The organism is Actinopolyspora xinjiangensis (genome assembly GCF_900104475.1).
GTDB classification, from domain to species: Bacteria; Actinomycetota; Actinomycetes; order Mycobacteriales; family Pseudonocardiaceae; genus Actinopolyspora; species Actinopolyspora xinjiangensis.
In genome coordinates this window covers 1-56,198 of sequence record NZ_FNJR01000009.1, presented here as the reverse complement: position 1 = coordinate 56,198, position 56,198 = coordinate 1, and the positions used below count along the sequence as shown (strand labels likewise).

Sequence of the window (56,198 nt, the reverse complement as noted above, 5' to 3'; positions counted from 1 at the left end):
TACTTCGTGGGGCAATGCGATGCCGTGATTCCGTGGGATTTTTGGTGGTACCGGTCGACAAGGGTGCGAGCCCGCGCGTGCGGTGCCGCCGGTGCGGCATGTCTTTCTCGATTGGTTGACCAGTGGTTTTCTGGAGCTCCTGTGGTGGTGACGAAGGAAGTGGCGATGTCGCTCGTCGGTAGGAAGGCGGGGTGAGTCCGAAATAAACGGAGAGAGCGACGACTTTGTCGACGCTTCGTAGCAGAAGGACCAGTGCCACGATGGGCGTGTACGACAGTTCGACGTCGACCGTGTGCCGCTACAGGTGATGGAGGTGTTCTGAGAGAAGAGGTAAGAGACGACCTCTGTTCAGGATCTGGCCGAAGCCATCGGATCCGGGAAGGGCGCGTTGTGCGGTTTTCCACGGCAAGGAGAACCCGTACGCCAGAGCTCCACTGTGATACGTCGAGCGGGTGGCTGAGGCATACGTTCCCGGCTGCCCCCGGGAACACTCCTCCGTGCGGCGCTGCGGGAGCTGTTGACCGGTACGCTGGTGGTTCCCGGACAGGGTGCGTGCTCGTCAACACTGTGACCCAACGTGTCCCGTTTGACGCGAGCACACACCGGAATTTCCGGGACGTGATCACCGCCTGGCGTCAACCGCCGTCCTCTTCCTCGCACACCGCCAGGAGGCGAAGGAAGACAAGGGGGAACACATCGGAGAAATCGGACATTCGGTGTGTCTCCGGCTTCTCGTCACGATGATTCGGATATCCGCGTCGTGAGTGCGGTCCATCCGGACGAGAACATGCTGCGGAGCCTCATGGAAACGTCGTTCGAAGTCGTTCCCGTGGAGGAGCGTGAGTGAATCTTCGTTTTTCACGGCCGGGTCCGGTGCTCTGCTGAATTTTTCCGCGACGACAACCGAAAAGTCCGATTTCTCGGCTTGCCGGGGTGCTTGCCGGTCGGCCGGAAGTGCTTCCTCCGTGAGTTCCTCCCCACGGTCCCCGAGCGTGGACCTCCAGAGCGGACTGTGTATGCACAGCCGGTCAAGGTATTCCCGCGGCGGGGTCGTCGGAGAGCTCTTACGGTTCTCACGGGCAGGATGTGCTGTACCGGCAAGTCCCGACGAACCGGGGACACGCCCCGACACGGCCCTCGACGTGGTGGGCACGCTTTCCGCCGTCACCGGATTCGAGCGACCGCACGAAGCGAGCTGGCCGGTGACGCGATGTTCGGGAAGAGGCGCGGGGGAGCGGCATCATCGCCTGTGTCAGGCATTCCGGGGCGACGTCGCGGCGGGTTTCGCAGGGGCGAACCCTTGTCTCTCCCCGGTCCTGGGAGCGGAGCGTGAATGGCGAGGATTCGCCGTCGTGGTCACTCCGAGCCGGTGCCGGTTTCGGCGCTGAGCTTGCGCAGCAGTCCGCACAGCTGATCGACCTCCTGTGAGGTGAGCGCCTGCAGCGCGTTTTTGCCCTCGTTCAGGTAGCACTCCATCGCCCGGTCGGTCAGCTCGATCCCTCGTTCGCTGAGCCGGATGATGATGATTCGGCGGTTTTGCTGGCTGAAGTGCCGTTCGACGAGCCCGGCCTCCTCCAGGCGGTTGATCCGGTTGGTCATCGCGCTGTTGGAGACCCGCAGGTGTCCCCCGATCGTGCCGGGACACATCTCGTAGGGTTCGCCGTCGGTGCGTAGCGTGGCCAGGACGTCGAATTCCCAGCTCTGCAATCCGTAATCGGTCAGTACGGTCGACAGGCGTCGTTCGATCTGTCGGGACGCGGTGGTCAGCCACCCGATCACGGACATCGGGGAAACGTCGAGGTCGGGCCGTTGAGCCCCCCACCGCTGGACGGTCGCTTCGACGCCGTCCGCTGGCATGTTCGCCGCGACAGTCATGCCAGCGATAGTACTCCATGACACATTTCGATGGAAAAATAACTATGAGTAAATACTCAACTGCCGAGAGTGCACTATCCGGAGGAATCATGTCCGAGCTCAACTTGCCCGAACGCCCCGGGCCGGAACCGCTCAGCAGGGGGCCGATACCGCACGGCCAACTCGACCGGACCGCTCCGACGCACCCGCGGGAGGAGATCTGAGTCCGGATGCGTTCGTTGCGGGCGTCTACGTCACCCCGACCCACGTCACCTGTCCGGGGGCGCGTGTCATCCACCTCGGCCCGGAGTTCGGCGTCGGACCCGCGCTTCCGAGGAGTTCGTAGGTGCCGCACGGGAACGACCGGCGCCGGGCCGCCACGGCCGGTGGGGTCAGGAGGTCCCGCCGTGCCACTCCTCGGCCAGCAGGGCCCAGATCTGCATGTCGTGCCGTCGGCCTCGCACGGGAAAGTAGCCGCGCAGCGTGCCCTCGTGGGTCATGCCCAGCCGTTTCGCCACCGCGATGCTGCGGTGGTTCTCGGTCGAGACCCGGTACTCCACCCGCGCCATGCCGCGAATCCGGACGGCCCAGTCGATCAGGTGTTCGCAGGTGCGGGTGACCAGCCCGTTCCCCTGCGCGGACTCGGAGAGCCAGACTCCGATTTCGCAGCAACCGTTGCTGGTGTCGAAGCCCCGGAACAGCGCGCCGCCGACGAGCTCACCGCGCGAGTGAATCCCCATGATCCGACCGGTGTCCTCGGCCTGCTTGTTCGCGTAGTTGCCCAGGAACCGCCGGGCCGACTCCTCGTCGACGACGAGGTCCGCCCAGGGAAGCCAGGGCGCCAGGTGTTCTCGGTTGGCTTCGGTGAACTCGGCGAACTCCGCCGCCTGCCAGGGCTCCAGCGGGCGTAGCTCGGCGTCGGATCCCAACGGATGAGCGAACACGGTGACTCCTCCCGAACGGTTCCACGATCGTTTCTACTGGTGGGCGCAACCGGTTTTCGGTGAGCCCGCGGAACGGCTCGGTGGTCAGGTCGTGCGCTTTCCGTCGAGCTGGTCGACGGTGGCGATCGACGGGGACTCGGTGCGCCGGAGCCGTTCGGAGACGGCCTCCGCCTCGCGCAGCGCGCGCAGCGGGTTGTGCCAGGTGAGCTTGGCCAGCTCAGCCTCGGACCAGCTCCGGTCCAGCAGTTCGGCGAGCAGGTTGGGGTAACCGGAGACGTCGTCGAGCCCGGCCGTGGTGAACGGGGTGCCGTCGAAGTCACCGCCGAGTCCGATGTGGTCGATTCCGGCCACCTCGCGCATGTGGTCCAGGTGGTCGGCGACCTTCGACACGGTCGCCACGGGACGCGGGTTTTCCCGCTCGAACTCCGAGCGCGCCCGACGGCCGCGCTCGGTGCCGTCCAGCGGGTGCAGGCCCATCCCCGTCAGGTGCGCGTCGGTGGCCCGGTCCCACTCGGCCGCCTCGGGCAGCACGAACTTCGGCACGAAGGTCGCCATCGCGACTCCGCCGTTGTCGGCCAGGGAGCGCAGCACGTCGTCGGGCACGTTGCGCGGGTGGTCGCAGATCGCCCGCGCGCTGGAGTGGGAGAAGATCACCGGGGCGCGGCTGACCCGCAGCGCGTCCCGCATGGTCCCGGCCGAGGTGTGCGAGAGGTCGACGAGCATGCCCAACCGGTTCATCTCCCGCACCACCGCCTCGCCGAAACGGGTCAGGCCCCCGGCCACCGGTTCGTCGGTCGCGGAGTCCGCCCAGGCGACGTTGTCGTTGTGCGTGAGCGTCATGTAGCGCACGCCCAGCTCGTACAGCGCGCGCAGCGCGCCCATGGAACAGTTGATCGAGTGGCCGCCCTCGGCCCCCATCAGCGAGGCGACTCCGCCCGACTCGCGGCAGCGCGCCACGTCGGCGGACGAGTAGGCGGGAACCAGCCGGTCGGAGTACCGCTCGGTCAGCGCGCGCACGCAGTCGATCTGCTCCAGCGTCGCCGACACCGCCGCGTCCCCGGTCAGGTCCGTGCGTACGTAGACCGACCAGAACTGCGCCCCCACACCGCCGGAGCGCAGCCGGGCCAGGTCGGTGTGCAGCGCCGCCGACTGGTCCGAGGCGATGTCGGCGCGGTCCAGGTCGTAGCCCACCGACTCGCGGAGCGCCCAGGGCAGGTCGTTGTGGCCGTCGAACACCGGGTGCTCGGCCAGCAGCCGTGCGGCGAGTCGCCGCGATTCCGAATCGGTGGTCTCGGTCATTGGTCCGCCTTCGTCGCCGGGGTTGTCGCTCGATGCCCGGACTCCCCGCCGGATGACCGCCCGGTGGGGCGCCTCGTCGGCGGGGCGCCGTGGAGTGCGCTCCGGTGCCACAGTGTGCCGGACCGCCGCTCGGCGCCTTTTCGGAGCCTTCCGCCCGCTCGGCGCCGGACGCGGTGCGCGGAACACCGTGCACGCAGCGGAATTCCGCGTCACGCAGCGAGTCGGCGTCCCACGTGGTCGGACGACCCTTCCCGGCGAGGCCGACTCCGACTAGCATGCTGCTGCCCGATCGGGTGATTCGTACCGGCACAGCCTGGGGAGGCCGTACATGAGCCAGCAGCGCGGCTCCGCCGCCGGAGCTCGTCCGGGAACCGACCGCTCGCCCTGGAACCTGCTGCTGCTCGTTCCGCTGCTCATGCTCGTGACTCCACTGTGGAACCACGATGAGCCGAGGCTGTTCGGGTTGCCGATGTTCTACTGGGCACAGTTCCTGTTCGTGCCGCTCGGCGTGGTGTGCGTCGGCCTGGTGGTCCGTGCCGCGAATCGGAGGGAGCGCGCGGTGACCGAGCCCACCACCGACGGCGGCGAGGGGAAGCGCTGACCCGTGTCTTCCCGACGTATTACGCACACTGACGATGCTTTCGGCGCGCGGGCGCCGAACCGCCACCCCGGCGACCCGCATCGCCACGGGGACTCCCGCTTCGGCTCTCGCGGAGAAGGCCCGACGTCGTGCGGTCCCCAGCCGATGTCGGTCCCCCGGAGCGAGAGCAGGCGGGAGGTTCCGCGACTCGAACACCCCGGAAACTCGAACGGAAGACCTCAATAGAATGCAGTGGACCGAATTCGGCGTCTTCGCCGGGCTCTTCCTGTTCGTCTCGGTCCTGGGATTCGCCGCCACGCGCTGGCGCCGGGCCGAGTCCATGCAACACCTGGACGAGTGGGGGCTCGGGGGCCGCAAGTTCGGCTCCTGGATCACCTGGTTCCTGGTGGGCGGAGACCTCTACACCGCCTACACCTTCGTCGCGGTTCCGGCCCTGGTCTTCGGGGCCGGTGCGATGGGTTTCTTCGCGCTGCCCTACACCGTGGTGCTCTACCCGCTGGTGCTGCTGCCACTGCTGCGCATGTGGTCGGTGTCCAGAGTGCACGGCTACGTCACCCCCGCCGACTACGTGCGCGGCCGCTACGGGTCGTCGCTGCTGGCCACGCTGATCGCCGTCACCGGCATCGTCGCCACGATGCCCTACATCGCGCTGCAGCTGGCCGGTCTGGAGGCGGTGCTGCGCACGATGGGGCTCAACGCGGGCGGCCTGGCCGGGCACGCCCCGCTGTTCGTCGCCTTCGTGGTGCTGGCGCTGTACACCTACCAGTCCGGGTTGCGCGCGCCCGCGCTGATCGCCTTCGTCAAGGACCTGCTGATCTACGCGGTCATCATCGTCGCGGTGTTCTACCTGCCCACCCAGCTCGGCGGCTGGGGATCGATCATCGACGAGTCCGCCGCCGAACTGTCCGATCCGGACTCGGGTGGATCCGGATCGATCCTGCTCGGCGAGCACAACCAACTGCAGTACGCCACACTCGCGTTGGGCTCGGCGCTCTCGCTCTTCCTGTACCCGCACTCACTGACCGGCATCCTGGCCTCCTCCGGACGCGGGGTCATCCGGCGCAACATGGTCGCGCTGCCCGCATACTCGTTCCTGCTCGGCATGCTGGCGCTGCTGGGCTACGCCGCGCTGGCCGCCGGGGTCGAGCCCATCGTCAACGGTGCCACCGGCGAACCGGACTCCAACACGATCGTGCCGGTGTTGTTCGACCGGATGTTCTCCGACTGGTTCGCGGGCCTGGCCTACGCGGCCATCGGCATCGGGGCCCTGGTCCCGGCCGCGATCATGTCCATCGCGGCGGCCAACCTGTGGACACGCAACATCTACAAGGAGCACCTGCGCCCCGGCGCCACCCCCGCCCAGGAGGCCAAGCAGGCCAAGCTCGCCTCGCTGGTGGTCAAGTTCGGCGCGGTACTGAGCATCGTGTTCATCGACCCGCAGTTCTCCATCGACATGCAGCTCATCGGTGGGGTGATCGTGCTGCAGACCCTGCCCGCCGTGGCGATCGCGCTCTACACCAGGTGGCTGCATCGCTGGGCGCTGGTCGCCGGTTGGGCGGTCGGCATGGCCTGGGGGCTCTGGCGGCTGTACCTGATACCCAAGGACCCGGCCACCGGCGAGGGGCACTTCGGTGGTTCCGCGATGCCGCTGTCGGACTTCGGTCTCTTCGGCTGGCAGCCGCTCTCCGGCATCGAGACCCAGATCTACGTGGGAGCGGTGGCACTGCTGCTCAACCTGCTGGTGGCGGTGGTGCTGACCCCGCTGGTGCGACGGTTCGGCGCAGCGGAGGGCACCGACACCACGGTCGAGGCCGATTACCACGCCACCGGGGCGCCCGACAGGGCTCGTCCGGAGGAGACAGGGGAGGCACCCGGCGAGGTCGCCTCGCGCTGACGTGTCGTCGACGGTTTCCGAAAGGACTGTTCCGGTCCCGGTGAGTATCGGATAGTGTTTCGTGACTCACGCCTCGCGCGAGGCCGATCGGACGGTGGGATGGATGCACGGAACCCGGCCGCGGCCGGTGACCGACCGTCGTTCCCACCACCGTGGTGGGACCCGCGACGGCTGAGCTGCGAACCCGAGACGAACGGGAGGTGCGGTCGTGGCATCGGACGCGGACGTCATCGTGGTCGGGGCGGGCCTGGCCGGACTGGTGGCCACCTACGAGCTGACCCGCGCGGGCAGATCCGTGCTGCTGGTCGAGCAGGAGAACGCCGACAACCTCGGCGGGCAGGCCCACTGGTCCCTCGGCGGGCTGTTCCTCGTGGACAGTCCGGAACAGCGCAGGCTCGGCGTGCGGGACAGCTACGAGCTGGCGCTGCGGGACTGGAACAACAGCGCCGCCTTCGACCGGCCGGAGGCCGACTACTGGCCGCGCCGCTGGGCCCGGGCCTACGTCGAGTTCGCGGCCGGGGAGAAGCGCTCCTACCTGCGCGGGCTCGGGATGCGGTTCATGCCCTTCGTGGGGTGGGCCGAGCGAGGCGGCGGCACCGCCACGTCCCACGGCAACTCGGTGCCCCGGTTCCACTTCGGTTGGGGAACCGGACCCGAGATCGTACGGGTGTTCGCCGAGCGGGTGCTGCGCGCCGAGCGCGCGGGCCTGGTGCGGATCCGGTACCGCCACCGGGTGGACGAGCTGCTCGTCTCCGACGGTGCCGCGTACGGCGTGCGCGGCGGTGTGCTGGAGCCCTCCGCCGAACGACGAGGGGTGGCCTCCTCGCGGAACGTGGTGGGGGAGTTCGAGTACCACGCGCAGGCCGTGGTGGTCACCTCCGGCGGCATCGGTGGCGACCACGAGCTGGTCCGCCGGAACTGGCCCTCCTGGCTGGGCCGGGCGCCGGAGCACATGCTCACCGGGGTTCCCGCGCACGTGGACGGCAGGATGCTCGACATCGGTGAGCGCGCGGGTGCCAGCGTGGTCAATCGGGACCGGATGTGGCACTACACCGAGGGCATCACCAACTGGGATCCGGTCTGGCCGGGGCACGGTATCCGCATTCTTCCGGGGCCCTCCTCGATGTGGTTGGACGCCACGGGTGAGCGGTTGCCCGCGCCGTACTTCCCGGGATTCGACAACATGGGGACGCTGCGCCACATCCTCGGCACCGGTCACGACTACAGCTGGTTCCTGCTGGACCAAAGCATCCTGGCCAAGGAGTTCGCGCTGTCGGGCTCGGAGCAGAACCCGGACCTGACGGACAAGAGCCCACGCAAGCTGCTGTCCAGGGTGCGCAAGGGGGCTCCCGGCCCGGTCGAGGCGTTCAAGCGCCACGGCGTCGACTTCGTGGTGCGGGACAACCTGCGGGACCTGGTCGACGGCATGAACGAGCTCACCGGCGAGTCGCTGCTGGACTTCGGGGCCGTGCGGGATCGGGTGGCGGCGCGGGACGCCGAGATGAGCCGTCCCTACGGCAAGGACATGCAGGCCTCGGCGATCCGCACGGCGCGCCGCTTCATCAGCGACAGGGCGATCCGGGTAGCCACACCGCACGGGCTGCTCGACAGTGGCAACGGGCCGCTGGTCGCGGTACGGCTCCGACCGCTCACCCGCAAGACCCTGGGCGGTCTTGAGACCAATTTGGACTCGCAGGTGATGCGCCCCGACGGTTCGGCCTTCGACGGGCTCTACGCGGCCGGTGAGGTCGCGGGATTCGGCGGCGGCGGGGTGCACGGTTACAACGCGCTGGAAGGGACCTTCCTCGGTGGTTGCGTGTTCTCGGGGCGTAACGCGGGGCGGGCGATCGCCCGCGATCTTGGTTAGCCGCGAGGTCGCACAGCACTTCACTGCGCTGGTTGCGTAGCCGGCACGTGAGTCGGCGCCTCGCTGCGTTGGGCCGGCTGGTGAGTAGCCACCTACGCGGCGAGCGGCCCGGCCTCGCAATGCGTCCGACTCACGTGCCGGTGCTCCGTGCGCCGCGTTCCGCGTGGTCCCGTCTCGACGGGCGACACGGCGATTTCCGGGCGAGATCGGTGACTTCTGTGCCCGGAACCCGGTGAACCGGTAACTTCTGTGACCGATCCTTGGCCGAAGACGGGGGTTTCATGACCGAGTCACTCGAACCCATGCCGACCGACTGGCGGCACGCGCTGGTGATCGTGGCGCATCCGGACGACGTGGAGTTCGCCGCCTGTGCCGCGGTGGCGCGCTGGACCGAGGAAGGACACGGGGTCTCCTACCTGCTGGCCTCGCGCGGCGAGGCCGGTATCGACGGGCTCGCTCCCGAGCAGGCCGGTCCGCTGCGCGAGCGGGAACAGCGGGCGAGCGCCGCCCTGGTCGGGGTGGAGGATGTTCGCTTCCTCGACCACCGGGACGGCGTCATCGAGGAGGGCACCGCGCTGCGGCGCGACCTGGCGCGCGGTATCCGGGAAGTCCGTCCCGAACTGGTCGTCACGTTCAACCACTACGACCGCTGGGGGTTCGGCGGCTGGAACAGCCCGGATCACCGCGCCGTGGGCAGGGCCGCGCTGGACGCCGTGGGCGACGCGGGAAACCGCTGGATCTTTCCCGAACTGGTCACCGAGGAGAACCTGCCGCCCTGGAACGGGGTACGCCGGATCGCCGTGGCCGGGTCCCCGCATCCCACGCACGCGGTCGACGTCGGCCCTACCCTCGGCCGGGCGGTGGAGTCGCTGGCCGCGCACGCCACCTACCTGTCGGCGCTCACCGAACAGGCACCCGAGGACATGGCGCGCGACTTCCTGCACCGCACGACCGCCGAAGCGGGGGCCGCCTTCGGCGTCGAACACGCCGTCACCTTCGAACTCGTCAGTTGAGGGTTGTTGGCGCGGTTTGCGGGGCGGTGCGGGTGGCGGAACCTCTCGCGGGCTCTCGCCGCGGCGCCGGAGACATCGAGCAGGTACTACGCCACGTCGGGGGCGTCCTCGCGAGAGCACCACGAGAGAACCCGCGGCGGTGCCGACTGTGAGGGTGGTCGGAGCTCGGCCTGCGGGAGTCGTGGGCACTCGGCACCGCGTCGAAGCGGCGCGGCGATTTCGTGGGAAGACGACGCTGCCAGGGCGAAATCCGGATCGTCCTATTCGGATTCGCCGCGGTCGGCCCGTTCGAACTCCGGCGCCCACACGTGCCAGCTGGAGAGCTCGATCGGGCACTGATAGGCGACCAGTCTGCCTTCCGAGGAGTTCACCAGGGTCTGGGCCTGCTGTTTGGTGATGATCGCGCGGTGCGCGCACACCGTGCATCTCGGTGCGTTGCTGTAGTTCCACATCGTCAACGGTGGTCGTTCCTCACCGGTCCGGAAGCGTCGTTGTTCGCCAGGGTCTGCCTCGGGAGCGGGCGCACGGCGCGTGGCCGCTCGGCTCGCGTTCCCTCAGCCACCGTCCACCCAGTCCCGCGGCACGACCACGTGCAGTGCGTTCCGAGCCACCGAGAAGTCACCCGGGGTTCCGGCCACCAGCTCGCCGTCGATGTTGATCGGCATGTTCGGAGTGGTCTCCAGCCGGACCCGCCTGGTACGGATGTGCTCGGCCTGGTCGGTCTCCAGCAGCTTCGTGCTCTTGAAGTTGCGCACCACAGTGGCCAGTTCGCGGATGTTGCCGTGCTTGATCACCGTCACGTCCAGCGTACTGTCGTCGATGCCGGAGTCGGACACGGCGAGCTGGCCGCCGCCGAAGTAACGGCCGTTGGCGACGGAGACCTGCAGCAGGCTGTTGAACTCCCTGGTGGGGTGGTCCCCGTCGGGGAAGGTCAGCCGTGCCGGGAACGGTCGGTGCCGCAGGAATCCCTTCGCCGAGGCTACCGGGTAGGCCAGCGAACCGACGACCTTCTTCAGCCCGGGGGACATGGCGTTGGCGACATTCGCTCCGATGCCGACCGAGGCCCGGTTGGCGTAGTAGTTGTTGCCACACAGCCCGAGATCGATGTCGACCACCTTGCCTCGGGCGATCGTCTCGCAGGCCTTCTCGATCTCGGTGGGGATCTCCAGGGTGCGGGCGAAGTCGTTGGCCGTTCCCAGCGGAAGCAGCCCCATCGGAACGCCGGTGTGGGCCAGCACGTCCACCACCGAGCTGATGGTGCCGTCGCCACCGCCGATGATCACGAGGTCGTGCCCCTCGTCGACGGCCGTGCGCACCGTCTCCACCAGCCGTGCCGGGTCCCTGAGCGGGTAGGTGGTTCCGAGGGGGACGCCCAGTTCGCCCAGGGTCCGTACGGCCTGGGTGTAGGCGATGCCGCCTGTCCGGGACAGCGTGTTGACCACGACCGCCACCCGGTTCGCTCCGCCGTTGGTGGACACCACCACTCCCGTCTGCCTGCTGTGCCTGCTCCCCGAAGTGTATGCGGGGCGTCGTGTCGGCTCCCCGGTGTGTGGTGTGCGCTACTCGACAGGGGGCGACACGAGACGGGGCGGGACCGTGCGGTCCCGCCCCGTCCGGGTGGGGCCCGTTCCGGAACGGGCCCGAAGTGGTCTCCCGAGGTCTCAGCCCGCGGTGGTGGGGGCGTCGGTCGGGGTCTTCTCGATGTAGGCGGCGGCCCGGCGGGCGGGCAGTCGTACCGCTATCGCGTAGAAGTACATCGCCACGCTCCACACCGCGACCACGAGCGAGCCCGTGCCGATGCCGAGCACCCCGTCACCCCCGTTGAGGAGGCTGGCGGCCGCCTCGGCGCTGGCGTCCATGTCACCGAAGTAGCTCATGACCATCAGCCCGGCGAGCCAGATCGGGAACCAGGAGCCGGACTTGAAGTCCACCGGCGGTGTGTCGTGCTTGGTGGTCACGTGGTAGATCACGAACACCACGTAGCCCACCAGCAGGCCGATGAGCATCTTCTCGTTGATCGACCAGCCCGACCAGTACACCAGCAGACCGGAGGCGATGAACGCCAGTACCGGGATGAGGTCACCGGCGGGCAACCGGAAGGGGCGCTCCTGGTCGGGCAGTTGCCTGCGCAGCGCGCCCACGACGAGGCAGCCCGGTGCGAAGGAGACGGCGAAGGCGGAGCTGATGAAGCCGATGAACTTCGACCAGGCGGGGAAGGGCAGGAAGAAGAAGCACCCGACCACGAACATCAGCAGGATGGACACCCACGGCACGCCCTTGCTGTTGAGCTTGGTCAGCGCCTGCGGTGCGTTGTCGTTGCGGGCGTTGGCGTAGGACAGCCGGGTGGTCACACCCGCGTAGATCAGCCCGGTGTCGGCGGGGGAGATCACGGCGTCGACGCGCAGCAGGAACGCCATCCACGCCACGCCCAGCGTCAGCGCCAGTCCGGCCAGCGGACCCGCGTTCTCGGCGAACTCGAGGTTCTCCCAACCGTTGCCCAGCAGCCGTTCCGGCAGTCCGGTGATGAAGGAGATCTGCAGCAGCACGTAGATGATCGCCGTGATCACCACGGAGCCGATCAGTGCGAAGGGCACGTTGCGCTGCGGGTTGTTGGTCTCGCCCGCGAACTCGACGCCGTTGCGGAAGCCCAGGTAGGAGAACGCGATACCGGCGGCCGGTATGGCGGTGAAGATGGCCCCAGCACCGCTGGGCATGAAGCCGCCGAAGTCGGTGAGGTTGCCCGGGTTGAACTCGGCGGCGAACAGCACCACGATGACCAGCACGATCACCGCGAGCTTCCACCACACCAGTATGTTGTTCAGGTAGGCGAACAGTCGGACACCGAGTACGTTGATCCCGCTGTACAGCGCCATGAGTCCGATGGCCACGAACCAGCCCGCCCCGTGGACCAGGTATTCGCCGTCGGACTCCACCATCAGCCAGCTCGCGTACGGGTAGGCGTACTGCATGGTGGCCAGGACTTCGATGGGGGTGACCGCGGCGGCGGCCAGCCAGCTGATCCAGCCGGAGCTGAAACTGGCGAAGGAGCCGAAGGAGTAGTGGGGGAAGCGGATGATGCCACCGACCACCGGGAACATCACCGACAGCTCGGCGTAGACGAAACCGATCAGCATGATCATGATCGCACCGATGATCCACGACAGGATCGCTGCCGGTCCGGCGATCTGGGAGGCGTAGAGGGCGCCGAACAGCCATCCGGATCCGATGATCGCCCCGACCCCGGTGAACAGCAGGCTGATCCGATTCACATCCCTGCGCACCCCGTGATCGAGCTGCACCTTGGCCTGCGTCGGTGGCGCAGTTGGTGTCGCCATCTATTCGCCCTTTCCATACCTTTGTGAGGTCGATTACTACCGTGAGCGTGGACTCTCTAGGATTCGGGCGGCGTCGTCAACACGAAACGGTTAACCTGTCGCGCAAATAAGTAACATTTTGTGTACGACACTGTGCGCAGACCATGCGATCGCGCGGCATCTCGGACGATTCGCGCCGTCCCCTGTGATCAGGATCGCGGGATTCGGGCGCCGACGCTGACCGGCTTCGTCCCGGATTCTGGGAAACTCGGGTCGAGTCGTGTGCGCGTGTCGAACGTCGTCGAGTCCGCGATCCGGAACGGGAAAACCGGTGACGAGACCACCGCCGCGCCGGAACGCGGCGAACACCTCGCTACGCTCCCTCGGCGCGAGGAGAGCGAACGGCATCGGGGCGAGCGAGGACGGGAGAGCCTGTCGGCGGCACCGGTGCGCGCCTGAAGCGGGCGGGTCAGCCCGCCGTGGTGGGGGCGTCGGTCGGGGTCTTCTCCACGTAGGCCGCCGCACGTCGGGACGGCAACCGTACGGCCATCGCGTAGTAGTAGATCAGCACGCTCCAACCCGCGATGATCAGCGCGCCCGGTCCGACCCCTATCGGGCCGTCACCACCCGGCAGCAGCAGCGCCTCGTCGACGGGCTGGTTCGGCGTGACCTCGCCGAAGTAGCTCAGCACCATCAGTCCGGCCAGCCACACCGGGAACCAGGAGCCGGACTTGAAATCCACCGGCGGAGTGTCGTGCTTGGTGGTCACGTGGTAGATCACGAACACCACGTAGCCGGCCAACAACCCGATGAGCATCTTCTCGTTGATCGGCCAGGTGGACCAGAACACCAGCAGGTTGGACGAGAAGAACGCCAGCAGTGGAATCGTGTCGCCGCCGGGTAGCCGGAAGGGGCGCTCCTGGTCGGGCAGCTGGCGTCGCATCGCTCCGACCACCAGACAGCCGGGGGCGAAGGAGACGGCGAAGGCCGAGGTGATGAAGCCGATGAACTTCGACCAGGCGGGGAAGGGCAGGAAGAACAGGCACCCGACCACGAACATCAGCAGCACCGAGACCCAGGGGACCCCGCGCCGGTTCAACCGGGTCAGTGCCTGCGGTGCGTTGTCGTTGCGGGCGTTGGCGTAGGACAGCCGGGTGGTCACGCCCGCGTAGATCAGCCCGGTGTCGGCGGGCGATACGATCGCGTCGACGCGCAGCAGCCAGGCCATCCAGACCACGCCGAGCAGTAGCGCCAGCCCGGCCAGCGGGCCCGCGCTCTCGGCGAAGGTCAGTTCACCCCACCCGTCGCCGAGCAGCCGCTGCGGCAGCCCGGTGACGAAGGCGATCTGCAGCAGCACGTAGATGATCGCGGTGATCACCACCGAGCCGATCAGTGCGAAAGGCACGTTGCGCTGCGGGTTGTTGGTCTCGCCCGCGAACTCGACGCCGTTGCGGAAGCCCAGGTAGGAAAACGCCACACCCGCGGCCGGGATCGCGGTGAAGATGGTTCCCGCACCCTCCGGGGTGAAGCCGCCGAAGTCGGTGAGGTTGCCGGGATTGAACGACACGGCGAAGAAGACCACGATGACCAGCACGATCACCGCGAGCTTCCACCACACCAGGATGTTGTTCAGCCTGGCGAAGACTCCCACGCCCAGCGCGTTGATCGTGCTGTAGAGGGCCATCAGCGCGATCGCGATCAACCAACCGTAGCCGCTGACCAGGTACTCTCCCTCCACGGGTGTCATCAGCCAGCCCGCGTAGGGGTAGGCGTACTGCATGGTGGCCAGCACTTCGATGGGGGTGACCGCGGCGGCGGCCAGCCAGCTGATCCACCCCGCGCTGTAGCTGGCGAAGGAGCCGAAGGAGTAGTGGGGGAAACGGATGATCCCGCCGACGACCGGGAACATCACCGACAGCTCGGCGTAGGCGAACCCGATGAACAGCACCATGACCGCGCCCACCACCCAGGACAGGATCGCCGCCGGTCCGGCGATCTGGGAGGCGTAGAGGGCGCCGAACAGCCATCCGGATCCGATGATCGCCCCGACCCCGGTGAACAGCAGGCTGATCTTGTTGACGTCCCTGCGCACCCCGTGATCGAGCTGCACTGTCGCGCGGGTCGGTGAAGCGGCCGGTGTGCCCATATGTCCGCCCCATTCGCGTGATAGGAATCACTTGGGTGTTCCCATAGCACTGTCGGGCAGACACGGGAATTCGGCAACACGGACACGCCCGTGGCGCGACCACGGCTCACACCGCCGTCCGGATCGGGCCCGGCGACGCGGGGCAGCGACCGTGCCCGGCCGAGCCCGCGCGGCACTTCGGATCCACAGCCTCACCGCACCTACCACCCGAGTCCAACCGGGAAAACGACGGTCAAGCGGCGCCAGCCGCTTACAGCCGCCCTCGCGACTCGTACCGCCGCGGGTTCTCTCGGGGTGCTCTCGCGAGGACGCCGGAGACGTGGCGTAGTACCTACTCGATGTCTCCGGCGCCGCAGCGAGAGCCCGCGAGAGGTTCCGCCGAGCGACCACTCCGGCAACCCGTGCCGTGCACGGTAGAGCTCATTCGCGTCGTTTCAACCCCTCGAACGCGATCGTGGTAACGGTCCCGGCGATCTCCTCCTTGGTGAGCCCCTGCCGGGGGCGGTACCACTCGATCACCGAGTTCACCATCCCGAACAGCAGCCTGCTGGTCAGCGCCGGGTCCAGGTCCAGCCGCAGACTGCCCGAGCGCTCCGCCTCGGCGACGAGCTCCCCCACGAGGTGGTCGAACTCCCTGCGCCGGGCCAGGGCCTGCCGCTCCACCTTGCTGTTGCCGCGCACCCGCAGCAGCAGGGTCACGAACGGCAGCTCGTCGACCAGCACCTCGACGCTGCGCCGTACCACGTGGTGCAGCCGGTCGATGGCGGGTCCCTCCAGCGACTCGGGTTCGTCCAGCACCGCGAACAGCGCGTCCAGTGCCCGGTCGACGCTCATCCGCAGCAGTTCCTGCTTGCTGGAGACGTGGTAGTAGATGGCCGACTTGGTGATTCCGAGCCGTTTCGCGAGGTCCTCCATGCTCGTGCCGTCGTAGCCGCGCTCGTGGAAGACCTTCACGGCGGTGCGCAGCAGTGAGTCGAGGTCGTAGCCCGGTCTGCCCCGCCCCGCGCCGTTGTTCGTAGCCGCACCCGCCATGGCCTCCAGTCTCGCAGCAGTCGCCGGGGTGCGCGGGCGCCGGCCCGCCGACCCCGGCGACGTTCGGGGCCGTGGCGCTCGGCGGTCAGTCCTCGCGCAGATCGACCGTCCGCCGCAGCTTGCCGACCGAGCGCGGCAGGGTGTCGGGCTCCACGATCTCCACCCCGGCGCTCACCCCGACCGCGTCCTTGATGGCGGTGGCCAGCGCCTCGGGGGCCTCCGCGCGTCGCGCCGCGGTGGTGGTCTCGTCGGCCTCGACCAGCACGCGCATCTCGTCGAGTCGTCCCTCGCGGGTGAGCCGGAGCTGGAAGTGCGGTGAGAGCCCCGGCTGCCGCAGCACCAGTTCCTCGATCTGGCTGGGGAAGACGTTGACCCCGCGCAGGATGATCATGTCGTCGCTGCGCCCGGTGATCTTCTCCATCCGGCGCATCCCCGGGCGGGCGGTGCCGGGCAGCAGCCTGGTCAGGTCCCTGGTGCGGTAGCGGATCACCGGCATCGCCTCCTTGGTCAGCGAGGTGAACACCAGCTCGCCGTGCTCACCGTCGGGAAGCGGTTCCTCGGTGACCGGGTCGATGATCTCGGGGTAGAAGTGGTCCTCCCAGATGTGCGGGCCGTCCTTGGTGCTCACGCACTCGTTCGCCACGCCGGGACCCATGACTTCGGACAGTCCGTAGATGTCGACCGCGTCGATCCCGGCGGCCTCCTCGATCTCGCCGCGCATCGCGGCCGTCCACGGTTCGGCGCCGAAGATGCCGATGCGCAGCGAGCTCCGCCTGGGGTCGAGCCCCTGCCTGCGGAATTCGTCGAGCAGCGTGAGCATGTAGGAGGGGGTGATCATGATGATCTCGGGTTCGAGGTCGTGGATGAGCCGCACCTGGCGTTCGGTCATCCCGCCGGAGGCCGGTATCACGGTGCAGCCGAGCCGCTCGGCGCCGTAGTGCGCGCCCAGCCCGCCGGTGAACAGCCCGTAGCCGTAGGCGACGTGCACCTTCTGGCCGGGTTCGCCGCCCGCCGCCCTGATGGAGCGCGCCACGACCTCGGCCCAGGTGTCCAGATCCCGCTGGGTGTAGCCGACCACGGTGGGGGTTCCGGTGGTGCCGCTGGAGGCGTGCACCCGCCGCAGCCGGTCCTGGTCGACCGCGAACATGCCGAACGGGTAGTTCTCCCGCAGGTCGTTCTTGGTGGTCGTCGGGAATTTCGCCAGGTCGGCCAGACCGCGGCAGTCCTCGGGACGGACCCCGGCGGCGTCGAACTTCCGCCGGTAGCAGGGCACGTTCTCGTAGGCGTGCCGCAGCGTTTCGCGGAGACGTCGCAGCTGCAGCTCGGCCAGCTCGGCGCGGCTCGCGCGCTCGGCGGGGTCCGCTTCGGTGGCCGGTGCGGCGGAGGGAGGGGTGGTGTGGGCGGCGAGCTCGGTCATGGTGGCTGATCCCTTCAACTCCTGATGGCGCGGCTGTGCCCGCGGAACTCGGCCACGGTCTCCCCCGAGGCGTCGTCGCGGAGGACCGTGGTGTCGTAGATGCCGTTTCGGCCCCTGGTTTGGCGCTCGACGGCCCGGGCGTAGAGCACGTCGCCCTGGTGGGCCGGGGTGAGGAACGTGATCTGCGCGCTCGCGGCGACGGTGACCGGATCGCGGCTGTTGCAGGCACAGGCGAAGGCCGTGTCGGCCAGCAGGAACACGTAGCCGCCGTGGGCTATGGCGTGCCCGTTGACCATCTCCGGTGTCACTCGCATCCGCACCAGCGAACGGCCGTCGGCCGCTTCGAGCAGCTCGATGCCGAGCGACCTCGAGGCGTGGTCGTCGTCGAACATCGCCGCCGCGGGGGCGGCTATCGGTGGGGGTTCGGCCTCCAAGGGGTCACCACCTCGAAATACTGACCGAACAGTCGGTTGTCCGCTCGGGATGGCCGAGCCCCTTCCGGGGACGCCCTGTCGGTCTTCAACGGTTTTTCGTGGGCAACTGCCGGTCAGGTGATTGTGCACGAGCTTGTTCTGCGTCACAATGATTTACCGACCGATTGGTCAGTAATAAGCGGACTCGAGTTCGTGGCACGCCCGGCGGGACCGGCGGAGGCGGCTCGGCGGACGACCGGCGAGCCCCGGACGAGGAGCACCGGGCGTTCGGACAACAGGCGGACAACCCAGGGAGATCGCGACGATGGAGCCATTGCGCAGCTACCTCGCGGGACGGTGGCAGCGGCCCGAGGGGCCGGGGACACCGCTGCACGACGCCGCGACCGGGCAGGAGGTCGCGCGGATCTCCACGGCGGGACTGGACCCCGCCGCAGCGCTCACCCACGGCAGGGAGACCGCCGGTCCGGAGCTGCGCGAGCTCACCTTCCACCAGCGGGCCGCGCTGCTGAAGGCGTTGGCCTCCCACCTGCGCGAGCACCGCCAGGAGCTCTACGCCCTCTCCGCCCGCACCGGGGCCACCAAGGGCGACTCCAAGTTCGACGTCGACGGCGGTATCGGGGTGCTGTTCAGCTACTCCAGCAAGGGCAGGCGCGAGCTCCCCGACGACACCGTGCACGTGGACGGCGGTACGGAACCGCTGGGCAAGCAGGGGACCTTCCTGGGGCAGCACGTCGCCACCCCGCTTCGGGGCGTGGCCGTCCAGATCAACGCGTTCAACTTCCCCGTCTGGGGACCGCTGGAGAAACTGGCGCCCGCGTTCGTCGCCGGGATGCCCACCCTGATCAAACCCGCGCCGCAGACCGCCTACCTCACCCACCGGCTGGTGGAGCTGATCGTCGAGTCCGGAATCCTGCCGCAGGGCTCCGTCCAGCTGCTCTGCGGTGACCCCGGTGACCTGCTCGACCACCTGACCGAGCAGGACACACTGTCGTTCACCGGTTCGGCCGCCACCGCGCGGCGGCTGCGCTCCCACGACAACGTGGTGCGCAGCTGCGTGCGGTTCAACGCCGAGGCCGACTCGCTGAACTGCTCGATCCTCGGCCCGGACGCCACCCCGGACAGCGAGGAGTTCGAACTGTTCGTGCGTCAGCTGGTCACCGAGACGACGGTCAAGGCCGGGCAGAAGTGCACCGCCGTGCGCCGGGCGTTCGTGCCCGCCGAGCTCGCCGACGAGGTGACCGAGGCGGTGCGGCGGCGGCTGGCCGGGATCAGGGTCGGCAACCCGGCCTCACCCGAGGTGGACATGGGAGCGCTGGCCGACCTCGAACAGCGCGAGGAGGTCCGCCGCTCGCTGAAGAGCCTGCTGGAGTCGTGCCGCCTGGTGCACGGTGATCCGAACACCCCGTTCGAACTCGTCGACGCCGACTACGAACAGGGCGCCTTCGTGCCCCCGATGCTGCTGCGCTGCGACGACCCGGAACTGCCCCAGCCGCACGAGGTGGAGGCGTTCGGCCCGGTGACCACCGTCATGCCCTACCGCGACGCCGAGCACGCCGTGGAGCTGGCGCGCCGGGGCAGCGGAAGCCTGGTCGGTTCGGTCGTCTCGGCCGACCCCGAGTTCGTGCGCACCGTCGTGACCGGCGCCGCCTCGCAGCACGGCAGGATGCTCGTGCTCAACCGGCACGACTCGGCCGAGTCCACCGGCCACGGCTCGCCCCTGCCGCAGCTGGTGCACGGTGGTCCGGGCCGCGCGGGCGGCGGCGAGGAGATGGCCGGGATACGCGGCGTGCTGCACCACATGCAGCGCACCGCCGTGCAGGCCGACCCGGACACCCTCACCGCCCTGACCCGGCAGTGGATGCCGGGCAGCGCCCGGAACACCACGGCGGTCCACCCGTTCCGCAAGTACCTGGAGCAGCTGCGTGTCGGCGACAGCGTGGTCGGCGGGCCGCGCACCATCACCCGGGAGGACGTGCGGCGCTTCGCCGAGTTCACCGGCGACGAGTTCTACGCCCACACCGACGAGCGGGCGGCCGCTGAGAACCCGTTCTTCGAGGGGCTGGTGGCCCACGGCTACCTCGTGGTCTCGTTCGCGGCCGGGCTGTTCGTCTCGCCCGAACCCGGCCCGGTGCTGGCCAACTACGGCCTGGAGAACCTGCGGTTCCTCACCCCGACCTACCCGGGAGACGAGATCACGGTCACGCTCACCGCCAAACGGATCACGCCGCGCCACAACGCCGACTACGGCGAGGTGCGCTGGGACGCGGACGTGACCAACCAGGACGGCGAGTCCGTCGCCAAGTACGACGTGCTCACGCTCGTGGCGAAGGAGCACCAGGAGGAGGGATGAGCCGGGCCGGAAGCGGGAGACCGCGAGGGGTTCCGCCGATCGACCAGCTCGACCGGCCGGAGGACCGGGCAGCGAGGACTTCACGAAGGAGGTGGGTGGTGTGAGCACCGAGGAGGCCACGATCACCACCGAGGAGCGGTTACGGGAACGCTTCGAGACCACCGTCGAGCACGACCAGCGCGTCGAACCGCGCGACTGGATGCCCGAGGGCTACCGCAAGACCCTGGTCCGCCAGATCGCCCAGCACGCGCATTCCGAGATCATCGGAATGCAGCCGGAGGGGAACTGGCTGACCCGGGCCCCCAGCCTGCGCCGCAAGGCGATCCTGCTCGCCAAGGTGCAGGACGAGGCCGGTCACGGGCTCTACCTGTACTCCGCGGCCGAGACCCTCGGCGTCGACCGCTCGGAACTCACCGAGAAGCTCGTCGAGCGGCGGCAGAAGTACTCGTCCATCTTCAACTACCCGACGCTGACGTTCGCCGACATCGGCGTGATCGGCTGGCTGGTCGACGGCGCGGCCATCGTGAACCAGGTGCCGCTGTGCCGGTGCTCCTACGGCCCCTACGCGCGGGCCATGATCCGCATCTGCAAGGAGGAGTCCTTCCACCAGCGGCAGGGCTACGAGCTGCTGCTGACCATGATGAACGGCTCCGAACGGCAGCGGCGGGACGTGCGGGACGCCGTCGACCGCTGGTGGTGGCCCTCGCTGATGATGTTCGGCCCGCCGGACGGGGACTCGCCCAACACCCAGCAGTCGATGGCCTGGGGCATCAAGCGGCACACCAACGACCAGCTGCGGCAGAAGTTCGTGGACATGACCGTGCCCCAGGCCGAGGCGCTGGGGGTCGAGCTCCCCGACTCAGGGCTGGTTTACAACCCGGAGCGGGGGCACTACGACTTCTCCGAACCCGACTGGGACGAGTTCCACCGGGTGCTGGCCGGCGAAGGACCGTGCAACACCCAGCGCGTCGAGCGGCGCCGCGCGGCACACGAGGACGGCGCCTGGGTACGCGAGGCCGCGGCGGCGCACGCGGCGAAGCAGGCGGAACGCGGGAGGGCCGCGGTATGACCACACCACCGGGAACCGGGGACGCGGGTGGCCGGGAAGCCGCCGGGGTGGAGCGCCCCAGCGCTGCCTGGCCGCTGTTCGAGGTGTTCGTCCGGGGCAAGCGGGGGCTCAACCACGTGCACGTGGGCTCGTTGCACGCCGCCGACGAGGAGATGGCGCTGCACAACGCGCGCAACCTCTACACCCGCCGTAACGAGGGCGTGAGCATCTGGGTGGTGCGCGCCGCCGACATCACCGCCTCCAGTCCGGACGAGAAGGACCCCTTCTTCGCGCCGAACGGGGACAAGGTCTACCGGCATCCCACCTTCTACGAGATTCCCGACGATGTCCCCCATATCTAGAATTCCGCACAGCACGGCTTTCCGAGTGGTTGGTTACCGGCACGTGAGTCGGCGCCTCGCCGCGTTGCGGGGCACCTCGAGTAGCGGCCTACGCCACGTGCCCCGCTGCCTCGCGACGCACCCGACTCACGCACCGGAGCACCTCGGGTTGGTCAGGCTGGGCACCCGGGTCAATGACAGGACTGCGGGGATGGCCCGAACCGTTCAGCTGCCGCGGTGGTCCGGTGGCGGAACCTCTCGCACCGCTCTCGCTCCGGGAGGCCCGACCTCGGGTAGGTACTACACAGCGTCGGGCCTTCCTCGCGAGAGCCGCACCGGAGAACCCGCGGCGGTGCCGACTGTGGGAGCGGTGGGGTTCGGCCCGGCTCTCGCCGCGGTCCCGCGCTCGACAACTCGTGGCGCCGTGGTTCGGCGGTCACGTCCTCAACCGGTGAGGTGATTCCCGATGTCGTTCGACAACGCCTACGAGGCCATCGCCGAGACGCATCCCGAGGGGGACGCGCGGTGGGCCTTCGGCACCGGCTTCGACGATCCGTTGTCCGGAGTGGACACCACGGTGCCCGAGGGGGTGGACACCGCCGACCTCGCGGCCTACTGCCTGATGCTCGGCGACGACGCGCTGCTCCTCTCGCAGCGGCTCACCGAGTGGGTGACGCGTGCCCACGAGCTGGAGGACGAGATGGCGCTGGCCAACATCGCCCTGGACCTGCTGGGGCAGGCGCGGATGCTGCTCTCCCGCGCGGGTTCGGTCGAGGGGGCGGGCCGGGACGAGGACGCGCTGGCCTACTTCCGCTCCGAAGCGGAGTTCCGCAACGTGCGGCTGGCCGAGCTCCCCATGGGCGACTTCGGCAGGACCACGGCCTCGCTGCTGGTGTTCTCCACCTGGCGGCTGGCGCTGCTCAATCGCCTGGTCGGTTCGGCCGACCCGGTGCTCGCCGCGATCGCCGCGAAGGCGGTCAAGGAGGTCACCTACCACCGGGAGTACGCGGCTCGCTGGGCCGTCCGGCTCGGCGACGGCACCGAGTACTCGGCCGAACGGCTGCGCGCCGGTTTCGCCGACGTGCTGCCGCTGGTCGACGAGCTGTTCGCGGGGCATGCCGTGGAGCGGCGCCTGGCCGCCTCCGGGGTGGCCGTGGACAGCACCGAGCTGCGGGAGGAGTTCGAACAGGTGCTCGGGCAGGTGTGCGAACTGGCGACGCTGCGGCTGCCCGAGGTTGACCGGACGGGCACCGTGGGCGGCCTGGCGGGCCGCGACGGCGTCCACACCGAACACCTCGGCTACCTGCTGGCCGAGATGCAGTCCCTGGCGCGCAGTGATCCGGAGGCGACGTGGTGACCCGCACAGAATCCGACCGGACCGTGGCCGCCGAGGTGGCGGCCTCGGTGACCGACCCGGAACTTCCCATGCTCACCCTGGCCGACCTGGGCGTGCTGCGCGAGGTGGTCGTCACCGGAGTGGGCGCGGTGGTGGTCACGATCACGCCCACCTACTCCGGCTGCCCCGCGCTGGCCGAGATGCGTGCCGAGCTGCACCACAGGCTCACCCGGGCCGGGTACGACGACGTGCGGATCCGCACCGAGCTCTCCCCACCGTGGAGCAGTTCGTGGATCACCGAACGGGGAAGGCGCAAGCTCGCCGAGCACGGCATCCATCCCCCGGACGACCGGGCTGGGCCGCCGACCGCCTCCGGCGGTCCGGTACCGCTGACGTTGGGGCCGCCGCGCCGGACGGTCCACTGTCCGAGGTGCGACTCCGCGGCCACCGAACGGACCTCCGAGTTCAGCGCCACCGCGTGCAAGGCGCTGTACCGCTGCCTGGACTGCCGGGAACCCTTCGAGTACTTCAAGGAGATCTGACGTGTCCACCCCGACAGCTCCCGCGCCGGTGCGGGGTCGCGCCGACCGGGCGTTCCACACCCTCCGGGTGGCCGAGGTCGAGCGGTTGTGCGACGACGCGGTCGCGGTGACCTTCGACGTCCCGCCCGAGCTGGCCGCCGAATTCGACTTCCTGCCCGGTCAGTCGTTGACTCTGCGGCGGCGGGAGGCCGACGGCGAGCACCGGCGCTCCTACTCGATCTGCTCGGCCCGGGGCTCCCGGCCCCGCATCGGGGTCCGCCTCGTTCCCGAGGGATTGTTCTCCGGGTGGCTGACCGGCGAGGTCGAGGTCGGCGACGAGATCGAGGTCATGCCGCCCACCGGACGGTTCACGCCGGATCTGTCCGTCGCGGGCAGGCACGTGCTGGTCGCGGCCGGTTCCGGGATCACGCCGGTGCTGTCCGTCGCGGCCTCGTTGCTCGCCGAGACCGGTTCCGAGGTCACGGTGATCTACGGCAACCGCCGCAGTGACACCGTGATGTTCACCGACGAGCTGGCCGATCTCAAGGACCGCTGTCCCAGCCGTTTCGAGCTGGTGCACGTGCTGTCCAGGGAGCCTCGCGAGTCCGAACTCGTCAGCGGGCGGCTGGACGCCGAGCGGCTGCGGGGCCTGCTGGGAACCCTGGTGCCGCTGGACGGCTCGGAGCAGTGGTGGCTGTGCGGCCCCTACGGGATGGTGGAGGCGGCCGGGGAGGTGCTGGCCGAACTCGGAGTCCCGGAGGATCGGGTGCACCGGGAGCTGTTCTACGTCGACGACGTCCCCCCGGAGCCGGTGCGTCACGAGGAGGGCGACTACGAGGGCGAAGTGAGCCGGGGACGCGTGACGTTGGACGGCCGCACCACCGAGGTCGCGCTGCCCACCGACACGCCGGTGCTCGACGCCGCGCAGCGGGTCCGCTCCGATCTGCCGTTCGCCTGCAAGGGCGGGGTGTGCGGCACCTGCCGCGCCAGGGTCACCGAGGGGCGGGTGCGGATGCGGCGCAACTTCGCCCTGGAGGACTCCGAGGTGGAGTCCGGGTTCGTACTCACCTGCCAGGCGATACCGGTCTCCGAGGAAGTGGTCGTGGACTACGACGCTTGAGGCGCTGTTCCGGGGGGCTCTCGACCTCGCGGGTTTCCGGACGGCCCGGCGATTCCCGCGAAGTCATCGCTCCGCCCGGGCGACGACGCTTCGAGGGGCGATCTCTCGCGAGGTGTGCGAGGCCCACCGATGGTGGTGCCGGGAGCACCCGGACGCGGGGCGGGCCCGCCCCGCGTCCGTTGAGGTGGGGCCTTCAGCCCTCGTCGCCCTCGTCCTCCTCGCCTTCGTCGCCCTCCAGCACCTCGCCGAGCATCATGCCGCCGAGCACCCCGGCCGCCGCGCCCGCGACGCCTCCGGCGACGGCGCCGCCCAGCCCCGAACCGGAGTGCCCCGAGCCGTGACCGTGGTGGCCGTGTCCGCCGCCGAAGAACCCGCCCGAGGACTGCGAGACCGCCTCCAGCCAGTTCTGGATCTCGGCGTTCCAGTCGGTGTGCAGCGCCTCCTCGTGGCCGCGGTGGATGCGCCCCAGCACGTCACCGCCCGGGGTGAACAAACCACCGCGCTTGTCGGCCTCCAACACCACGTCGAGGCTGTCGGGCCGCGCCACGAAGGTCAGCTCGACCTCGTTGACGCCTCCCGCGAACCGAGGCGGGGCGAAGAACTCGATCTCCTGGTAGAAGGGGAACTGCTGTGCCACGCCCTGCAGCACCCCGTGCTCCACGTCGGCGCTCTTCAGGGGCGCGCCCATGTTCAGCAGCGCCTCGATCACCGGTTGCTGGGAGGGCAGCGGTTCGACGTGGAGCGGGTCCATGTCGCCGGTGTCCACCGCCTTGGCCACCGCCACCTCGGTGCGAACCCCGAGCCGCATCCCGTGCAGCGGCTGGCCGCGCAGCGCCGTGATCGGCGTTTCCCACGGCAGCGCCAGCCTGAACGGGATCGTGCTGTACTGCTCGGCTTCGAGCTGGAAGCTCTCGGCCACCGTCGTGCGCTGGAACTCCAGCGCCCCCTTCTGGTCGTCGGAGGTCTCGACCTCGGCTACCAGGATCAGGTCGATCCGCTGGATGTCGGCCGGCCCGCTGGCACCGCCGATGCGGACCTCGCCGGTGACCTCGCCACCCGGCTGGCAGGCGCCCTCGTGCAGCACCGTGTCCACCGAGGGGCCGCCGATACCCACCGCTTGCAGCATGCGTTTGAACACCGCTGAGTCCTTCCGTCGTTCGCCGTTCTCGTGGTCGCCGGTCGTTCCGGCCCGTGTCACGCGCTCTTCGTGGGTGGGACGAAGTCGCCCTCGTCTCGGTTTCCGTGTCCGCCTTGTCCGTTCCGATCGTTACCGCATCGTGAGTACCGGCGCGGGGTTCGCCCCGAGGGGCGGCCGCCCGTGGTCGTTCGCGTCGTCGCTGCCGGGCAGCGGGCCTCGCGGGGCCGGGTTTCCGGCGGCGGTGGCGAGACGCGCTCTGATCAGAACGCGCGGTGCGCCTGTAGCATGCGTTCGTGTTCCGAGTCGTGCGCGGCCGTCTTCCGCTCGGACGGGTGAGGGGAAAGCGCCGAAGGCGGCACTGGGTACCGGCGGTGGCGCTCGCGGCGGTGATGTCCGTTTCCGGCTGCGGCGGAGCGGGTGGTGTAGGTCTGACCGCCGGTGAGGGCGAGTTCAACTTCGTCTCGCCCGGCGGGAAGACGAGGATCGTGTATCCGCCCGGTGAGCGCCAGGAGGTCGGTGATCTCGCCGGTGGTTCGGTCAGGGAGCCCGATACCCGGATATCGCTGTCCGATCACGAGGGCGAAGCGGTGCTGCTGAACCTGTGGGCTTCCTGGTGCGGCCCCTGCCGGGCGGAGGCCGACGAACTCGAACGGCTGGCGGAGCGGACCTCCGAGGAGAACGTGCGGTTCCTCGGCGTCAACGTTCGTGACGACCGCGACTCCGCGCGGGACTTCGCGCACAACCTGGACGTCGGCTATCCGTCCCTCTACGACCCCGACGGTCGCGTGACCCTCGCGCTGCGCGGTCTCCCACTGTCCACTCTTCCCATAACGCTCGTGCTGGACCGCGATCACAGGGTGGCCGCCGTCTTCCTCGGTTCAGTGGTGGGAAGGGACGTGATGTCCGTGATCGAGGACGTGGTCCGAGAGGGCTGAGGTGCTCCTCGACCACTTCGGACCGGGGACCGGGACTCCCGGTTCCGACCTGGAGCCCCGGTGCGACCGGAGCGAGGGTGCGCCCACGGTGGTCAGTCCGCTCGCTCGGTCGGGACGACCACCTCCGTCCCGGAGGCAGGCGCGGCGGAGCCGCCCCACGTTCTTCGGAAGCTCGAAGGCCTCCGCGGTCGTCGCGCCGAGCGGTCGGGGCTCACTCGGCGAGCTCGTTGATGGCCCGCGCCCAGCGGAAGTACTTGTTGTTGCCGAGGTCCCGGATGGTCCGGATGCCGAACGCCTTCTCGAGCTGCTCGGCGTCACTCTCGCTGACGCCCTGCAGCGCCGCCACCGGCGCGTCGGGAAGCTCGCTGAGCGGCTTGCCCTCGTACGCCTTGTCGAGCTTGTCCGCGATGTCGATCATTCGATTCCTTTCGGCGTGTGGGATTGCCAGTGCCAACTCCCCTCGACCCGTGGGTATCACGCATCGGAGTCGTTCGAACACGAAAATGTTGATCATCTCACTGCCGTTTTCGTCCGATAAGGGGATTTCGGTTCCCCCGCCGGAGAAGTTCGGAAGGTCGTGCCGACCGGAGTGCTCGCCCCGCGCGGCCCGCGCCCTCCGGAGGGTGGGACGAACGTGTCCCCAGGTGGACGACCGGCTTCGTAGGGCGGCACGTGGTGCCGGGGCTTCGCGCCACGTGCCCGCGACGAGGTCGGCCGCCTCGTCGTCCGGGAGCCGTTGGCGCGACGGGAGCGTTCCCGGCCGGGCCCGAGCGGCTCGTTCGCGGTCTCACTCCGCCACTTCGACGAAGATCCGCTCTCCGAGGGTCACGCTCGCGTTCCCCCCGGCCGTCTCGGTGATCCAACGCTCGAAGGCGCCGGTCTCCGGCTCCGGCACGGGCACGTCGAACTCGACCGACTGCCCGTACCGCGTGTCGGTGGGCTCGCGACCGGCCGAACGCAGCTCGTTGTCCAACCTGCCCGCCGTGGAGTGGTCCACACGGATCGAGACGAGCCTGGCGGGGTCCCGGCGGGCGAGTCCGACCCGCTCCAGCGCCTCGCTGACGGCCGAGCCGTAGGCGCGGATCAGTCCACCGGAACCCAGCAGCACCCCACCGAAGTAGCGCACGACCACTGCCACGGTGTTGGTCAGCTCGTTGTGGCGCAGCACCCGCAGGATCGGCATCCCGGCCGTTCCGGCGGGTTCTCCGTCGTCGTTGGACTTCTGGATCTCGGCGTCGTCGCCCACGAGGTAGGCGTAGCAGTGGTGCCGGGCGTCGGGGTGCTCCCGTCGGCACCGCGCCACGAACTCGCGCGCCTGCTCCTCGGACTCGACGCGTTCCAGCGCGCACAGAAAACGGGACTTCTTCTCCACGAGTTCCGCCGAACCCGCCTGTCTGATCGTGCGCATACCTACTTCCTACCGGAGGTGGAAGGCACGGACCCGGCGCCCCGCGCAGTGGGAGTCCCACGGCTTTCGCCGTGGTCGTGCCGGCGAGGTGTCCGGGGCGTCTCACCGGGGCGCGGGCCGAGCTCCGGAAGTGGGAGACGAAAACCCAGCGGCGAGCTCACCCCCGGAAACCGGCGTGACAACGCTCACCCTCGAACGTATGTGATCTCGGGCACGCCCGGTAACCGGCGTCGATAGCACCTGCACACGTTGTTCGTGTCCGGAACCGGTGGGAGTGATTTTCCGTGACGCCCGCCGGGCACGTACCGTCCACTCTCATGGAGCAGTCATCGAGTCCGTTGGAACCAGGCACGCGGGTGCGTGCTTCCTTCGGTCGTTTTCAGGATCAGACCGGCACCGTGGTCGAGGCCGCGACCGGTCTGCCGGACGTCTTCGACGGTCCGGTGCTGTGGGTCCGGTTCGACGGGGACGAGGAACCCGGCCTGGTGGCCGGGCGCTTTCTCGAACGCGCGGCCTGACCGCTCTCGCGGTCGGTCCGCGCGTTCCGCGCGAGACGCGGATGGTTGTACTGGTCAGCGGGTGATCCGGATGTGAGTAATCGTAAATCCCGTTGTGGGGGAGTTCCGGATAAAATGCGTCCGAGGTGTAGTGCTGTCATGAGGACGGTTCCGCTGAGCGCATCCCCACGGCAGGGGTGCCGGTGACGAACGGACGGAGACGATGCGGGTTCTGGTCATCGGGGGAGGTTTGGGTGGACTCGCCGTGGCCAAGGGCCTGCTCGACAACGGTCACCGGGTAAGGATCTACGAGCACGCCGAGAAGCTCCGTGACGGCGGTGCCGGGGTCACTGTCTGGAGCAACGGAACCGCCGCGCTGCGCGGGCTGGGGATTCCGCTGCACGGTGTCGGGCGTCAGTTGCACAGCCTGCGTGCGATGACGGCGACCGGCAGGATGCTCTGGGAGGCGGACCTGGACGAGGTCACCGAGCGCCTCGGTTCTCCCACGGTCGAGGTTCCCCGGCGGGAACTGCTGTACCGGATGGCCGAGGCGCTGCCGAGCGAGGTCTTCCGGTTCGGCAAGCGGTGCGTCGGTGTCCGGGAGTTCGCCGACCACGCCGTCGCGGAGTTCGCCGACGGCACCTCCGAGGCCGGGGACGTCATCGTCGGAGCCGACGGGCAGCGGTCGATGGTCCGCCGCACGGTGCTGGGGGGTGAGCCGGCCAGGCTGACCGGTTGGGCCAGCTGGCAGGGACTGACCCGCAGCGACCTGCCGATCGCCTACGGCTACCAGACGCTCAACATCGCGGGACGCGACGGTCACTGTGGACTCATCCCGGCGGGGGAGGGGCTGCTGCACTGGTGGTTCGACATGCCGTGGCGTGAGGACCAGGCGGAGCTGACGGTGGCGGACCTGCGGGCCGCGTTCACCGGGTGGCCGGAGCCGGTCGAGGAGCTGCTGGGATCGATCTCGGACGAGGACCTGGGCTTCTTCCCCCACATCCGCCACCAGGTCCCCAAGGTCTGGGGCGGCCCGCGAACCACCCTGATCGGCGACGCCGCGCACGCCATGCCACCCGCCGTGGCCCAGGCCGCCAACCAGACGATGGAGGACGCCTGGCTGCTGTCCTGCGCGTTGGCCGACACCGACGGGACCGACCCGGAACCGATGCTGCGGGAGTACGAGCAGCAGCGCAGGCCCCGCGTGGCGAAGGTCTCGCGCACCGCGGCGCTGACCTCCGCGCAGCGTCGGACCCCGCTGCAGCGGATCGGCAAGTTCCCCCGCTGGATCGCCACTCGCAGCCAGGTGATCACGCTGCGCTCGGGCAGCAACATCCTCAGGGGGCTCACTCCGCCCTCGGTGTCCGTCGGCGTGGCGTAACCGCTGTCGGCAGCGTGGGGCGCTGGGTGGTTACCCGGCGGAACCTCGCGCGGCGTTGACGTACCGGTCGCGCTGGCGCGGTGCTCGGTCAGCCGGCACGTGCGCCGCGCTTCTCACGCTCGCTTCTCGACGACGCCCCGGCGCGGCGATTTCGTGGGTGTGTTCGGGGAATCGACGCCGTCCGGGGCGGCACCCGGTGCGGCGTGGGAGGCACACCCGGTACCTCCCACCCTGCGCACCAGCACCCGGTCCGGGCGTGGCGGCGGCTCACCGTTCGTTCACGCGCCGAAGACGTCCGGGTTGGGGCCGACCCGGCCGTCGTTGTCCAGCTCGCCGATGGCCTTCATGTCGTCCTCGCTGAGCTCGAAGTCGAACACATCGAGGTTCTCCCGCACGCGCGCCGGAGTGGCGGACTTCGGGATGGTCACGTTGCCCAGCTGGATGTGCCAGCGCAGCACCACCTGGGCGGCGGACTTGCCGTACTTCTCGGCCAGCCCCCGCAGTCGGGAGTCCTCCAGCAGACCCTTGCCCTGCCCGATCGGACTCCACGCCTCGGTGGCGATGCCGTGCTCGGAGTGGAAGGCCCGCAGCTCGGCCTGGGGCAGGTTGGGATGCAGCTCGATCTGGTTCACGGCGGGGACCACGCTGGTCTCGGCGAACAGCCTGCGCAGATGCGAGGTGTGGAAGTTCGACACGCCGATGGACTTGGCACGACCCTCGGCGTGGAGCTTCTCGAACGCCTGCCAGGTCTGCACGTAGGTGTCCTGGCCGGGCATCGGCCAGTGGATCAGGTAGAGATCCACGTAGTCCAGCCCCAGCTTGTTGAGGCTCTCGTCGAAGGCACGGAACGTCTCGTCGTAGCCCTGCCTGTCGTTCCACAGCTTGGTGGTGACGAACAGTTCCTCGCGCGGGATCCCCGACTCGGCGATGGCCTTGCCGACGCCTTCCTCGTTGCCGTACACGGCCGCGGTGTCGATGCTGCGGTAGCCCGCCTCCAGGGCGGTCCTGACCGGCTCGACGACCTCCTCGGAGGGGATCTGGAAGACGCCGAAGCCCAGCTGGGGCATCTTCGCGCCGGTGTTGAGCGTGATGTTCGGAACCTGAGTCATCTGGTGTTCCCTTTCACGAATGTCGACTCGTAACACGGCCACCGATTGGTGGGCGGTGGCTACGCCCGTTCGGGGGACACACGCCCTCCCGATCAACCAGTGGAATCGATCAAGCATTCCCGGTGGGAGCGATTGCATCACGGCCGCCGAGGGTTCGCCCGGCGTGCCCGGACTCAACGGGCGGGGGCGGCTCCGAGCGAGTCCGGGGAACCCTCGGCCGAGCCGGAGGCGGGAGATTCCGAGTCGGTTCCGGGAGTCCCGGACCGGCCCCGGCCGCCGTTCCACCGCTGGTCGAGCCTGCCGGAGAGCACCGCGAAGCCCAGTCCCACCAGGGCCAGCACCGCGCCGACCCAGCTCGGCGAGATCAGCCCGAATCCGGCCGCGATCACCAGCCCACCGAGGTAGGCGCCCAGCGAGTTGGCGATGTTGAACGTGGACTGGATGCTGGCGGAACCCAGCGAGGGGGCCTCCCTGGCCTGGTCCAGGATTCTGGCCTGGATGCTGGGGATGGCGGCGAAACCGGTGACTCCCACCAGGAACACGTTGACCGCCACCAGCACGGTGTTGTGCGCGGTGAAGGTGAACATCGTCAGCACGATCGCCAGCGCCGTCAGGAAGGTGTACAGCGTGCGCATCGGCGAGCGGTCCGCCAGCCTCCCGCCGATCACGGTGCCCAGGGTCATGCCGGTGCCGAACAGCGCGAGCAGCACGGTGGCCGCCAGCGGTGTGTAACCGCTGACCTGGATCAGCAGCGGCTTGATGTAGCTGTAGAACGAGAAGGTCGCGGCGAAGCCGAACACCACGACGGCGAAGGCCAGCCACACCTGCGGACGCCTGAACGCCGACAGCTCGCCGCGCAGGCTCACCTCGGTCGGCTTGGCCTGGCGCGGCACCAGCACGCTGACCGCCGCCAGCGCGGCCGCGCCGATCAGCGCGACCAGCCCGAAGGTCCAGCGCCAGTCGATGGCCTGCCCGAGCAGCGTGCCGACCGGCACCCCGACGATGTTGGCCACGGTCAGCCCCACGAACATCATCGAGATGGCCCGCCCGCGTTTGTCGCGGCTGACCAGGCTCGCGGCCACCACCGCGCCGATGCCGAAGAACGTCCCGTGCGGCAGTCCGGCCACGAATCTCGCCGCGAGCAGCGACAGGTGCGTCGGGGCGATCGCGGACAGCAGGTTGCCCACGATGAACAGCCCCAGCATGCTCAGCAGCATGGTCTTTCTGCGCACGCGCATCCCGGCTATGGTCAGCAGCGGTGCGCCGACGACGACTCCGAGTGCGTACAGCGAGATGTAGCCGCCCGCGGCCGAGATCGACACGTTCATGTCGGTGGCCACTTCGGGCAGCAGCCCCATCATCACGAATTCCGTGGTGCCGATTCCGAATGCCGCGATGGCGAGTGCCAACAGGGCAACAGGCAACGCTCTCTCCTTGCGGTGTAGCGCGGACACGCCGGACGGGTTGCGGTCGCCGCGAGCCGGGTGCTGTCGGCTTCGCGGGCCGTCAAGAGATCGGGTAGCGGTCGACTGATGCGTGGGCTCGACGCCCGGACGGGTGGCGCCTCGTCGCACGACCCGTCCCGCACAACGCTACAGTGCGCACTGCCTGTTCCTGCATCGATTATGAAGGGCGCCACTTCCAGGGGCCGTCGTCCCACTCGAAAGGAGCAGGGTGGTGCTGCCCGCGTGCGGGGAGGGTCAGCGTTCGACGGGTGCCGTGACGCTGTTCGAGTGTCCTGTCGCTCGGTATAGCCTTGTCCGGGCACGGCGTGTGACACCGATGGAGGAGTCGTCCGATGGATGGTGCGCTGTCTGCCGGCTGGGACGGCTGGGTAGCGGTTCCGGCCGAGCTGGCTCAGGACAACTCCATGAGTCTGCAGGCCAGGGCGGCCTTCACGCTCATTCAGACCAAGGGGCGGCTGCGGCTGAGCGACCTGGCCTCGGCCGGGGCCGCTGATCCCATCGAGCTGGTGGCGGAGCTGGAGCGTTACGGCTGGCTGACCGGTTCCTCGGTGGAGACCGGCGTGCAGTGGACCCTGCACGCCCGCGCCGTCGCGCCCGCCGAACGCACCGCGCTGGCCCGAGAGGCGACCGCCCCGGTGGGCAGATCCCCGGCTTCTCGGGAGGCCGAGGCCCCGCGGGAAGCCGAACGCGCTTCCGGTTCCAGGGCCGGTTCCGGTAACACGATGAGTTCGGAGAGCCTGGTCCGGCAGTGGGCGGAGCAGCAGAAAAACCCCATCCCCGACCGGATTCTGAAGCAGCTGGCCGAGGAGATCAGGGCCAAGCGCGAGATGTCCCCGCTCGCCAACACCGGGGACCTCGTGGCGGCGCTGAACATCTGGCTGGGCAAGAAGACCTCACCGAGCAGGTTCTCCGAGTGCTACGGCGAGGCGCTGCAGCGCTCGGCCCGGGACGTCTACGACGGTTCCTCGTCGAGCCCGGCGGTGGCCAAGGAGTCCCCGGCCAGGAGCCCCCGGCCGCGGCACCTCTCGCTGCCGGAGTCCAAGGAGAAGGCCACCGGCGCGTCCACCCGTCCGCTGCCGGGCCACTGTGGTAACGCCGGGTGCGACAACGGCTACATCGAGCAGGACGACGGACGGGTGCGGAAGTGTCCCGACTGCCTGCCGGAGCCCTCCTTCGGGCGGCGGGCCTTCGACCTTCCCAGGCAGGCGCACTACGTAGCGGCCCAGAACAAGCGCAGGATGCGTGAGAGGGTCGAGCACGAGCGGTCCGAGGACGTCTCCGTGGTCGACATCGACGGCCCGTCGGACGAGGAGGAAGTCTGATGGAAACCTACGAGCTCCCCGAGCTGTTCCAACTCGCCGCCAGCTACGACAGGTCCTTCGAACCGTTCGCCTACCCCAAGACCGAACAGCAGCAGGGCAAGGCGGATCTGACGGCCGAGTCGTGGGCGGCGGCGCTGGGGGAGATCCCCGCCGACTTCGCCAAGTCCGTCGTGGTCGAGCACTACCGCAGGAACTCGGTCTCGGTCTCCACCAGTGTGATCCACCGGGAGTGGGTGGAGTACCGCAACCAGCAGATACAGAAGGCCGAGAGCGCGGAGATCAGGTCCAAGCCCCGCCCCTCCGCGTCCGAGTCGCTGCGCGGCTGGGAGCGGGCCACGGCGGCGCTGCTGGAGGCCAAGGGCCAGGATCCGGAGAAGGCGATCCGGGACATCAAGGCCCGGCGCCAGGTGCTGCAGGTCAAGTGCCCGGTGTGTCGGGCGTTGCCGGGCAGGGGGTGCGTCTCCAGCACCGGTAACCGGGTTCAGCCGTTGTCCAACAACAGGTCCCACCCTTCCCGGTTCGAAGCGGCGGGGGTGGAGATGCCGCCGCCGAACTCCTCCGAACGGGACGACGACGAGCACGACTCCGAGGACTCGGTTCCGAACCGGGGCTGACGTGCCGGGCGGTGGAGGAGGCCGTTGTCGCCTTCACCGCTCGTCGTGGTCCTCCTCGCCGTTGTCCCGCCGTCGTTCGGACTTCGGCCCGGTCACGTGGGCCTCCAGCTCCATCCGCTCGCTCATGTGCGGGTAGTGCAGCTCGAAGGCGGGCCGGGTGGAACGGATGCGGGGCAGTTCGTAGAAGTTGTGCCTGGGCGGCGGGCAGGAAGTGGCCCACTCCAGCGAGTTGCCGTGGCCCCACGGGTCGTCCACGTGCACCCGTGTGCCGTAGCGGTAGCTTTTGAACACGTTGTACAGGAACGGCAGCATCGACGCGCCCAGCAGGAACGCCCCGGCGCTGGAGATCACGTTGAGCGTGGTGAACCCGTCGCCGGGCAGGTAGTCGGCGTAGCGCCGGGGCATGCCCTCGTTGCCCAGCCAGTGCTGCACCAGGAACGTGGTGTGGAAGCCGATGAAGGTCAGCCAGAAGTGCGCCTTCGCCAGCCGTTCGTCCATCATTCGGCCGGTCATCTTGGGGAACCAGAAGTAGACCCCGGCGAACACCGCGAACACGATCGTGCCGAACAGCACGTAGTGGAAGTGCGCGACCACGAAGTAGGTGTCCGAGACGTGGAAGTCCAGCGGCGGTGAGGCCAGCAGCACGCCGGTCAGCCCGCCGAACAGGAAGGTGATCAGGAATCCGACGCTGAACAGCATCGGGGACTCGAAGGTCAGCTGTCCGCGCCACATGGTGCCGATCCAGTTGAAGAACTTGATCCCCGTGGGCACCGCGATCAGGAAGGTCGTGAAGGAGAAGAAGGGCAGCAGCACCGCCCCCGTGACGAACATGTGGTGGGCCCAGACCACAACGGACAGGAAGCCGATGGTCCAGGTGGCGTACACCAGTCCGGTGTAGCCGAACAGCGGCTTACGGGAGAACACCGGCAGGATCTCGGTGATGATGCCGAAGAACGGCAGCGCCACGATGTAGACCTCGGGGTGGCCGAAGAACCAGAACAGGTGCTGCCAGAGGATCGCCCCGCCGTTGGCGGGGTCGAACACGTGCGCGCCGAGGTGCCGGTCGGCCAGCAGCCCGAACAGCGCCGCCGTCAGGATGGGGAAGGCCATCAGGATCAGCAGGCTGGTGACCAGGATGTTCCAGGTGAAGATCGGCATCCGCCACATGGTCATGCCGGGCGCGCGCATGCAGACCACCGAAGTGATCATGTTGACGGCGCCGAGGATCGTGCCCAGCCCGGAGACGATCAGCCCCGTGATCCACAGGTTGCCCCCGATCCCGGTGTTGAACTCCGACAGCGGTGGGTAGGCGGTCCAGCCGAAGTCGGCGGCTCCGCCCGGCGCGACGAAACCGCTGATCACGATTATCCCGCCGAACAGGAACAGCCAGTAGGACAGCGCGTTGAGCCGGGGGAACGCCACGTCGGGAGCGCCGATCTGCAGCGGCAGCACCACGTTGGCGAAGCCGAACAGGATCGGGGTGGCGAACAGCAGCAGCATGATCGTGCCGTGCATGGTGAACAGCTGGTTGTACTGCTCCTGCGAGATCACCTGGACTCCGGGCGCGGCGAGCTCGGCCCGGATGAACATGGCCATCAGCCCGCCGATGAGGAAGAACACGAAGGCCGTGGTGAGGTAGAGGATCCCGATCCGCTTGGGGTCGGTGGTGTGGGTCAGCGCGACGAGTACCGAACCCTTCCTGGCCCGTTGTCGGCCGGACGCGCGTGTCGGGACCGGTGTGGGCTGTGTCTCGGGCGTAGCCATCCTGCCTCCCTCGGCTCGGCGGCCGGCCCGTCCAGTCTTGCGCCGGTCTGGTCACCTCGCAAAACGTGCTCTTAACCCGATGGGTTGATGTTGGTCGCGCGGTGCGCGACTCACCTCGTGCCGTGCCCGTCCTCGTGGTCGGCAAGCAGGGCGTTCATCGCCATCCGGTGCAGCAGTTCCGACATCCTCGCCGTGTCGAGCAGCGCGCTGTGGGGCGTCGAGTTGATCAGCCCGAGCACCGCGTGGGCCGAGGCGCGGGCGGTGTGCTCGGCCGTGCCGGGGCGGCACCGCCGCAGGGTGTCCACCCAGACCTCCACGTAGCCGCGCTGTAACTCCCGCACCCGGTGGCGATCGGGCTCGGTGAGGCTGTCCAGGTCGCGCAGGTGCACGGTGATCAGTGCCGAGTTGGTCAGCGCGAACTCCACGTGCCAGGCGACCAGGGCTTCCAGCGCGGTGAGCGGGTCACCCGCGTTCACCGTCCGGGCCCTGCCGCCGTGGAGCAGCCGTTCGCTGATGCCGGTGAGCATCTCGCCCAGCATCGCGTCCTTGCTGCGGAAGTGCCGGTACAGCGCGGGACCGGAGATCCCGACGGCCGCTCCGATGTCGTCGATCCCCACCCCGTGGAACCCGTAGCGGGCGAACAGCTCGGCCGCGGCGCTCAGGATCTGTTCGCGTCTCGACGGGGCGTTGCTGCCGCGCCCGGTTCCGCCGGGGTTGTTGGTGGTCATCGGATCCGATACTAGACGAACTGTGTTAGTCAGCGTTAACATCAGGATGTTAACGATCATTAACACACTGGTCGTCGCGGTGACCGCCGATCGGCGTCGCCCGCGCGGCCGCGCCCGAACGGAAGGTGCGGGTAGCGAGATGGATGCTCCGGTGCTGTCCACCGCCGTGGACCCGGCGGCCGAGTCCTACGAGCGTTACACGGCCGAACACGCCGCGCTCGTGGCGGATCTGAACACCCGTCTCGAACGGGTCCGGGCCGGTGGGCCCGAGAAGACCAGACGCCGCCACGTCGAACGCGGCAAGCTGCTGCCCCGCGAACGGGTGGAGACCCTGCTGGACCGCGGCTCCCCGCTGCTCGAACTGTCCCCGATGGCCGCCCACGGCCTCTACGACGACGAGGCGCCCTCGGCGGGGATCATCACCGGTGTCGGAAGGATCTCCGGCCGGGAGTGCGTGGTGGTCGCCAACGACGCGACCGTCAAGGGCGGCACCTACTACCCGATCACCGTCAAGAAGCACCTGCGCGCCCAGGAAGTGGCGCTGCACAACAACCTGCCCTGCGTCTACCTGGTCGACTCCGGCGGTGCCTTCCTGCCCATGCAGGACGAGGTGTTCCCCGACCGCGAGCACTTCGGCCGGATCTTCTACAACCAGGCGACCATGTCCGCGCGCGGCATCCCGCAGATCGCCGCGGTGCTCGGCTCCTGCACGGCGGGCGGTGCCTACGTCCCCGCCATGAGCGACGAGGCCGTGATCGTTCGCGACCAGGGGACGATCTTCCTGGGCGGCCCCCCGCTGGTGAAGGCCGCGACCGGTGCCGAGGTCACCGCCGAGGAACTCGGCGGTGGGCAGCTGCACGCGCACACCTCGGGTGTGACCGACCACCTCGCCGCCGACGACGCCGACGCGCTGCGCATCGTGCGCTCCATCGTCAGCACCCTGCCGCCCGCCCCGGAGCGGCCGTGGCGCGTCAGCGAGGTGGAACCACCGGCGGCCGACCCCGAACAGCTCTACGGCGTGGTGCCCACCGACAGCCGCACCCCGTACGACGTACGCGAGGTCATCGCCCGCGTGGTCGACGGCAGCCGGTTCTCGGAGTTCAAGGCCGAGTACGGCCAGACGCTGGTGACGGGCTTCGCCCGGATCCACGGCCACCCCGTGGGGATCGTGGCCAACAACGGCATCCTGTTCAGCGAGTCGGCCCTCAAGGGCGCCCACTTCGTGCAGCTCTGCGACCGGCGGCGGATCCCGCTGGTGTTCCTGCAGAACATCTCGGGGTTCATGGTGGGCAAGGAGTACGAGGCCGGGGGCATCGCCAAGAACGGCGCCAAGATGGTCACCGCCGTGGCCTGCGCCCGCGTCCCGAAACTGACGGTGGTCATCGGCGGCTCGTTCGGCGCGGGCAACTACTCCATGTGCGGCCGCGCCTACTCGCCCCGCTTCCTGTGGATGTGGCCGAACGCCCGCATCTCGGTGATGGGCGGCGAGCAGGCCGCCTCGGTGCTGGCCACGGTTCGCCGCGACCAGTTCGAACAACGCGGCGAGCACTGGTCGGAGGCCGACGAGGAGGAGTTCAAGGAGCCGGTGCGGCAGCAGTACGAGCACCAGGGACACCCCTACTACTCCACCGCGAGGCTGTGGGACGACGGAGTCATCGACCCGAAGCAGACCAGGGACGTGCTCGGGCTGTCGCTGTCGGTCGCGGGCAACGCCCCGCTGGAAGAGGTGAACAACGGCGTGTTCCGCATGTGAGCCCAGGCAGGCGTGTTCACCGGCGGAGACCCCGCCCACACGGATTCCCGCCACCCCGATCGGGTGGCCCGCCCGGAGGGAAGGACATGGCCCCAACCCAGCCATCACGAGTGCGACGCTTCGACACGGTGCTGGTCGCCAACCGTGGCGAGATCGCGGTGCGCGTCATCCGCACGCTCCGCGAACTGGGCGTTCGCGCGGTAGCGGTTCACAGCGACGCCGACGCCGACGCCCGGCACGTGGCGGAGGCCGACGAGGCGGTGCGCATCGGCCCGCGCGCGGCGACCGAGAGCTACCTGCGTGTCGACCGGATGATCGAGGCGGCCCTGGAGCGGGGCGCGCAGGCCGTGCACCCCGGCTACGGATTCCTGTCCGAGAGCGCGGCCTTCGCCTCGGCCTGCGCGGAGGCGGGGCTGGTGTTCATCGGCCCGTCGGCGAGCGCGATCGAGTCCATGGGCGACAAGATCCGTGCCAAGCGCACCGTCTCCGAGGCGGGCGTGCCACTGGTACCCGGCAGCGGGGCCGAGGGGGCCTCGGACGGGGAACTCCGGCGCGCGGCGCTGGAAGCCGGGCTTCCGGTGCTGTTCAAGCCCTCCGCGGGCGGTGGCGGCAAGGGGATGCGGCTGGTCCACCACGAGCACGAGCTGGACGAGGCCATCGCCGCCGCCCGCCGCGAGTCCCGCGCCGCCTTCGGCGACGACACCATGTTCGTGGAGCGGTTCGTGGCGCGGCCCCGTCACATCGAGGTGCAGGTCCTGGGCGACTCCCACGGTCACGTGGTGCACCTCGGCGAGCGGGAGTGCAGCCTGCAGCGCAGGCACCAGAAGATCGTGGAGGAGGCCCCCTCCCCGCTGCTCGACGCCGACACCAGGGCGCGGATCGGCTCGGCCGCCGTCGAAGCGGCCAGGGCGGTCGGTTACGTGGGCGCGGGGACGGTGGAGTTCATCGTCTCCGCCGACCGGCCGGACGAGTTCTTCTTCATGGAGATGAACACCCGGCTGCAGGTAGAGCACCCCGTGACCGAGCTGGTCACCGTGCTGCCGGAGCGGTCCGGGACGGACCCCTCCCGGTTGGGCGGGGCCGGGATCGACCTGGTCGAGTGGCAGGTCCGCATCGCCGAGGGCGAGCCGTTCCCCTTCGCCCAGCACGAGCTCGGCATGGCCGGGCACGCCGTCGAGGCCCGCGTCTACGCCGAGGACCCCGGGCGCGGTTTCCTGCCGACCGGGGGCGAGGTCCTGCACGCGCGCGAACCGCGTGGCAGCGGCGTCCGGGTGGACTCCGGAGTGCGCACGGGAAGCGTCGTCGGCACCGACTACGACCCGATGCTGGCCAAGGTGATAGCCAGTGGCCGGGACCGCTCCGAAGCCCTGCGCAGGCTGGACGGCGCGCTGGCCGGCACCTCGCTGCTGGGGCTGGGCACCAACCTCGTCTTCCTGCGGGCGCTGTTGAACCAGCCCGAGGTGCGGGCGGGCGAACTGGACACCGGGCTGGTGGACCGCGAACTGGAGAACCTGCTCGGCGTCGAGGACTCGCACGACCGCCCGCCCGAGCACGTGCTGATCGCGGCCGCCGCCGCGATGCTGCTCGACCGGGAGGCCACCGGTGCCTCCGGCGATCCCTGGGACGTCCTGACCGGCTGGCGGCTCGGTGGCCAGGGCTGGATGAACTGGCGGTTCGCGGTGGCCGGGGGACGCACCACGGTGTGGGTGCGGGGGCGCTCCACGGCGGCCGAGGTGGTGGTCGAGCACTCCGGTGAGCAGGAGAGCGCTCGGCCGCACCGGCTGCGCGCTGACCGCGCCGGGCGGGTTCTCTCGGTCACGCTGGACGACCGCACCCACCGCTACGACCACGTGGTGCGCGACGGCACCGTCCACCTGGCCGAAGGCGGCGCCCACTGGGCGCTGACCGAGCACACGCTGCTGGCCGACGCCGCCCGCCGGAGCGGTGCCACCGACGGCGAGGTCGTCAGCCCCATGCCCGGAACGGTGCTGGTCAGCAACGTCGAACCGGAACAGCGCGTGAAGAGCGGGCAGCCGCTGTTCGTGGTCGAGGCGATGAAGATGGAGCACACCGTCGTCTCCCCGGTGGACGGCATCGTCACGGAAGTCCACGTCACGACGGGTCAGACCGTCGATCCGGAACAGTCGCTCGCGGTCGTGGCCGCGGACGAGGACACCTCGCGCGGGGAGTGACCCTCCCCGGCGAGTCGAACCGGCACGGCGCCGATCCGCCGTGCCCCACCCCAGGAGGTCGGCATGGTGGATTATCGGCTCAACGACGAGCACGAGCAGTTGCGGCTGTCGGTGCGCTCCTTCGCGACGAAGGAGGTGGCGCCGGTCATCGGTGACTACTACGAACGCGAGGAGTTCCCGTACCCGCTGGTGTCGGGCATGGCGCGGATGGGGCTGTTCGGGCTGCCGGTCGCCGAGGAGTACGGCGGCATGGGCGGCGACTACCTCGCGCTGTGCGTCGCGCTGGAGGAACTGGCCCGGGTGGACTCCTCGGTGGCGGTGACCCTGGAGGCCGGGGTCTCGCTCGGTGTGATGCCGATCTACCGGTTCGGCGACCAGCGGCAGCGCGAGCGGTGGCTGCCCGGGCTCGCCTCCGGCGAGATGCTCGGCGCGTTCGGCCTCACCGAACCCGGCGGCGGTTCCGACGCCGGAGCCACCCGCACCACCGCCGAGCTGCGGGGTTCGGAATGGGTGATCAACGGCTCCAAGGCGTTCATCACCAACTCGGGCACGGACATGACCGGGCTCATCACCGTCACCGCCGTCACCGGCACCAAGCCCGACGGTGGCAACGAGATCTCCACCATCATCGTGCCGGCGGGCACCCCCGGCCTCACCGTGGCACCCAAGTACTCCAAGGTGGGCTGGAACGCCTCCGACACCCACGAACTGGCGTTCGACGACTGCCGGGTTCCCGCCGAGAACCTGCTGGGCGAGCGCGGACGCGGCTACGCGCAGTTCCTGGCCACACTCACCGAGGGACGCGTCGCCATCGCCGCGCTCGGCGTGGGGCTGGCGCAGGGTTGCGTGGACGAGTGCCTGCGCTACGTGGACGAGCGCAGCGCCTTCGGGCGCAAGATCGGCGAGAATCAGGCGATCCAGTTCAAGCTCGCCGACATGGAGCTGCGCGCCCACACCGCCAGGCTCGCCTACTACGACGCCGCCGATCGAATGCTGCGCGGCGAGCCGTACCAGAAGCAGGCGGCCATCGCGAAGCTCGCCTCCTCCGACGCGGCCATGGACAACGCCAGGGACGCCACGCAGGTCTTCGGCGGGTACGGGTTCATGAACGAGACCCCGGTCGGCCGGTTCTACCGGGACGCCAAGATCCTGGAGATCGGTGAGGGAACCAGCGAGGTGCAGCGGATGCTCATCGCCCGGGAGCTCGGGCTGCCCGCACGGTGAGCCCGGGACGCCGCGAGAGCCGAAGTAGCGGAACAGGATCCCCGGTAGCGCGCAGCCCCGATCTGCCGGGATGGTCTCGTTACATCACCACGCCTCTCCACGGAAGCGCACTCGGGGGATTTTCGCTGTCCGGTGGCCGGAGTGAGCACCTCCCGAAAGCAGCGGGTTCGGGGCCACCACTACCAGGAGCCGCCGCTGAGTACGACCAGCGGGTCGTGCGCCACTCGGTAGTGGCGCACCGATTCGGGGACGTCCAGCGGTCGGACGTGGGACTCGATGTGTGAATTCCGCCGCGAGTGGGTACCGCCGGAGCGTACCGGGTGCGTGATGCCAGGACCCGCTTCGTCTCTCGGCTTCGACGGCAGCGCACGAAGCACACACCCCGAAACGACCCTGTCGCCGGACGCGAGTTCGGACGTTCCAGCGCCGACCCGGCCACCCGTGTGATGTGAGAGGGGAGAGGGAAGCTGCCATCGTGCTCAGCCTCACGGCGCCGACGACGTCGGCCACACGAGCGAAGAGACCACAACAAGTCCCCCAGCGCCCGCGGCGTGTCGTCCTGACACGAGCGCGCCGACCACTGTGACTCGGGCCGTTATCAGCGGCGCGATGGCGTTCACCTCGATGTTCGGGCGTGCCCAATTGGTCGTCCCGGGCCCGTTCAGGCCTGTGCGACAGCGGTGCGGCGACCTCATCGGCTGGCTCGCCCAGCAGCGGTGTAGCCGCACCGGAGTGACACCGGCCGCCGGGCCCGAGGGCCCGCTATCACGAAAGAGCTTCTCTCACCATGACCGCATCCCCAGTACACCCTTCGGACGACAAACTCGGCAGCGACTTCGCCAAGCTGGCCCGGTCGGCCAAACGTGCCGGGCTGCTCCAACGGCGTTACACCTACTACGCGGTGCGTATCGCGATCAACTTCCTGCTGCTCGCCGCGGGAGCCGTTGCGTTCGTGCTCCTCGGCGACTCCTGGTGGCAGCTGTTCACCGCCGTGTTCTTCGCCGTGATGTTCACCCAGTTCGCGTTCATCGGTCACGACGCGGGACACCGGCAGATCCTCAACAGCCGGCGTGGCAACAATCTCGTCGGACAGTTACACAGCGCCATCACCGGGATCAGCTACGAGTGGTGGGTCGGCAAGCACAACCGGCACCACGCCAACCCCAACCACGAGGAGGAGGACCCCGACATCGAGATCGCCGCGCTCGCGTTCAGCCACGAGCAGTCCCGCACCAAGCGCGGACTGCTCCGGTGGGTGGCCAAGTACCAGGCGTTCCTGTTCTTCCCGATGCTGCTGGCCGAGGCGGTGATGCTGCGTGCCCGCAGCGTCCAGGCCGTGCTGCGACGCGAGATCGAGTCCGTCAAGCTGGAAGCGGGGCTGCTCACCGCCCACATCCTCGGATACCTGGTCGCGGTGTTCCTCGTGCTCTCCCCGGCCAAAGCGGTGGTGTTCATCGTCGTGCACCAGGGGTTGATGGGTGTGTACCTGGGATGTTCCTTCGCTCCCAATCACAAGGGCATGCCCGTCCTGGCCGAAGGCGAAAAACTGGACTACCTGCGCAAACAGGTACTCACCTCACGCAACGTGATCGGAGGTCGCGGGGTGGACTTCCTGCTCGGGGGGCTGAATTACCAGATCGAACACCACCTGTTCCCCGGTATGCCGCGTCCCAACCTGCGCCGCGCTCAGCCGCTCATCCGCGAGTTCTGTACCCGACGAGGCATCTCCTACAGCCAGTGCGGCCTGCTGCGCTCCTACGCCGAGGTCCTGCGCCACCTGCACGCAGTCGGCGCGCCACTTCGCCACACCCGCTGAACAGGTAGCGACGCCCTGACCACCCACGCGGGTAAGTGACTGTCGAGGAGCGACCGCCTCTCGCGCCCGGGCGCGTCATGGCGTGCCACCGTGCGGAGATCCACGAAGTGCTGGGCTTCCGCGAGCGCTCGGTGGGTCGATGTCGCCGAACTCACCGAGCGGTTCGTCCCGACCTCACGAGACAGAACAGCCGGTTGGCCTATCGTTTCCGAGACGTCAGGTGCAGCACGCCGCTGTCGTAGCGTCGCGTTTCCGACAGCGTGAATCGTTGCGGGGAGAACTCACCGTCGAACAGGGGGATCCCCGCCCCTGCTGCAACGGGGTGGAGCTTCACGATCAGTTCGTCGATTTCCGGACGCAGGGTGGGGTGAGTCGCCCTCCACCGCACAGCCAGATCTTCTTCCCGTCCTCACGTTTGAGTTCGCGAACCGTCTCGACCGGATCGGTCGAGACGATCTCCACGCTCGGGTCGGGAGTTTGGGTGATGGTGCGGGAGAACACGTAGTGCCGCAGGTGTGGATAGGCATTGGCTCGCAGCCCGACCTCGTAGGAGCCGCGGCCTTCGACGACGGTATCGAACACCTTGTTCTCGGGATGCGTGTTCAGGGCGGTGCGTACCGGTGCCGGGATGATGTCCGGGTAGTCGGCGAAGATCGCCTCCATGGGGCCTCCCCGGGGCAGGCGATGCCGGATCCCCCTGGCAGGGAAAGCCGCCGGAAGCGGCTCTCGGTCCGGTCCGGAACCCCACGGGCGGGGCGAGGGCGCACAGGCGGGATCGGACGGCGGCTCGCGTCCGGGGGCGGCAACGGCTGTCGGAGGTTGCCGCCCGGAACTCAGTAGTAGCGGTACTGCCCGTGCGGGATGGTGATCTCGGTCTCGGTTTCCGAGGTGTCGCCGTCCCCGCCACCGTGCTTCGGGCTTTCGGAGAAGGCCGTGGTGGGGTACTCGTCCGGGGTGGGCGGGCCGTCCTGGAACTCGGTGGGAAAGCCCTCGTCACCGTACAGCTCGTCCCCGTAGAGCCCCGGGTCCCGCACGTCGCCGGTCTCCTCCTCGGGACGCGCGTGCGCGCTCCGGTCCTCCTCGCGCGGCCACTCCGGCTGTGGCGGCTCCTCCGGGATCTCCTGCAGGTGTTGCAGCACCCAGTCCCGCGCCAGCGCGCTCGGCGAGGTTCCCTGCGCGGCGGCCAGCTCCTTGAGCCGTTCGTTGGCCATCAGCGGCAGCCGTAGCTGGTGGACCTCGGAACCGCCGAAGCTGCGTCCGGTCCCCGTCGTCTCCGGATCCGCCTCCGGGGAGAGCGCCGCCAGGTAGGAATCCAGTTCCCGGTCCGATTCGGCAGGTTGCTGCTCCTCGGCGTCCGCCCGTTGCCGACGCCCGATCTTCGCCCGTCCTAGCACCACCCGGACACGATAACGGTTCCGTGCCGCCGTGGCGGTGGATGTGGGGGTGGTCACCCCGCGGTGGCGGATTCCGGGTGCTCACACGGAGCGAGTGAGGTGGGTTGCGCAAGAGCCGGCCCCCGCGTCGGGGGAAGAGCGCGGGGGCCGACGCAATGCCGATCTCCACAGCTGCTGACCGGGGGTGTGTCAGCGGATCGATTGTGGCACGGCGAGGCCCCCGTTGGGGAGTGTCGCGAGGTTTTTTCGTTTTTGTTCGTTATTCCTGCGGCCACTCGGCCACGGTGTAGCCGGCCTCCTGCACGGCGGCGTCGGCGGCTTCCTTGCTGATCCCGTTCTCCGAGGTGACGGTCACGTCCCCGCTTTCCAGGGATACCTCGACGTTGGTCACCTCGGGCAGCTCTCCCAGTTCCTCCTGGACCGAGGCGACGCAGTGCTGGCAGGTCATACCGGTGACCTTGAAGGTTTGCGCGGGCATCGTCACTCCTTCGCGGCGGGTCTCGTTGTCTCGACCCCAAAATACCCCAGGGGGGTAAACGGTCGGGAATGAGCCGGCTCACGGTTCTCCGCGCTCGATCGTCTCGGGATTGGCCCGGGTCGCGGTGGGGAACCCGGTGGGCGCATCCGGCCGTGTCCGTGGACGGATGCGCGCCTCCCGGAGTGAACACTTTACGTGTTCGCGAATCACTCTCCGGGGGGCTATGTTGGAAGTCGATGGGTGGATAACCTGCGGCGACACCCTAGTCGGGGAGGGGTTATGGACGGGTCACTCGACGTACGCAAGTTCCTGGCGCTGCAGGACAGAGCTTCCCCCAGGTCCTCGGCGGCGGTACCCGCGCCGCGCGACGGGGACTCCGGCGGATTGACCGCGGAGCAGCTGCACCGCGCGCGTCTCGCGGTCGCCCGCGGAGCGCGTGACCGCGAGGACTGCAGGAAGCTGTTGGCGATGCTCGGCCTCGCCGACGAGGAGGGCGGGGAGTTCACGCCGGAGAACTGATCGAACTCCTCGCGCTTCTCGCCGCCGGGCTGCCCGGTCGGCGGAGCTGGTCGCCGGTTTCCGCTTCGAGCACGGTTCCCGAATCCCCTGTTCGCTCAAGGCGTCGTTGGCCTGTTCGGTGCCACACGCGGTGGTTTCGCCCGAGAGTGGCCGGCCCCACGTCGTGCCGGTGTGAGGCGCTGTCCGTGGTCCGTGTCCCGCGAGACGTACACCCCCCGGTGGAACGTCTCGCGGGACATCGGCGGGCCGCCGTGTGGCCACACGGAAAACATACCCGCGAGTCTTTTTTGGTTGTTCAACAGGTCGCCGCTGATTTCCCCGGCCAGGGACGGGGCGGCCACGGTTGGCCGGATGGGCGAGCTATATCCACGCGCGGTAATTTCGGGACGGAAAGTTGATCATCCGTTCGTGGGTGGAGACCGCTCGTTCTGCTACGGAGCGTGTGGGTCGCTCGTCCACCGGCACCCGTTGGAGCCGCGTGCATGCCTCAGCAACGTCGTGCCCGACTGACTCGTCAATCGATCGTCGTCGCGGCGGCCGAGGAGTTCGACAGAACGGGTTATGACGCCACACCGTTGAGCGCGATCCTTCGGCGCAGCGGAGTTACCAAGGGGGCCTTCTACTTCCACTTCGCCTCGAAGGAGGCGTTGGCCCTGTCGCTCGTCGAGTCGCAGGCGCGACGTTGGCCCAGGGTGCGCGGCGACTGGCTGCGGCGCGAGCTCGATCCGCTGTCGATCGCGGTGGGGATGCTCAACGAGGCGGCGCGGCTGATCGAGCAGGACGTCGTGCTCCGGGCCGGGACCGGACTGGCTCGGCACCGGATAGCCACGGCGGGGTGCTCGGACTCCGAACCGGACTGGGAGTCCCTGCTGCTGGACCTGCTCCGCAGGGCGTCGGAGGGCGGGTTGCTGCGGCCGGGGGTGGATCCGGAGGCCGTGGCCCGCGTCGCCTACGCGGCGCTGGTGGGGGCGCGGGTGATCGGTTCGACGCGGCGGGGTCCGGGGACGGCTACTCGGATGGAGGAGACCTGGCGGGTCACGCTGCAGGGGGTCGCCAGCCCCGAGTGGTTGAGCAACCGAAGGTCGCGCTGAACTCTTCAGCCCGCTGACCCGGTGGTCGCCGAGTCCGGGGTGTTCTGGGTGTGCCGCCGCTGCGGTTGGGCTCGTCGTACTCGACCGGTCCGGTCGCGGGCAGGGCAGGCGCTCGCGGTGTCCGGAAAGTCCGTTGTGTCGACTTGCAGTGAGATCGGTGTCACAGAATCCGCCGGGGCGGGTTGTTCGGGGGCTCGCGGGGGTGTTCGGCGGTGGTGGGCGCCGAGTGTGGCCAGGTGGTCGTCGCTGCCGCCGCGATCGAATCAGCAGCTCAACGGCGTGTCGCCGGGTCGTGTGGCCGGGCGCTGACGGCCGCGTGGGGCGGGGGCGCATCCGTGGGGGACCCCCCGTTTTCAACGCCTCGGAGGCATGACGTAAGCTTTTAATCGTTCCCAACGGGGCATCCGACAACGGAAAGCCGGTTGGAGGCAAGGCCGGATCAGGGATCTGGACGGCTAAGCCCCCATCGTCTAGAGGCCTAGGACGCCGCCCTTTCAAGGCGGTAACGCGGGTTCGAATCCCGTTGGGGGTACGGCACCGGACGCGTCCGGTGACAACAGAACATGGCCCAGTGGCGCAGTTGGTTAGCGCGCCGCCCTGTCACGGCGGAGGTCGCGGGTTCGAGTCCCGTCTGGGTCGCCAGCGCGATCGGCCACGAGCCGGGTTGCACGGCCAGGTAGCTCAGTTGGTACGAGCGTCCGCCTGAAAAGCGGAAGGTCGGCGGTTCGACCCCGCCCCTGGCCACGCGGAACGACCAGCGAGAACGGCCCCCACCGGAAACGGTGGGGGCCGTTCTCTTGGTCGGTTAGTCTCAGTTCTAGTCTCAGTTGCCGTCCCAGAAGTACCGGTTGAGCTGTTCGGCGACGTCGTGTCGAACCGTGTCGGTGACGTGCATGTAGCGCTGTTTCATGGCGACGGTGGACCATCCCATGATTTCCATGACGGCGCGGTCGGGGATTCCGAGGATGAGCAGCACGGTGGCGGCGGTGTGTCGGGCGTCGTGCAACCGGGCCTCGGGCACGCCTGCTTCGGTCAGGAGTTCTTGCCATTCGGCGTAGTCGCGTCGCGGGTCGAGGGCCTTGCCGTTGGGTTGGGTGAAGATCCGTCCGGAGTTGTGCCATTCGCTGCCGGCGTGCTGGCGTTCGGCTTCCTGCCGTTCGCGGTGTCGTTGGAGCATGTCGGCTAGCTGATCGGGTAGTCCGATGGTGCGGCGTCCGGCTTTCGATTTCACGTCGACTTCGACCAGTCCGCCGCCGTGGCGTTGCGGGCAGTGCCGGGCGTGTTCGGTGCAGTCGTCCGGGCAGGGCGGCGGGCACGGGTGTGTGTGGCGTTTGCAGCCGTCTTTGCAGGGCTTGGTCTTGTGGTATTTCGCGCCGCAGGTGTGCGGGTCGCTGCAACCGTGTTGCCACTTCTGGCGTTGCAGTGCCTTGCGGATGCGTAGGGTGCGGTTCTTCTCGTTGAAGTGCTCCCAACGGAGTCCCAGGGCTTCGCCCTGGCGGCAGCCCAGTGCCAGGGCGAGCACGAACCGCACGCCGTTGCGCCGGTGCAGGGCGGCTTTGAGGATGCGTTGCACGTCCTCGGGCTCGATGGGTTCGATCTCTTCTTCCTCGACGCGTGGAGCCTTGGCCACGGACACCGGGTTGCGTCCGATGTGGCCGCGCCGTTCGGCCTCGCCGAGAGCTGTGCGGGCCGTGCGGTGGACCTGGTGAACCGTCGCGGGTTTGAGCCCCGACTCAATCAGCTTGGTGTAGAGCTTCTCGAAGTGCTCCGGTTGAATCCGGTCGATGCGGTGCGCCCCGATGCCGGGAACGAGATGCCGGTACACGGCGGTGCGGTAGCCGGTGAGTGCCTTGTACCGCAGGTTCATCGGAGCGATGTTTTCGACCCAGTGCCGTAGCCAGCCTTCGACGGTCCAGGGTTTGCCGGGTTTGCGGAGGGTTCCCTCTCGGTACCACTGCTCCAGCTTTTGCAGGGCTGAGATGACTTCTCGTTCTGTCTTGTACATGACGTGGCGCCGGTCGGGTTTACCGTCGTCGCGGGTGCCGACGGTGATGCGGCCGTGCCATTTGCCGTCGCTCTCGCTGTAGTAGACGCTGCCCGCGCCGTTGGGGGCTCGGCCGGTGTCTTGGTTCCGCTTGCGCGGCATTCGGGTTCCTTTCTGCGGGTGGTTGTTTGGGACGTGTTGCTCTGGCCTCTCGCGGGGTCGCGAGCGGTGTGGGGGTTCGCTGTGTTGGGTTGTGTGTGGGGGTTGGCAGGTGGGTTCTAGGCGCTAGATGCCTGCTCAGGGCTGGTATGGGGCTCTAGTGGGGCCTCTAGGTCTAGAGGGTGGTGTTTCTAGACCTAGAGGCGTTGTCGCGGGTGATGTTCGGTTTCGGTTCAGGCGGTGTGCTGTTCGGCGGTGAGTCGGTCAACGTAGGCGTCGAGAGCCTCGGTGGGGATGCGGCGTGCGCGTCCGATGCGCACGGAGGTGACTTCGCCGGTTCGGAGGAGCTGGAACATGTGGGTGCGGCCGATGGCGAGTCGGTGTGCGGCTTGTTCGACGGTGAGTAGGGTGCGCGGCTGGTTGGTGGTGGGGGTGCTCATGGCGGTTCTCTCCTTCCGTGTGGGTGTTGAAGAGTTCGAAGGGATCGCTGAAGAGTTCGGTACCCGAACCCCGTGTGGCCTGCGAAGGGTTCGAAGAGTTCGAAGAGTTCGGCATGTCCCCGCGAGCCGAACTCTTCGGCCCGGTCGGACTGTGCGGGGGCGCCGCCGGAGCGGGGGCGGTGAGCGGTTTCGGTCGGGACGCGTTGGCTGCCGTGTGAACCCGCCCTCCGGGTGATCACACCGGGCGGGCCGTCCCGTGCGTTCTGTGAGCCACTCACGAGCCCGTGAGAGCCGTTCCACAGCGGGTAGTGCTCCGGGGCTGAAACAGTGCGGGGTGGGCATCACTACCCCCCTGCTCCAGCCTCCCGAGCAACCACCCACCGAACCGGAACACCGACCACCCGGCCGCTCCCGAAGAGTTCGAAGAGTTCGCTGAAGGGATCGGTACCCGAACCCCGTGTGACCTGCGAAGGGTTCGAAGAGTTCGAAGAGTTCGGCATGTCCCCGCGAGCCGATCCCTTCAAACTCAGCGGGTCAGGGTCCAGACCCAGTGGTCGAGTCCGGCTTTGACGACGTCTATGCGGTTGGTGAGGCGGGTACGGGCGCGTTTGAGTTGGGGTTGGCTGTATCCGGCCTTTTCGGCGTCGGTGGTGATTTCGGTGGATGAGGCGCTGCCGCCGCGTTCGGTGAGGTAGTCCACGAGCCAGGTATCGAGGGCGTGGGTGCGCCCGCTCCCGTTGGGGGTGTCTTTGCTGGTGGGTTCGGCGAGGATGGTTTCGACGTGGGTGTCGGTTTCGCCGAGGAACCGCAGCCGTCCCCATTGGGCGGGGCCGTCGTGGGTGTCGAGGGTGACGGGTTCGATGGTGTAGCGCAGGGAGGGCAGTGCGAGGCTGCCGAGGTTGTTTTTGACCTGGGACATGACGCATGAGCCGTCCTCGGCGTCGGGGTCGCGGGCGAAGGCCATCGCGGCGCGGGCGACGGCGGAGAAGGCGCGGGAGCCGGTCACGCGGGAGAGCACGTCGGTGCCGGTGCCTTTGTTGAAGTGGGCCAGTCCGAACACGGCGCAGCCGGTCGAGTCGGCCAGGGCCGAGAGTGGTTCCAGGGCGGTGCGCAGTTCTTCCTGGTTGACGTTGACGCGGCTGTCCACGGCCGAGATCAGTGGGTCGAGGATCAGCAGGGACACGTCGGCCTCGGTGATTTCGGTGGCGAGTTCGGCGCAGTCGCGGGGCAGGGTCAGCGGCAGGCTGTTGCCCGCCGGTGAGGTGACTTCGACGCGGTAGACCCGGTCGGTGTCGGCTCCGGCCGCGATCAGTCGGGGCGCGATGGTGGCTTCCCAGGAGTCCTCGGTGGCCGCGTAGATCACGCCTTTCGGCTGCCCGTGGTGGAGGCCCTCCAGGGTGCCGAGGGTGACCTGGGCGGCGAGCCAGGAGCAGAACAGGGACTTGCCGATGCCTTCCCGCCCCGGTCCGAGGGTGATCGCGCCGTGCGGGATACGGCCTTCCCACGTCCAGTAGGTCGGCCGGATCTGGACCTGGGAGGCTTTGGTCAGTCTCAGCCGACGCGCCGGGACTGCCTCGGTCTCGTCCGGTGTCGGGGGCCTATCCGGGTGGGGGTCTCCCGCCCTATCCCGATGCTGCTCGGGCGGGGTGTCCGGCCCGGTCAGGGTGGGTGTGAATCCGGGTTCGTGGTCGGGGACGACACGCAGCGGCGGGCCGGTCTGGTCGGGCTCGCGTGCGGGGCGATCAGCGGTTGTCATCGCGGTGTGGCTCCGGGTGGTCTCGGGTGCTGGTCCGTGCTGACTGGTGCCCGGTCCGGCCGGGCTCGATCGGGTCCGATTCGTGCCGGTCACCCCGCGATCGAGGTGGACCGCATCGAGGGGGATCGGTGCCCCGTCCGGCCCGGATCGAGCGGGGGTGTTTGTGCTGGTTGATGCGGGCAACACCCCCGCGCCGAGCGGGAGGGGACTCGGCCCGGTGGCAGTTCAAACCCCTTCAAGCGGGGCGGCGGGACACCACCAGGCCGAGCCGTGACCGTGGCCGGGCAGGGGCTAGTTGCTCCAGCAGATGTCCGGGCAGTCCTGAATCGGGTGCCGCCCGGCGTGCCCGCCGACACGGGCAGCCAGCAGCGGGGCGAGCGCGGTCACCCGTGCGTGCACGAGGGTGTAGCGCTGCGGGTCGAACAGCGGCCCGCCCTCGCGAGCCACGCGGGCCAGGCCGCGTTCCATGTCAGCCAGCATCCGATCCGGCATGTCCATCGCGACCTGACCGACGAACTTCGCCAGCTCTTCCAACGGCGCGTCCCGCAGCTCGGCCATATTCGCCGGGGCCGCGTACAGGACGGTGACCATCGTGTGTTCGGTAATGGCGTAGCGTGTGCTCACCGGGCCACCTCCCGCCGATCGGCGCGGCACTGGCGAGCCTGACCAGCCACAGCGGGGCCGGTGCCATAGAGGGCCGCTACGCGGGAACGCAGCGCGTGCGCGGTGTGCGCTTCGAAACTGCCCGCTGGTTGGTCGTTCATCTCGTCACGGGCGGCGGCCACGGCGTTGCCCCCCTCGGCGAAGATGGTTTCCAGCACCATCTCGTGGGTGAACCGGTCGTTGTCCAGCGCGGAGAGCTCGATGCCTCCCCGTAGGACGATCCACAGTGCGGCCGCGGCGTCTTCGAGGCTGATATCCACGTTCATGGCCATTTGCATCGTTGCCGGTGTCTCGGCGTCCTCGCGCAAAACCGGGGTGAAATCGATGGGGCCGGACGTGCCGACATGACCGGTTGCCTTGCTGGTGACGAGCATCATCACAACCCCCGTTCGGTGGCGCGGACGAGACGAAACGCGAGATCGGTGCACAGGTCTTCGCGGCGCTCGGTCCAGACCCGAATGCGGGCCTGCTGATCACAGGTCCGCGCCTGGCCGCGCACCTCGCGCAGCGAGATCGAGCTGACGTGGTCGATAGCCATGCGGATGTGGTCGATCCCCACTTGTTCGACGCCGTCGGCGACGGCAGCGGCGATCTCGAGGGCGGTCATGTGCCGGTGCAGACGCGTCCCGGAGTAGTTCAGCGCTATGGCCGCTTCGGGGATGCTGTAGAAGACCACCGGGCCGCTCACGGGGGCGGAGACTTCCAGCCAGAACGAATTCCGACCGCCCTCGCGCGGGCTCACCCGCACGGATACGTCCCATGCCTGCGGGATGGGTTCCAGGATCGCGGTCATGGTCACGCCACCTCCCCACGCACGTCGCTGTGGTCGATGGCGCCCTCGTCGTCTACAGCGGCCGAGGCGTCGCCGGTCACGTACACCTCGTGCGCGGCCCGCTCACAGGCCCGCTCGTAGTCCACGAGAGCCGACTCAGGAACGCGCAGCGTCCCCTTACCCGCCCCGATCTTCAACGCGGTCAACTCGCCGGACTCAATCGCGCGGTAGATGGTGGACCGCGAAACGTCGTAACGCGCGGCTACTGCCGACACACGTAGCATCCGGGTATCCTGTTCAGGCATCAACGCTCCTGACTTGATGTGTGCCCCGGTCGGTGTGGCAGCACCACCGGGGCTTTTCTTGTGTCCAGTGCTTTCGCCGCATCGTGTGCAACCAAAGCTATCGATAATCATATCGACAACATTGTCGATGTCAAGGCGGCAGTGCGAACTCTCTGCGACGCCTGCAAAAGTGCTGGTTGAGCTAGTATTGTCGATAAAACCAGCAACGGGAGGGGTGTCGATGGCAAAGGACTGGGCAGCGGTCTCCGAGGTGATCAAGCAACGGTTGAGCGAACTGGAAATGACCCAGCAAGAGCTTGCCCATCGTGCTGGCGTCGCTCCGATGACCGTCCGCGAACTCCAGAACAACCTTCGGCCGCGTAAGCGCAACGCACGGACCCTCGCGGCCGTGTCCCAGGCACTCGGGTGGCCGTCCGGATACTTGTCTGAGGTGCTCGAAGGTAAGGAGCCGGGTGATCCTGACCAGGATGATCCGGTCATGAAGGAGTTGGAGCAGATCAAGGAGACGTTGAGCGCCATTACCGCCCGCCTTGATGCTGTCGAGCGGCGGCAAGCTGGCGGCGACGAACGGACTTGAGCCGTTCCACGCGGCTCAGTAGTGCGTCGGCCCTCTCGCTGAGCGAGCGGCACTCCTCCGTGACTGATCGGGTCCGCGCCATGCTGATCCCCCTGACATCAGTGCGTTTGCAGCGACGCACACATCATCGAGCGGCACGGGAGACGGACCCCGGAAAAACTTTCCGGGGTCTATCCGCGAGACGGTTGGAGCCTGGGGACATGCGAGGAATGACAAGCTCTCTGACCATCGGTGAACGAGTCGCGTGGTACCGGCGACGCCGGGGCATGCCCCAGGAAGTCTTGGCAGGCCGCATCGGTCGCACGGTCGATTGGTTGAGCAAGGTCGAGAACAACCGCATCGACATCGACCGGCTGTCGGTGATCCGCACCGTTGCCGACGCGCTTGACGTGGTGATCGGTGATCTCATCGGAGAGCCGACGTTGCTGGACTGGAACAAGGACAGCGGGACCAAGACGGTTCCTGCCTTGCGGTCGGCCCTGATGGATTATCGTCAGCTCACGCCGCTACTTGGTGGGGTCGCCAACGACAGCGAGCCGCCTGACCTCGCGACGCTTCAGCGTGGCGTGGGTGAGGTCTTCGAGGCTTACCAGGAGTCCCGCTACGGCTTCGTGACCGGCCGAACTCCGCTGCTGCTGTCCGACGCTGTCTTGGCGGCCGACGCGCACGGTTCGGAGGGGCGTGAACTTCTCGCGCTCAGCTACCAAGCAGCCACCTCGGTATTGACCAAACTTGGAGAGGTTGATCTCGCGTGGATCGCCGCCGAGCGTGGACTGAATGCCGCTCAGCAGATCGGTAACCCGCTGATTCTGGGCTCGCTGTTCAGGTCGGTGACGCACGCGCTGTTGTCCACCGGGCGATTCCCGGAAGCGGTGGAGCTGACCAGGACGGCCGCTGATGTGCTGCAACCGCAGATCAGCCAACCGTCCGGTGCGATGTTGTCGGTATACGGCTCGCTGTTCCTGGCGGGATCGATGGCCGCTGCCCGCTGCGATGATCGGGCCAACACCGCCGCGTTTCTCAGCGAGGCCCAGGAATCCGCAGACCGCCTCGGCAGTGATGGAAACCATCTGTGGACCGCGTTCGGTCCTACCAACGTCGCCATTCACAGGGTCGCGACCGCGATGGAGCTGGGAGACGTACAAGTCGCGATCGATGTCGGCCCGAGCGTGGACACCTCGGCGCTTCCCATCGAGCGGCAAGTCCGGCACGCCCTGGAAACCGCACGCGCTTTCAGCGCATGGAACCGTACCGACGAAGCCCTGTCGATCGTGCTCGATGCCGAGCAACGCGCACCCGAACAGGTCCGACATCACTACCTGAGCAGGCAACTCGTCCTGACGTGGATGCGGCAACAGCGCGGCAAACCCTCGCCCGCACTCGATGACCTGGCGCGTCGTCTCAAGCTCTCGTGAACCCACGGGGCTAGGGTCGAAGCATGAGTTCGGAGGCTGACAGGTTCGCTACGCCACGCGTGGCCGCCGGGGCGCTGTTCGTCAACGGCGATGGCAAGGTGTTGCTGGTCCGCAAAACCTACGGCAACCGCTGGGACATCCCCGGTGGCTACGTCGATACCGGCGAATCACCGGCACAGGCCTGCACTCGTGAGCTTGCCGAAGAATTGGGAGTCGATCGCCAGCCGGTCGGAGTGCTGGCGATCGACTGGGCACCCACCGACCACGACGGCGACAAGCTGCTCTGGATCTTCGATTGTGGCGACCTGACCATCGACGAACACCGGATTCAACTACCTTCCGACGAACTCGACCGGTGGGAATGGGTCGCTCCTCAAGAACTGGACCACTACCTCATCCCACGTTTGGCCCGTCGACTCAAACAGGCATACACAGCCCACGAGCAAGGACGAACAGTCTATCTCGAATACGGACAACCAACCATGAATTGATCAGGGTGGACGGAGGCTTTAACAGCGAAACCGTGCACGGTTTAGGTGTTTTGAACTCTTCGGACTCGGTTGGGTGGTCGGTGTTTCGGGTCGGTGGGTGGTTGTTCGGGAGGCTGGAGCATCGGGGGGTGGTGCCCGTTCCCCGAGTGCTTCAGCCTGCCGGGCACTGCCCGCTGTGGAGCGGCTCTCACGGGCTCGTGAGTGGCTCACAGAACGCACGGGACGGCCCGCCCGGTGTGATCACCCGGAGGGCGGGTTCACACGGCAGCCAACGCG

52 protein-coding genes and 3 tRNA genes are annotated in these 56,198 nt (G+C 68.6%); 28 read left to right on the top strand and 27 right to left on the bottom strand.

Going from position 1 to position 56,198, the window contains the following annotated elements; all coding sequences use genetic code 11:
- Positions 1-1,356: 1,356 nt before the first annotated feature.
- The 3 genes from BLQ75_RS14395 to BLQ75_RS14385 form a co-directional block, all read right to left on the bottom strand.
- Positions 1,357-1,875 carry a MarR family winged helix-turn-helix transcriptional regulator gene (locus tag BLQ75_RS14395; RefSeq protein ID WP_092602569.1) on the bottom strand — a complete coding sequence of 173 codons (519 nt, stop codon included), beginning with the start codon at positions 1,873-1,875 and terminating at the stop codon, positions 1,357-1,359.
- Between the two features lie 371 nt (positions 1,876-2,246).
- Positions 2,247-2,798 (bottom strand): GNAT family N-acetyltransferase, encoded by a 552-nt coding sequence (locus BLQ75_RS14390; RefSeq protein WP_092602567.1) that lies wholly within the window; start codon positions 2,796-2,798, stop codon positions 2,247-2,249.
- A gap of 84 nt (positions 2,799-2,882) precedes the next feature.
- On the bottom strand, positions 2,883-4,097 hold the full coding sequence (locus tag BLQ75_RS14385) for a dipeptidase (protein ID WP_092602565.1): 1,215 nt from the start codon (positions 4,095-4,097) through the stop codon (positions 2,883-2,885).
- A gap of 328 nt (positions 4,098-4,425) precedes the next feature.
- Here BLQ75_RS14385 and BLQ75_RS14380 point away from each other — a divergent pair, with 328 nt between their 5' ends.
- From BLQ75_RS14380 to BLQ75_RS14365, 4 genes are all read left to right on the top strand, one after another.
- Positions 4,426-4,698 carry a DUF3311 domain-containing protein gene (locus tag BLQ75_RS14380; RefSeq protein WP_092602563.1) on the top strand — a complete coding sequence of 91 codons (273 nt, stop codon included), beginning with the start codon at positions 4,426-4,428 and terminating at the stop codon, positions 4,696-4,698.
- A 226-nt stretch (positions 4,699-4,924) separates the two neighbouring features.
- Complete coding sequence (gene mctP, locus BLQ75_RS14375) at positions 4,925-6,592, top strand: monocarboxylate uptake permease MctP (protein WP_092602561.1); 1,668 nt, start codon at positions 4,925-4,927, stop codon at positions 6,590-6,592.
- A gap of 208 nt (positions 6,593-6,800) precedes the next feature.
- On the top strand, positions 6,801-8,459 hold the full coding sequence (locus BLQ75_RS14370; RefSeq protein WP_092602559.1) for an FAD-binding dehydrogenase: 1,659 nt from the start codon (positions 6,801-6,803) through the stop codon (positions 8,457-8,459).
- Between the two features lie 281 nt (positions 8,460-8,740).
- Positions 8,741-9,472 (top strand): PIG-L deacetylase family protein, encoded by a 732-nt coding sequence (locus BLQ75_RS14365; protein ID WP_092602557.1) that lies wholly within the window; start codon positions 8,741-8,743, stop codon positions 9,470-9,472.
- A 260-nt stretch (positions 9,473-9,732) separates the two neighbouring features.
- Here BLQ75_RS14365 and BLQ75_RS14360 read toward each other — a convergent pair whose 3' ends face one another.
- The 3 genes from BLQ75_RS14360 to BLQ75_RS14350 all read right to left on the bottom strand — a co-directional run bounded on the left by BLQ75_RS14360 (position 9,733) and on the right by BLQ75_RS14350 (position 12,807).
- Entirely contained in the window at positions 9,733-9,924 is a 192-nt protein-coding gene (locus BLQ75_RS14360) for a hypothetical protein (protein ID WP_092602901.1), read from the bottom strand.
- Between the two features lie 102 nt (positions 9,925-10,026).
- Complete coding sequence (locus BLQ75_RS14355) at positions 10,027-10,950, bottom strand: diacylglycerol/lipid kinase family protein (RefSeq protein WP_092602899.1); 924 nt, start codon at positions 10,948-10,950, stop codon at positions 10,027-10,029.
- A gap of 183 nt (positions 10,951-11,133) precedes the next feature.
- Entirely contained in the window at positions 11,134-12,807 is a 1,674-nt protein-coding gene (locus BLQ75_RS14350; protein ID WP_092602555.1) for an APC family permease, read from the bottom strand.
- A gap of 261 nt (positions 12,808-13,068) precedes the next feature.
- Between BLQ75_RS14350 and BLQ75_RS23500 the strand changes: the two genes are divergently transcribed.
- Entirely contained in the window at positions 13,069-13,245 is a 177-nt protein-coding gene (locus BLQ75_RS23500) for a hypothetical protein (protein ID WP_170837492.1), read from the top strand.
- Positions 13,246-13,255: 10 nt separating this feature from the next.
- Here the strand turns inward: BLQ75_RS23500 and BLQ75_RS14345 are convergent, their stop codons facing one another.
- The 4 genes from BLQ75_RS14345 to paaI all read right to left on the bottom strand — a co-directional run bounded on the left by BLQ75_RS14345 (position 13,256) and on the right by paaI (position 17,815).
- On the bottom strand, positions 13,256-14,932 hold the full coding sequence (locus BLQ75_RS14345) for an APC family permease (RefSeq protein WP_092602553.1): 1,677 nt from the start codon (positions 14,930-14,932) through the stop codon (positions 13,256-13,258).
- Positions 14,933-15,352: 420 nt separating this feature from the next.
- Positions 15,353-15,964 (bottom strand): TetR/AcrR family transcriptional regulator, encoded by a 612-nt coding sequence (locus BLQ75_RS14340; protein ID WP_092602551.1) that lies wholly within the window; start codon positions 15,962-15,964, stop codon positions 15,353-15,355.
- Between the two features lie 85 nt (positions 15,965-16,049).
- On the bottom strand, positions 16,050-17,381 hold the full coding sequence (gene paaK / locus BLQ75_RS14335) for a phenylacetate--CoA ligase PaaK (protein ID WP_092602549.1): 1,332 nt from the start codon (positions 17,379-17,381) through the stop codon (positions 16,050-16,052).
- 14 nt (positions 17,382-17,395) lie between these two features.
- Positions 17,396-17,815 carry a hydroxyphenylacetyl-CoA thioesterase PaaI gene (gene paaI, locus BLQ75_RS14330; protein WP_211481379.1) on the bottom strand — a complete coding sequence of 140 codons (420 nt, stop codon included), beginning with the start codon at positions 17,813-17,815 and terminating at the stop codon, positions 17,396-17,398.
- A 304-nt stretch (positions 17,816-18,119) separates the two neighbouring features.
- Between paaI and paaZ the strand changes: the two genes are divergently transcribed.
- From paaZ to paaE, 6 genes are all read left to right on the top strand, one after another.
- On the top strand, positions 18,120-20,165 hold the full coding sequence (gene paaZ, locus BLQ75_RS14325; protein WP_092602547.1) for a phenylacetic acid degradation bifunctional protein PaaZ: 2,046 nt from the start codon (positions 18,120-18,122) through the stop codon (positions 20,163-20,165).
- A gap of 100 nt (positions 20,166-20,265) precedes the next feature.
- Complete coding sequence (paaA, locus tag BLQ75_RS14320) at positions 20,266-21,234, top strand: 1,2-phenylacetyl-CoA epoxidase subunit PaaA (RefSeq protein ID WP_170837491.1); 969 nt, start codon at positions 20,266-20,268, stop codon at positions 21,232-21,234.
- Complete coding sequence (paaB, locus tag BLQ75_RS14315; RefSeq protein WP_244515548.1) at positions 21,231-21,575, top strand: 1,2-phenylacetyl-CoA epoxidase subunit PaaB; 345 nt, start codon at positions 21,231-21,233, stop codon at positions 21,573-21,575. The genes paaA and paaB overlap by 4 nt, the downstream gene beginning before the upstream one ends.
- 445 nt (positions 21,576-22,020) lie before the next feature.
- Positions 22,021-22,911: a 1,2-phenylacetyl-CoA epoxidase subunit PaaC gene (gene paaC / locus BLQ75_RS14310; protein WP_092602545.1), complete on the top strand. Its 891-nt coding sequence runs from the start codon at positions 22,021-22,023 to the stop codon at positions 22,909-22,911.
- Positions 22,905-23,432 carry a 1,2-phenylacetyl-CoA epoxidase subunit PaaD gene (paaD, locus tag BLQ75_RS14305; RefSeq protein ID WP_092602543.1) on the top strand — a complete coding sequence of 176 codons (528 nt, stop codon included), beginning with the start codon at positions 22,905-22,907 and terminating at the stop codon, positions 23,430-23,432. Before paaC ends, paaD begins: the two co-directional genes overlap by 7 nt.
- Before the next feature lies 1 nt (position 23,433).
- Positions 23,434-24,531 carry a 1,2-phenylacetyl-CoA epoxidase subunit PaaE gene (paaE, locus tag BLQ75_RS14300; RefSeq protein ID WP_092602541.1) on the top strand — a complete coding sequence of 366 codons (1,098 nt, stop codon included), beginning with the start codon at positions 23,434-23,436 and terminating at the stop codon, positions 24,529-24,531.
- A gap of 193 nt (positions 24,532-24,724) precedes the next feature.
- On the opposite strand, the gene BLQ75_RS14295 is transcribed toward paaE, so the two are convergent.
- Complete coding sequence (locus BLQ75_RS14295) at positions 24,725-25,669, bottom strand: sporulation protein (protein WP_092602893.1); 945 nt, start codon at positions 25,667-25,669, stop codon at positions 24,725-24,727.
- A 332-nt stretch (positions 25,670-26,001) separates the two neighbouring features.
- Here BLQ75_RS14295 and BLQ75_RS14290 point away from each other — a divergent pair, with 332 nt between their 5' ends.
- Complete coding sequence (locus BLQ75_RS14290; protein WP_211481378.1) at positions 26,002-26,604, top strand: TlpA family protein disulfide reductase; 603 nt, start codon at positions 26,002-26,004, stop codon at positions 26,602-26,604.
- Between the two features lie 211 nt (positions 26,605-26,815).
- Here the strand turns inward: BLQ75_RS14290 and BLQ75_RS14285 are convergent, their stop codons facing one another.
- Together BLQ75_RS14285 and BLQ75_RS14280 are read right to left on the bottom strand one after the other, a co-directional pair.
- Positions 26,816-27,022 carry a hypothetical protein gene (locus tag BLQ75_RS14285; protein ID WP_092602889.1) on the bottom strand — a complete coding sequence of 69 codons (207 nt, stop codon included), beginning with the start codon at positions 27,020-27,022 and terminating at the stop codon, positions 26,816-26,818.
- 369 nt (positions 27,023-27,391) lie between these two features.
- A complete protein-coding gene (locus BLQ75_RS14280) occupies positions 27,392-28,012 on the bottom strand; it encodes a YigZ family protein (protein ID WP_092602539.1) in 621 nt (206 codons plus the stop codon).
- Positions 28,013-28,329: 317 nt separating this feature from the next.
- Here BLQ75_RS14280 and BLQ75_RS14275 point away from each other — a divergent pair, with 317 nt between their 5' ends.
- Both BLQ75_RS14275 and BLQ75_RS14270 read left to right on the top strand, forming a co-directional pair.
- On the top strand, positions 28,330-28,530 hold the full coding sequence (locus BLQ75_RS14275; RefSeq protein WP_092602537.1) for a hypothetical protein: 201 nt from the start codon (positions 28,330-28,332) through the stop codon (positions 28,528-28,530).
- A 202-nt stretch (positions 28,531-28,732) separates the two neighbouring features.
- Positions 28,733-29,890: an FAD-dependent monooxygenase gene (locus BLQ75_RS14270; RefSeq protein ID WP_092602535.1), complete on the top strand. Its 1,158-nt coding sequence runs from the start codon at positions 28,733-28,735 to the stop codon at positions 29,888-29,890.
- A gap of 278 nt (positions 29,891-30,168) precedes the next feature.
- Here BLQ75_RS14270 and BLQ75_RS14265 read toward each other — a convergent pair whose 3' ends face one another.
- Both BLQ75_RS14265 and BLQ75_RS14260 read right to left on the bottom strand, forming a co-directional pair.
- A complete protein-coding gene (locus BLQ75_RS14265) occupies positions 30,169-30,999 on the bottom strand; it encodes an aldo/keto reductase (RefSeq protein WP_092602533.1) in 831 nt (276 codons plus the stop codon).
- A gap of 173 nt (positions 31,000-31,172) precedes the next feature.
- Positions 31,173-32,423, bottom strand: a complete 1,251-nt coding sequence (locus tag BLQ75_RS14260; RefSeq protein WP_092602531.1) for an MFS transporter — start codon at positions 32,421-32,423, stop codon at positions 31,173-31,175.
- A gap of 374 nt (positions 32,424-32,797) precedes the next feature.
- On the opposite strand from BLQ75_RS14260, the gene BLQ75_RS14255 reads away from it, so the two are divergent.
- Together BLQ75_RS14255 and BLQ75_RS14250 are read left to right on the top strand one after the other, a co-directional pair.
- Positions 32,798-33,787: a hypothetical protein gene (locus tag BLQ75_RS14255; protein WP_092602529.1), complete on the top strand. Its 990-nt coding sequence runs from the start codon at positions 32,798-32,800 to the stop codon at positions 33,785-33,787.
- Positions 33,787-34,401: a zinc finger domain-containing protein gene (locus BLQ75_RS14250; RefSeq protein ID WP_244515544.1), complete on the top strand. Its 615-nt coding sequence runs from the start codon at positions 33,787-33,789 to the stop codon at positions 34,399-34,401. Before BLQ75_RS14255 ends, BLQ75_RS14250 begins: the two co-directional genes overlap by 1 nt.
- A 33-nt stretch (positions 34,402-34,434) precedes the next feature.
- On the opposite strand, the gene ctaD is transcribed toward BLQ75_RS14250, so the two are convergent.
- Both ctaD and BLQ75_RS14240 read right to left on the bottom strand, forming a co-directional pair.
- Positions 34,435-36,165 carry an aa3-type cytochrome oxidase subunit I gene (ctaD, locus tag BLQ75_RS14245; RefSeq protein ID WP_092602527.1) on the bottom strand — a complete coding sequence of 577 codons (1,731 nt, stop codon included), beginning with the start codon at positions 36,163-36,165 and terminating at the stop codon, positions 34,435-34,437.
- Positions 36,166-36,275: 110 nt separating this feature from the next.
- Positions 36,276-36,893, bottom strand: coding sequence for an SACE_7040 family transcriptional regulator (locus tag BLQ75_RS14240; protein ID WP_092602525.1), 618 nt, complete (start codon positions 36,891-36,893; stop codon positions 36,276-36,278).
- A 139-nt stretch (positions 36,894-37,032) separates the two neighbouring features.
- On the opposite strand from BLQ75_RS14240, the gene BLQ75_RS14235 reads away from it, so the two are divergent.
- The 4 genes from BLQ75_RS14235 to BLQ75_RS14220 all read left to right on the top strand — a co-directional run bounded on the left by BLQ75_RS14235 (position 37,033) and on the right by BLQ75_RS14220 (position 43,878).
- A complete protein-coding gene (locus tag BLQ75_RS14235) occupies positions 37,033-38,646 on the top strand; it encodes a carboxyl transferase domain-containing protein (protein WP_092602523.1) in 1,614 nt (537 codons plus the stop codon).
- An 86-nt stretch (positions 38,647-38,732) separates the two neighbouring features.
- Positions 38,733-40,838 (top strand): ATP-binding protein, encoded by a 2,106-nt coding sequence (locus BLQ75_RS14230; protein ID WP_092602521.1) that lies wholly within the window; start codon positions 38,733-38,735, stop codon positions 40,836-40,838.
- A 63-nt stretch (positions 40,839-40,901) separates the two neighbouring features.
- Complete coding sequence (locus tag BLQ75_RS14225) at positions 40,902-42,062, top strand: acyl-CoA dehydrogenase family protein (RefSeq protein ID WP_092602519.1); 1,161 nt, start codon at positions 40,902-40,904, stop codon at positions 42,060-42,062.
- A gap of 787 nt (positions 42,063-42,849) precedes the next feature.
- The gene (locus BLQ75_RS14220) at positions 42,850-43,878 is read left to right on the top strand and encodes a fatty acid desaturase family protein (protein WP_092602517.1); all 1,029 of its coding nucleotides are present in this window, start codon (positions 42,850-42,852) and stop codon (positions 43,876-43,878) included.
- Positions 43,879-44,214: 336 nt separating this feature from the next.
- Here the strand turns inward: BLQ75_RS14220 and BLQ75_RS14215 are convergent, their stop codons facing one another.
- The 3 genes from BLQ75_RS14215 to BLQ75_RS14205 form a co-directional block, all read right to left on the bottom strand.
- Positions 44,215-44,541 carry a dihydrofolate reductase family protein gene (locus tag BLQ75_RS14215; RefSeq protein ID WP_211481377.1) on the bottom strand — a complete coding sequence of 109 codons (327 nt, stop codon included), beginning with the start codon at positions 44,539-44,541 and terminating at the stop codon, positions 44,215-44,217.
- Between the two features lie 170 nt (positions 44,542-44,711).
- Positions 44,712-45,275: a hypothetical protein gene (locus tag BLQ75_RS14210; RefSeq protein WP_092602887.1), complete on the bottom strand. Its 564-nt coding sequence runs from the start codon at positions 45,273-45,275 to the stop codon at positions 44,712-44,714.
- A 256-nt stretch (positions 45,276-45,531) separates the two neighbouring features.
- Entirely contained in the window at positions 45,532-45,750 is a 219-nt protein-coding gene (locus tag BLQ75_RS14205) for a heavy-metal-associated domain-containing protein (protein ID WP_092602885.1), read from the bottom strand.
- A 279-nt stretch (positions 45,751-46,029) separates the two neighbouring features.
- Between BLQ75_RS14205 and BLQ75_RS14200 the strand changes: the two genes are divergently transcribed.
- The 5 genes from BLQ75_RS14200 to BLQ75_RS14180 all read left to right on the top strand — a co-directional run bounded on the left by BLQ75_RS14200 (position 46,030) and on the right by BLQ75_RS14180 (position 48,104).
- Positions 46,030-46,269, top strand: a complete 240-nt coding sequence (locus tag BLQ75_RS14200) for a hypothetical protein (RefSeq protein WP_092602515.1) — start codon at positions 46,030-46,032, stop codon at positions 46,267-46,269.
- Between the two features lie 482 nt (positions 46,270-46,751).
- Positions 46,752-47,360, top strand: coding sequence for a ScbR family autoregulator-binding transcription factor (locus tag BLQ75_RS14195; RefSeq protein ID WP_092602513.1), 609 nt, complete (start codon positions 46,752-46,754; stop codon positions 47,358-47,360).
- A 459-nt stretch (positions 47,361-47,819) separates the two neighbouring features.
- A tRNA-Glu gene (locus tag BLQ75_RS14190) sits at positions 47,820-47,892 on the top strand.
- Between the two features lie 33 nt (positions 47,893-47,925).
- A tRNA-Asp gene (locus BLQ75_RS14185) sits at positions 47,926-48,002 on the top strand.
- Between the two features lie 28 nt (positions 48,003-48,030).
- A tRNA-Phe gene (locus BLQ75_RS14180) sits at positions 48,031-48,104 on the top strand.
- Between the two features lie 79 nt (positions 48,105-48,183).
- Here the strand turns inward: BLQ75_RS14180 and BLQ75_RS14175 are convergent.
- From BLQ75_RS14175 to BLQ75_RS14140, 7 genes are all read right to left on the bottom strand, one after another.
- Positions 48,184-49,506 carry a tyrosine-type recombinase/integrase gene (locus BLQ75_RS14175; RefSeq protein ID WP_092602511.1) on the bottom strand — a complete coding sequence of 441 codons (1,323 nt, stop codon included), beginning with the start codon at positions 49,504-49,506 and terminating at the stop codon, positions 48,184-48,186.
- A gap of 230 nt (positions 49,507-49,736) precedes the next feature.
- Entirely contained in the window at positions 49,737-49,943 is a 207-nt protein-coding gene (locus BLQ75_RS14170; RefSeq protein ID WP_092602509.1) for an excisionase family DNA-binding protein, read from the bottom strand.
- A gap of 526 nt (positions 49,944-50,469) precedes the next feature.
- Entirely contained in the window at positions 50,470-51,699 is a 1,230-nt protein-coding gene (locus BLQ75_RS14160; RefSeq protein ID WP_092602505.1) for an AAA family ATPase, read from the bottom strand.
- A 291-nt stretch (positions 51,700-51,990) separates the two neighbouring features.
- Positions 51,991-52,323, bottom strand: coding sequence for a hypothetical protein (locus BLQ75_RS14155; protein WP_092602503.1), 333 nt, complete (start codon positions 52,321-52,323; stop codon positions 51,991-51,993).
- A complete protein-coding gene (locus BLQ75_RS14150; RefSeq protein ID WP_139182986.1) occupies positions 52,320-52,736 on the bottom strand; it encodes a hypothetical protein in 417 nt (138 codons plus the stop codon). The genes BLQ75_RS14155 and BLQ75_RS14150 overlap by 4 nt, the downstream gene beginning before the upstream one ends.
- 2 nt (positions 52,737-52,738) lie before the next feature.
- A complete protein-coding gene (locus BLQ75_RS14145; RefSeq protein WP_139182985.1) occupies positions 52,739-53,161 on the bottom strand; it encodes a hypothetical protein in 423 nt (140 codons plus the stop codon).
- Positions 53,158-53,439, bottom strand: coding sequence for a helix-turn-helix transcriptional regulator (locus BLQ75_RS14140; protein ID WP_244515542.1), 282 nt, complete (start codon positions 53,437-53,439; stop codon positions 53,158-53,160). The genes BLQ75_RS14145 and BLQ75_RS14140 overlap by 4 nt, the downstream gene beginning before the upstream one ends.
- 220 nt (positions 53,440-53,659) lie before the next feature.
- Between BLQ75_RS14140 and BLQ75_RS14135 the strand changes: the two genes are divergently transcribed.
- The 3 genes from BLQ75_RS14135 (at position 53,660) to BLQ75_RS14125 (ending at position 55,922) form a co-directional block, all read left to right on the top strand.
- Positions 53,660-54,016, top strand: a complete 357-nt coding sequence (locus tag BLQ75_RS14135; protein WP_092602497.1) for a helix-turn-helix domain-containing protein — start codon at positions 53,660-53,662, stop codon at positions 54,014-54,016.
- A 200-nt stretch (positions 54,017-54,216) separates the two neighbouring features.
- On the top strand, positions 54,217-55,431 hold the full coding sequence (locus BLQ75_RS14130) for a helix-turn-helix domain-containing protein (RefSeq protein WP_170837490.1): 1,215 nt from the start codon (positions 54,217-54,219) through the stop codon (positions 55,429-55,431).
- 23 nt (positions 55,432-55,454) lie between these two features.
- The gene (locus BLQ75_RS14125; protein ID WP_092602493.1) at positions 55,455-55,922 is read left to right on the top strand and encodes an NUDIX domain-containing protein; all 468 of its coding nucleotides are present in this window, start codon (positions 55,455-55,457) and stop codon (positions 55,920-55,922) included.
- Positions 55,923-56,198: the final 276 nt, after the last annotated feature.

Coding starts and splice junctions, on each gene's coding strand:
- BLQ75_RS14135 (WP_092602497.1), top strand. CDS start 53,660: ATGGCAAAGGACTGGGCAGCGGTCTCCGAGGTGATCAAGCAACGGTTG.
- BLQ75_RS14280 (WP_092602539.1), bottom strand. CDS start 28,012: ATGCGCACGATCAGACAGGCGGGTTCGGCGGAACTCGTGGAGAAGAAG.
- BLQ75_RS14130 (WP_170837490.1), top strand. CDS start 54,217: ATGCGAGGAATGACAAGCTCTCTGACCATCGGTGAACGAGTCGCGTGG.
- BLQ75_RS14195 (WP_092602513.1), top strand. CDS start 46,752: ATGCCTCAGCAACGTCGTGCCCGACTGACTCGTCAATCGATCGTCGTC.
- BLQ75_RS14270 (WP_092602535.1), top strand. CDS start 28,733: ATGCGGGTTCTGGTCATCGGGGGAGGTTTGGGTGGACTCGCCGTGGCC.
- BLQ75_RS14225 (WP_092602519.1), top strand. CDS start 40,902: ATGGTGGATTATCGGCTCAACGACGAGCACGAGCAGTTGCGGCTGTCG.
- BLQ75_RS14175 (WP_092602511.1), bottom strand. CDS start 49,506: ATGCCGCGCAAGCGGAACCAAGACACCGGCCGAGCCCCCAACGGCGCG.
- BLQ75_RS14395 (WP_092602569.1), bottom strand. CDS start 1,875: ATGACTGTCGCGGCGAACATGCCAGCGGACGGCGTCGAAGCGACCGTC.
- paaB (WP_244515548.1), top strand. CDS start 21,231: ATGACCACACCACCGGGAACCGGGGACGCGGGTGGCCGGGAAGCCGCC.
- mctP (WP_092602561.1), top strand. CDS start 4,925: ATGCAGTGGACCGAATTCGGCGTCTTCGCCGGGCTCTTCCTGTTCGTC.
- BLQ75_RS14340 (WP_092602551.1), bottom strand. CDS start 15,964: ATGGCGGGTGCGGCTACGAACAACGGCGCGGGGCGGGGCAGACCGGGC.
- BLQ75_RS14350 (WP_092602555.1), bottom strand. CDS start 12,807: ATGGCGACACCAACTGCGCCACCGACGCAGGCCAAGGTGCAGCTCGAT.
- BLQ75_RS14365 (WP_092602557.1), top strand. CDS start 8,741: ATGACCGAGTCACTCGAACCCATGCCGACCGACTGGCGGCACGCGCTG.
- BLQ75_RS14275 (WP_092602537.1), top strand. CDS start 28,330: ATGGAGCAGTCATCGAGTCCGTTGGAACCAGGCACGCGGGTGCGTGCT.
- BLQ75_RS14160 (WP_092602505.1), bottom strand. CDS start 51,699: ATGACAACCGCTGATCGCCCCGCACGCGAGCCCGACCAGACCGGCCCG.
- BLQ75_RS14385 (WP_092602565.1), bottom strand. CDS start 4,097: ATGACCGAGACCACCGATTCGGAATCGCGGCGACTCGCCGCACGGCTG.
- BLQ75_RS14360 (WP_092602901.1), bottom strand. CDS start 9,924: ATGTGGAACTACAGCAACGCACCGAGATGCACGGTGTGCGCGCACCGC.
- BLQ75_RS14215 (WP_211481377.1), bottom strand. CDS start 44,541: ATGGAGGCGATCTTCGCCGACTACCCGGACATCATCCCGGCACCGGTA.
- BLQ75_RS14250 (WP_244515544.1), top strand. CDS start 33,787: ATGGAAACCTACGAGCTCCCCGAGCTGTTCCAACTCGCCGCCAGCTAC.
- BLQ75_RS14235 (WP_092602523.1), top strand. CDS start 37,033: ATGGATGCTCCGGTGCTGTCCACCGCCGTGGACCCGGCGGCCGAGTCC.
- BLQ75_RS14380 (WP_092602563.1), top strand. CDS start 4,426: ATGAGCCAGCAGCGCGGCTCCGCCGCCGGAGCTCGTCCGGGAACCGAC.
- BLQ75_RS14230 (WP_092602521.1), top strand. CDS start 38,733: ATGGCCCCAACCCAGCCATCACGAGTGCGACGCTTCGACACGGTGCTG.
- ctaD (WP_092602527.1), bottom strand. CDS start 36,165: ATGGCTACGCCCGAGACACAGCCCACACCGGTCCCGACACGCGCGTCC.
- BLQ75_RS14220 (WP_092602517.1), top strand. CDS start 42,850: ATGACCGCATCCCCAGTACACCCTTCGGACGACAAACTCGGCAGCGAC.
- BLQ75_RS14170 (WP_092602509.1), bottom strand. CDS start 49,943: ATGAGCACCCCCACCACCAACCAGCCGCGCACCCTACTCACCGTCGAA.
- BLQ75_RS14200 (WP_092602515.1), top strand. CDS start 46,030: ATGGACGGGTCACTCGACGTACGCAAGTTCCTGGCGCTGCAGGACAGA.
- paaC (WP_092602545.1), top strand. CDS start 22,021: ATGTCGTTCGACAACGCCTACGAGGCCATCGCCGAGACGCATCCCGAG.
- BLQ75_RS14255 (WP_092602529.1), top strand. CDS start 32,798: ATGGATGGTGCGCTGTCTGCCGGCTGGGACGGCTGGGTAGCGGTTCCG.
- BLQ75_RS14125 (WP_092602493.1), top strand. CDS start 55,455: ATGAGTTCGGAGGCTGACAGGTTCGCTACGCCACGCGTGGCCGCCGGG.
- BLQ75_RS14285 (WP_092602889.1), bottom strand. CDS start 27,022: ATGATCGACATCGCGGACAAGCTCGACAAGGCGTACGAGGGCAAGCCG.
- BLQ75_RS14205 (WP_092602885.1), bottom strand. CDS start 45,750: ATGCCCGCGCAAACCTTCAAGGTCACCGGTATGACCTGCCAGCACTGC.
- BLQ75_RS14150 (WP_139182986.1), bottom strand. CDS start 52,736: ATGCTCGTCACCAGCAAGGCAACCGGTCATGTCGGCACGTCCGGCCCC.
- BLQ75_RS14140 (WP_244515542.1), bottom strand. CDS start 53,439: ATGCCTGAACAGGATACCCGGATGCTACGTGTGTCGGCAGTAGCCGCG.
- paaZ (WP_092602547.1), top strand. CDS start 18,120: ATGGAGCCATTGCGCAGCTACCTCGCGGGACGGTGGCAGCGGCCCGAG.
- BLQ75_RS14345 (WP_092602553.1), bottom strand. CDS start 14,932: ATGGGCACACCGGCCGCTTCACCGACCCGCGCGACAGTGCAGCTCGAT.
- BLQ75_RS14240 (WP_092602525.1), bottom strand. CDS start 36,893: ATGACCACCAACAACCCCGGCGGAACCGGGCGCGGCAGCAACGCCCCG.
- paaK (WP_092602549.1), bottom strand. CDS start 17,381: ATGACCGAGCTCGCCGCCCACACCACCCCTCCCTCCGCCGCACCGGCC.
- BLQ75_RS14265 (WP_092602533.1), bottom strand. CDS start 30,999: ATGACTCAGGTTCCGAACATCACGCTCAACACCGGCGCGAAGATGCCC.